The organism is Nonomuraea rosea (assembly GCF_039539705.1).
Classification (GTDB): domain Bacteria; phylum Actinomycetota; class Actinomycetes; order Streptosporangiales; family Streptosporangiaceae; genus Nonomuraea; species Nonomuraea rosea.
In genome coordinates this window covers 350,340-391,917 of sequence record NZ_BAABDQ010000006.1, presented here as the reverse complement: position 1 = coordinate 391,917, position 41,578 = coordinate 350,340, and the positions used below count along the sequence as shown (strand labels likewise).

39 protein-coding genes and 1 tRNA gene (1 of these 40 running past the window's edge) are annotated in these 41,578 nt (G+C 71.1%); 19 read left to right on the top strand and 21 right to left on the bottom strand.

Annotated features, from left to right (window positions below):
- Positions 1 to 1,345 (bottom strand): ATP-binding cassette domain-containing protein (locus ABEA43_RS18305; protein WP_345563220.1); only part of this gene is annotated, 1,345 nt, incomplete at its 3' end.
- 84 nt (positions 1,346 to 1,429) lie between these two features.
- Between ABEA43_RS18305 and ABEA43_RS18300 the strand changes: the two genes are divergently transcribed.
- The 5 genes from ABEA43_RS18300 to ABEA43_RS18280 all read left to right on the top strand — a co-directional run bounded on the left by ABEA43_RS18300 (position 1,430) and on the right by ABEA43_RS18280 (position 8,307).
- Positions 1,430 to 3,784, top strand: a complete 2,355-nt coding sequence (locus ABEA43_RS18300; protein ID WP_345563219.1) for an ATP-binding protein — start codon at positions 1,430 to 1,432, stop codon at positions 3,782 to 3,784.
- Positions 3,785 to 4,306: 522 nt separating this feature from the next.
- Positions 4,307 to 5,077, top strand: a complete 771-nt coding sequence (locus ABEA43_RS18295; RefSeq protein WP_345563217.1) for an AMP-binding protein — start codon at positions 4,307 to 4,309, stop codon at positions 5,075 to 5,077.
- Between the two features lie 120 nt (positions 5,078 to 5,197).
- Positions 5,198 to 6,496, top strand: coding sequence for an ABC transporter substrate-binding protein (locus ABEA43_RS18290; protein ID WP_345563216.1), 1,299 nt, complete (start codon positions 5,198 to 5,200; stop codon positions 6,494 to 6,496).
- 72 nt (positions 6,497 to 6,568) lie between these two features.
- Positions 6,569 to 7,450, top strand: coding sequence for a carbohydrate ABC transporter permease (locus ABEA43_RS18285; RefSeq protein ID WP_345563215.1), 882 nt, complete (start codon positions 6,569 to 6,571; stop codon positions 7,448 to 7,450).
- Positions 7,447 to 8,307, top strand: a complete 861-nt coding sequence (locus ABEA43_RS18280) for a carbohydrate ABC transporter permease (protein WP_345563213.1) — start codon at positions 7,447 to 7,449, stop codon at positions 8,305 to 8,307. The genes ABEA43_RS18285 and ABEA43_RS18280 overlap by 4 nt, the downstream gene beginning before the upstream one ends.
- On the opposite strand, the gene ABEA43_RS18275 is transcribed toward ABEA43_RS18280, so the two are convergent.
- The 9 genes from ABEA43_RS18275 to ABEA43_RS18235 form a co-directional block, all read right to left on the bottom strand.
- Positions 8,297 to 9,316, bottom strand: a complete 1,020-nt coding sequence (locus tag ABEA43_RS18275; protein WP_345563211.1) for a 2-hydroxyacid dehydrogenase — start codon at positions 9,314 to 9,316, stop codon at positions 8,297 to 8,299. The genes ABEA43_RS18280 and ABEA43_RS18275 overlap by 11 nt on opposite strands.
- The gene (locus ABEA43_RS18270) at positions 9,313 to 9,936 is read right to left on the bottom strand and encodes a histidine phosphatase family protein (protein ID WP_345563209.1); all 624 of its coding nucleotides are present in this window, start codon (positions 9,934 to 9,936) and stop codon (positions 9,313 to 9,315) included. The genes ABEA43_RS18275 and ABEA43_RS18270 overlap by 4 nt, the downstream gene beginning before the upstream one ends.
- Positions 9,937 to 10,026: 90 nt before the next feature.
- Positions 10,027 to 11,472, bottom strand: coding sequence for an FGGY-family carbohydrate kinase (locus tag ABEA43_RS18265; RefSeq protein ID WP_345563208.1), 1,446 nt, complete (start codon positions 11,470 to 11,472; stop codon positions 10,027 to 10,029).
- Positions 11,469 to 12,959 carry an FGGY family carbohydrate kinase gene (locus ABEA43_RS18260; RefSeq protein ID WP_345563207.1) on the bottom strand — a complete coding sequence of 497 codons (1,491 nt, stop codon included), beginning with the start codon at positions 12,957 to 12,959 and terminating at the stop codon, positions 11,469 to 11,471. The genes ABEA43_RS18265 and ABEA43_RS18260 overlap by 4 nt, the downstream gene beginning before the upstream one ends.
- A complete protein-coding gene (locus ABEA43_RS18255) occupies positions 12,956 to 14,203 on the bottom strand; it encodes a sugar ABC transporter permease (RefSeq protein WP_345563205.1) in 1,248 nt (415 codons plus the stop codon). Before ABEA43_RS18255 ends, ABEA43_RS18260 begins: the two co-directional genes overlap by 4 nt.
- Positions 14,200 to 15,000, bottom strand: coding sequence for an ATP-binding cassette domain-containing protein (locus tag ABEA43_RS18250; RefSeq protein WP_345563204.1), 801 nt, complete (start codon positions 14,998 to 15,000; stop codon positions 14,200 to 14,202). The genes ABEA43_RS18255 and ABEA43_RS18250 overlap by 4 nt, the downstream gene beginning before the upstream one ends.
- A 10-nt stretch (positions 15,001 to 15,010) precedes the next feature.
- Complete coding sequence (locus tag ABEA43_RS18245) at positions 15,011 to 16,102, bottom strand: ABC transporter substrate-binding protein (protein WP_345563202.1); 1,092 nt, start codon at positions 16,100 to 16,102, stop codon at positions 15,011 to 15,013.
- A 146-nt stretch (positions 16,103 to 16,248) separates the two neighbouring features.
- Entirely contained in the window at positions 16,249 to 17,214 is a 966-nt protein-coding gene (locus ABEA43_RS18240; protein ID WP_345563201.1) for a sugar-binding transcriptional regulator, read from the bottom strand.
- An 82-nt stretch (positions 17,215 to 17,296) separates the two neighbouring features.
- Positions 17,297 to 18,265, bottom strand: coding sequence for an ArsR/SmtB family transcription factor (locus ABEA43_RS18235; protein WP_345563199.1), 969 nt, complete (start codon positions 18,263 to 18,265; stop codon positions 17,297 to 17,299).
- Between the two features lie 64 nt (positions 18,266 to 18,329).
- Between ABEA43_RS18235 and ABEA43_RS18230 the strand changes: the two genes are divergently transcribed.
- On the top strand, positions 18,330 to 19,529 hold the full coding sequence (locus ABEA43_RS18230; protein ID WP_345563197.1) for an MFS transporter: 1,200 nt from the start codon (positions 18,330 to 18,332) through the stop codon (positions 19,527 to 19,529).
- A gap of 25 nt (positions 19,530 to 19,554) precedes the next feature.
- Here the strand turns inward: ABEA43_RS18230 and ABEA43_RS18225 are convergent, their stop codons facing one another.
- Positions 19,555 to 20,547, bottom strand: coding sequence for a LacI family DNA-binding transcriptional regulator (locus ABEA43_RS18225; protein WP_425570291.1), 993 nt, complete (start codon positions 20,545 to 20,547; stop codon positions 19,555 to 19,557).
- Between the two features lie 74 nt (positions 20,548 to 20,621).
- On the opposite strand from ABEA43_RS18225, the gene ABEA43_RS18220 reads away from it, so the two are divergent.
- Together ABEA43_RS18220 and ABEA43_RS18215 are read left to right on the top strand one after the other, a co-directional pair.
- Positions 20,622 to 21,788 (top strand): CynX/NimT family MFS transporter, encoded by a 1,167-nt coding sequence (locus ABEA43_RS18220; RefSeq protein ID WP_425570290.1) that lies wholly within the window; start codon positions 20,622 to 20,624, stop codon positions 21,786 to 21,788.
- Between the two features lie 14 nt (positions 21,789 to 21,802).
- Positions 21,803 to 22,459, top strand: coding sequence for a (2Fe-2S)-binding protein (locus tag ABEA43_RS18215; RefSeq protein WP_345563195.1), 657 nt, complete (start codon positions 21,803 to 21,805; stop codon positions 22,457 to 22,459).
- Between the two features lie 13 nt (positions 22,460 to 22,472).
- On the opposite strand, the gene ABEA43_RS18210 is transcribed toward ABEA43_RS18215, so the two are convergent.
- Complete coding sequence (locus tag ABEA43_RS18210; RefSeq protein WP_345563194.1) at positions 22,473 to 23,006, bottom strand: cysteine dioxygenase; 534 nt, start codon at positions 23,004 to 23,006, stop codon at positions 22,473 to 22,475.
- A 201-nt stretch (positions 23,007 to 23,207) separates the two neighbouring features.
- Positions 23,208 to 24,092, bottom strand: a complete 885-nt coding sequence (locus ABEA43_RS18205; RefSeq protein ID WP_345563192.1) for an amidohydrolase family protein — start codon at positions 24,090 to 24,092, stop codon at positions 23,208 to 23,210.
- Between the two features lie 179 nt (positions 24,093 to 24,271).
- Here ABEA43_RS18205 and ABEA43_RS18200 point away from each other — a divergent pair, with 179 nt between their 5' ends.
- Positions 24,272 to 25,261 (top strand): LacI family DNA-binding transcriptional regulator, encoded by a 990-nt coding sequence (locus ABEA43_RS18200; protein ID WP_345563190.1) that lies wholly within the window; start codon positions 24,272 to 24,274, stop codon positions 25,259 to 25,261.
- A 65-nt stretch (positions 25,262 to 25,326) separates the two neighbouring features.
- Here the strand turns inward: ABEA43_RS18200 and ABEA43_RS18195 are convergent, their stop codons facing one another.
- Both ABEA43_RS18195 and ABEA43_RS18190 read right to left on the bottom strand, forming a co-directional pair.
- On the bottom strand, positions 25,327 to 26,724 hold the full coding sequence (locus ABEA43_RS18195; RefSeq protein ID WP_345563188.1) for an aromatic amino acid lyase: 1,398 nt from the start codon (positions 26,722 to 26,724) through the stop codon (positions 25,327 to 25,329).
- 7 nt (positions 26,725 to 26,731) lie between these two features.
- Entirely contained in the window at positions 26,732 to 27,112 is a 381-nt protein-coding gene (locus tag ABEA43_RS18190; protein ID WP_345563187.1) for a phage holin family protein, read from the bottom strand.
- 133 nt (positions 27,113 to 27,245) lie between these two features.
- On the opposite strand from ABEA43_RS18190, the gene ABEA43_RS18185 reads away from it, so the two are divergent.
- On the top strand, positions 27,246 to 27,521 hold the full coding sequence (locus ABEA43_RS18185; RefSeq protein ID WP_345563186.1) for a hypothetical protein: 276 nt from the start codon (positions 27,246 to 27,248) through the stop codon (positions 27,519 to 27,521).
- A 136-nt stretch (positions 27,522 to 27,657) separates the two neighbouring features.
- On the opposite strand, the gene ABEA43_RS18180 is transcribed toward ABEA43_RS18185, so the two are convergent.
- Together ABEA43_RS18180 and ABEA43_RS18175 are read right to left on the bottom strand one after the other, a co-directional pair.
- Positions 27,658 to 28,458, bottom strand: a complete 801-nt coding sequence (locus ABEA43_RS18180) for an FAD:protein FMN transferase (protein WP_345563184.1) — start codon at positions 28,456 to 28,458, stop codon at positions 27,658 to 27,660.
- A gap of 105 nt (positions 28,459 to 28,563) precedes the next feature.
- Positions 28,564 to 29,331, bottom strand: a complete 768-nt coding sequence (locus ABEA43_RS18175; protein WP_345563182.1) for a hypothetical protein — start codon at positions 29,329 to 29,331, stop codon at positions 28,564 to 28,566.
- Here ABEA43_RS18175 and ABEA43_RS18170 point away from each other — a divergent pair.
- The 3 genes from ABEA43_RS18170 (at position 29,330) to ABEA43_RS18160 (ending at position 31,022) form a co-directional block, all read left to right on the top strand.
- Complete coding sequence (locus tag ABEA43_RS18170; RefSeq protein WP_345563181.1) at positions 29,330 to 29,722, top strand: OsmC family protein; 393 nt, start codon at positions 29,330 to 29,332, stop codon at positions 29,720 to 29,722. The two genes, ABEA43_RS18175 and ABEA43_RS18170, sit on opposite strands and share 2 nt — an antisense overlap.
- A gap of 258 nt (positions 29,723 to 29,980) precedes the next feature.
- Positions 29,981 to 30,904, top strand: coding sequence for a nucleoside hydrolase (locus ABEA43_RS18165; protein WP_345563180.1), 924 nt, complete (start codon positions 29,981 to 29,983; stop codon positions 30,902 to 30,904).
- 41 nt (positions 30,905 to 30,945) lie between these two features.
- Positions 30,946 to 31,022: transfer RNA gene (locus ABEA43_RS18160), tRNA-Lys, on the top strand.
- 91 nt (positions 31,023 to 31,113) lie between these two features.
- Here ABEA43_RS18160 and ABEA43_RS18155 read toward each other — a convergent pair.
- Positions 31,114 to 31,260, bottom strand: coding sequence for a hypothetical protein (locus ABEA43_RS18155; protein ID WP_345563178.1), 147 nt, complete (start codon positions 31,258 to 31,260; stop codon positions 31,114 to 31,116).
- Between the two features lie 75 nt (positions 31,261 to 31,335).
- On the bottom strand, positions 31,336 to 32,190 hold the full coding sequence (locus tag ABEA43_RS18150) for a DUF4429 domain-containing protein (protein WP_345563177.1): 855 nt from the start codon (positions 32,188 to 32,190) through the stop codon (positions 31,336 to 31,338).
- Between the two features lie 47 nt (positions 32,191 to 32,237).
- On the opposite strand from ABEA43_RS18150, the gene ABEA43_RS18145 reads away from it, so the two are divergent.
- Positions 32,238 to 32,819, top strand: coding sequence for an HD domain-containing protein (locus ABEA43_RS18145; RefSeq protein ID WP_345563176.1), 582 nt, complete (start codon positions 32,238 to 32,240; stop codon positions 32,817 to 32,819).
- Between the two features lie 53 nt (positions 32,820 to 32,872).
- Here the strand turns inward: ABEA43_RS18145 and ABEA43_RS18140 are convergent, their stop codons facing one another.
- Positions 32,873 to 33,583, bottom strand: coding sequence for a FadR/GntR family transcriptional regulator (locus ABEA43_RS18140; protein ID WP_345563175.1), 711 nt, complete (start codon positions 33,581 to 33,583; stop codon positions 32,873 to 32,875).
- A gap of 187 nt (positions 33,584 to 33,770) precedes the next feature.
- On the opposite strand from ABEA43_RS18140, the gene ABEA43_RS18135 reads away from it, so the two are divergent.
- The 5 genes from ABEA43_RS18135 to ABEA43_RS18115 are packed head-to-tail and all read left to right on the top strand — an operon-like array spanning position 33,771 to position 40,170.
- Entirely contained in the window at positions 33,771 to 35,375 is a 1,605-nt protein-coding gene (locus tag ABEA43_RS18135) for an ABC transporter substrate-binding protein (RefSeq protein ID WP_345563173.1), read from the top strand.
- Entirely contained in the window at positions 35,372 to 36,331 is a 960-nt protein-coding gene (locus ABEA43_RS18130) for an ABC transporter permease (protein ID WP_345563171.1), read from the top strand. The genes ABEA43_RS18135 and ABEA43_RS18130 overlap by 4 nt, the downstream gene beginning before the upstream one ends.
- Positions 36,328 to 38,286, top strand: a complete 1,959-nt coding sequence (locus ABEA43_RS18125; RefSeq protein ID WP_345563170.1) for a dipeptide/oligopeptide/nickel ABC transporter permease/ATP-binding protein — start codon at positions 36,328 to 36,330, stop codon at positions 38,284 to 38,286. The genes ABEA43_RS18130 and ABEA43_RS18125 overlap by 4 nt, the downstream gene beginning before the upstream one ends.
- Positions 38,279 to 39,268 carry an oligopeptide/dipeptide ABC transporter ATP-binding protein gene (locus ABEA43_RS18120; protein WP_345563168.1) on the top strand — a complete coding sequence of 330 codons (990 nt, stop codon included), beginning with the start codon at positions 38,279 to 38,281 and terminating at the stop codon, positions 39,266 to 39,268. Before ABEA43_RS18125 ends, ABEA43_RS18120 begins: the two co-directional genes overlap by 8 nt.
- On the top strand, positions 39,265 to 40,170 hold the full coding sequence (locus ABEA43_RS18115) for a dihydrodipicolinate synthase family protein (protein ID WP_345563166.1): 906 nt from the start codon (positions 39,265 to 39,267) through the stop codon (positions 40,168 to 40,170). The genes ABEA43_RS18120 and ABEA43_RS18115 overlap by 4 nt, the downstream gene beginning before the upstream one ends.
- 25 nt (positions 40,171 to 40,195) lie before the next feature.
- Here ABEA43_RS18115 and ABEA43_RS18110 read toward each other — a convergent pair whose 3' ends face one another.
- Positions 40,196 to 41,578 carry the 3' portion of a catalase gene (locus ABEA43_RS18110; RefSeq protein WP_345563165.1) on the bottom strand. It continues 279 nt past the right edge of the window, so the window shows 1,383 of its 1,662 coding nt (coding positions 280-1,662); the start codon falls outside the window, past its right edge; the stop codon is at positions 40,196 to 40,198.

The window sequence follows — 41,578 nt, the reverse complement described above, 5'->3', positions numbered from 1 at the left end:
CTTCGGGGCTGACGGTGGTCAGGTCGGTGTCGTCCCAGTGGACGGTGCCGGTGTCGGGTTCGTACAGGCCGGACAGGATTTTGGCGAGGGTGGTCTTGCCGGAGCCGTTCTCGCCGACGAACGCGATGACCTCGCCGTGTTTGATCTCGACGGACACGTCGCGCAGCGCGGGCTCCTCGGCGCCGGGGTAGGTGAAGGAGATGGACCGGGCGGTGATGCGCTCGAAGCCGGCCGGCATCCCGGCGGGTCGCGGGCGGGTCAGGCGGCGTTCGGCGTCGGCGCAGAACTCCAGGAAGTCGGTGAAGTAGAGGCCCTCTTCGTAGAGGCGGTTGGTGGCGTACATCAAGTTGGCCAGCGACGACTGGCCCGATCTGATCGCCAGGACCGCGGTGCCCGCCACGGCCAGCGGGATCGCGGCCGCCGCCAGGAGGATGCCGAGGGCGACGTAGACCAGGGCGGCGCCGAGCCCGCCGAGCGCCTCGCCGACCAGCCTGGCGAAGGTCTGCCGCTTGGCGAGCGAGAGCATGACGTCCTGCTCGGCCTTGGCGACCGCGTCGTACATGCGCAGCAGGAAGCCGCGCATCGTGAACGAGCGGACCTCCGCCGCCGACTCGCGATTGGCCAGCAGCTCGGCGATGATCCATTTGCGGCGGTTCGCGGGGATGAGGGCGTAGAGGGTGGTGTAGCGCATGCGCGCGCTGCGGACCATCGCCCAGGCGTCGGGGACCACCGCCAGCAGCAGGAGCGGGACCAGCACCGGGTGCAGGACGCCGAGCACGCCCGCCACGGCGGCCAGGCCGACGGTGGCCGTGAGCACGTCGATGGCGGCGGTGACCACCGAGTCGGCCATGGCCACACCGCGCAGCCTGGCCCGCTGTAAGGCGTCGTGGAACTCCGGGTCGTCGTAGGAGACCAGGTCGACGCGGCTGGTCAGGCCGTAGAGGCGCTCTTCCGTGAGCCGGCTGACCTGGGGGTCGAGGCGGGCCTGGGCCCAGCCCGCGCCCGCCTGCACCGCGGTGCGCAGCGCCGCCGCCGCGCCGACCAGGGCCAGGCTGGGCAGGGCCGCCATCACGCGGTCGGGGGTCGGGCCCTCACTGAACAGCGCGGTCAGCACGCCGGTGGTCGCGAGCAGCCCGAACGCGGTGAACACGCCGCCGAGCAGGTTGAGCGTGACCGTGGCCGCCGTGTCGCGGGGGCTCGCGCGCCAGGCCATCCGCATCGCCTGCCGCACGAGAGAGGGCAGCCGCCTGGCGATCGTCAGGAAGCCGACCTCGGCCAGCTTGTCCGTGTGGGCATGCCAGTCGGAGAAGGAGATCTCGCCGAGCTCGAGGGGCTCATCGGCCATGTCTTGAGTGTGCCCGCGGGCACCGACAGTTCTCCATCGATTAAGGTCTGGGCGCGCGGCGTAGTTGATGACACACTCACAGTGATGTTGCGATCTGCCGACTTCAGCAACCTGCCGGCCGAGCCGAACACGTTCGTCGGCCGCGAATCCGATGTGGATGAGCTCGTCCACCTGCTGCGCGTCTCCCGCGCCGTGACCCTCTGCGGGGCCGGCGGCATCGGCAAGACCCGGCTGGCCGTGCGCCTCGCGGCCGGGCTCGCCGCCGGCCATCCGGGCGGCGTGTGGCTGATCGAGCTGGCCGACGTGGAGAAGGGCGAGCTCAGGGAGCACGTCGCCGCCGCACTCGGCATCGCGGGCGATCTGGCCGAGACGATCGGCGGCCGGCGCGCGCTGCTCGTGCTCGACAACTGCGAGCCCGTGATCGGCGAGTGCGCCGAGCTGTGCCGCGACCTGCTCAGCGCCTGCCCGGGGCTCACCATCCTGGCCACCAGCCGCGAGCCGCTGCGCGTACCCGGCGAGAGCGTGTGGCGGGTGCCGCCGCTCGGGGTGGACGGGGTGGAGAGCGAGGCCGTGCGGCTGTTCGTGACCAGGGCCGCCGCCGCCAGGCCCGGATTCGAGCTGACCGGGGAGACGGCGCCGCTGGTGGTCGAGCTGTGTCAGGCGCTCGACGGGCTGCCGCTGGCGATCGAGCTGGCCGCCGCCCTGGTCCGGGTCCTGTCCGTCGGGCAGCTCGTGGAGCGGCTCGACGACCGGTTCAGGCTGCTGGCGGGCGGGGCCCGTACGGCTCCGGCCCGGCACCGTACGCTCAGGGCCGCGGTCGACTGGAGCTACCGGCTGCTCACCCAGCAGGAGCGCCTGCTGCTGCGCCGCGCGGCCGCCTTCCGCTCCTCCTGGACGCTGGACCTGGCCGAGTCGGTGTGCTCGGGGCCCGGGCTGCCGGAGGAGGAGGTGCTGCTGCGGCTCTGCGACCTGGTGGACAAGTCGCTGGTCACCCTCGACGGGGAGATCGCCGGCCAGGCGCGCTACCGGCTGCTGGAGACCGTTCGCGAATACGCGCTCGAACAGCTCGCGGAGTCCGGCGAGGAGACCGAGCTGCGGCGCAAACACCTGACGGCGCTGGCCAGGATGGCCACCAGGTTCAAGGAGTCGCTGGCGCCGGGCACGCGCGCGTCGTGGCCGGTGGTCGAGCGCTACGTCAACCTGTTCGACGCGCTGAAGGCCGAGGTCGGCGCGGCCTGCGACTGGTCGATCGCCATCGGGGTGCCGGAGACCGCGCTCGGCCTGCTGACCGACACGCGTTTCCTGTTGATCGGCAGCGGGCGGAAGCTGGACATGGCCGAGCGGCTCGACCGGCTGCTGGCGCTCGACGCCCCGCAGGTACGCCCCGGGCTGCGCGGGCAGGCCACGATCCTGCGCGGCGAGCTGGCGGCGGAGGCGGGCGACCTGGAGCTGGCCAGGCGGTGCGCCCGTACCGGGCTGGGCCTGTGCGTGGGCGCCAAGGACGGCTACGGCGAGGCCATCGGCACGATCCTGCTGGCCAACCTCACCGGCGAGCAGGCCGCCCTGGCCCGCGCGCTGGAGACGGCCAGGCGGTCGGGCGACCGCATCCTGGAGTCGCTGGCCCAGGGCGCCAAGGCGAGCTACGGCCTGCACCGGGGCCGCCTGCACGAGGCGCAGCGGGCGTTCGAGGAGGTTCTGTCGATCAGCAGGGAGCTCGACAACCACGTCGGCCAGTCCTTCAGTCACATCGGCCTGGCCCAGGTGGCCAGGCGCTCCGGGGACGCCGCGACGGCGAAGCGGCACTACGAGTCCGGGCTGCGCCTGCTGCGGCACGTGGACGCCAGGCAGCAGATCGTGAGCTGCCTGGCCGGGCTCGGCAGGGTCGCGCTGGACCAGGGCGACCTGGTGGAGGCCAGGGCCAGGCTCACTGAGGCCCTGGTGCTCAGCCGGGACGCGGGGCTGCGCACCGGCATCGCCAGGCGGCTGGACGCCTGGGCCTGCCTGGTCGCGGCGGAGGGCGACCAGCGGCGGGCGGTCCTGCTGGTCGCCGCCTCGATCGCGCTGCGCGGCCGGCAGCCGGACGCGCGCACCGAGGTCCTCCTGGAGCCCGCGCGGGCCGGGCTGGGCGCGGCCATGGTGGACGTGCTGTGGGCCGAGGGCACGAACATGACCGCCGACCAGGCGGTGGCGTGCGCGCTCGACGGCGCGCTGCCGGAGCCGCCGGTCTCGCCGGTCGTGCCCGCCGGGCAGGAGAGCCGGCTCACGGCGAGGGAACGGGAGATCGCCGATCTGATCGCGCGGGGGCTCAGCAACCGGGCGATCGCGGGGGAGCTGGTCATCAGCCCGGCCACCGCCGCCCGGCATGTGGCCAACATCCTGGCCAAGCTGGGGTTCTCCACGCGTACGCAGATCGCGGCCTGGGTGATCGAGGGCCGCTGACGTCGCCGTACGCAGATCGCGGCGTGGGTGATCGAGGGCCGCTGACGTCGCCGTACGCAGACCGCGGGGTGGGTGATCGAGGGCCGCTGAGCCCGCGTTGCCGTACACAGATCGCGGTGTGGATGACTCAGGGTCGCTGAGGCTGCATGATGCCCTACACATGGCGGGGGCGGTCCGCTTACACCTTCGAATGGCCATGTCAGCGCATGTGCCGGTGCCGGGTGCACGCCTACCGTTTGGGTCGTACGCGGAAGCCTGCTTTCCGGGCGGATCAAGCGCCCCTTCCGCGCATCAGGGGAGTCGCGGGGGGTGTGTCCCCCTCGCGTGATGACGTCGCGTGTCCGCAAGGGGCTGGGCCTCCTCGGAGGGGTGGGGGCCCGGCTCTGGGCACGTGACAGCGGGCTCGAGTCGCGCAGGGCTCGGGCCCGCCCACACAGACCGCGGGCGAGCCGCATTAATGCACATCGGGCTACATACATCGGTGGATGTTGCGGCCCGCCCGGCGGCCGTACGTTGTCGGGCATGAAGCCCACCGCCTCGACCACCGGCACCGTGATCCACGACGTGTTCCGCCGGGCCTATGAGCGCGGCGACCGCCCGGCGCTCGTCGACCTGCGCGGCGGTCACGTCTACGGCTACCGGCGGCTGGTGACCGAGGTGACCAGGGCGGCCTCCGGCCTGGTGCGCAGGGGCGCCAGACGCGACCAGGTGGTGGGCGTGCACGTCTCGACGGCCGGCGCGCAGACGCTGGCCACGCACACCGTGCTGGCCGCGGGCGGGGTGGCGGCGCCGATCGATCCGGCGCTCAAGCCGGAGGAGATGGCCACGTGGCTGCGCGCATGCGAGGCGCGCACCCTGATCACCACGCCCGACCTGGCGGAGACGGCGATCCAGGCGGCCGAGGAGTCGAGGGTGCGCCAGGTCATCTCGCTGGGCGCGGCGCTCGACACCATCGACTTCCGCAGCCTGCTCACGCTGGAGCCCACCGCGCTGCCCGCGCTCGACGCCAAGCGGCAGGACGCCCTCGTGCTGGCCGGCGGCCGCATGTCGCACGCCGGCCTGCTGGGCAGGATGGCGGAGCTGGATCTCCCCGTACGCCTGGCCGAGTCCGACGTGGTGCTGGCCACCTGGCTGCCCGACGGCGGCTGTGACCTGCTGGCCCTGGTCGGGCTGAGCGTGTCGAAAGGGGCGCTGGTGGTCGCCTCCGGCGGCGCCGACCTGCCCGGCACCAGCTACGACTTCAGCGTCACCGTGGTGACGGGACCAGGCGGGACGCTGGAGCGCATTCGGTGAATATGCGGAGCTGTTACCCGCACTCCCTTGACGCACCGCCGCGGAAAGTGGGTTGATAGCCGTTGTTGACAACGTTGTCAAAATCACCTGCTTCGGGGGGATTCGAAGGGATGGTGTGCGATGCGACGGTGGTTAGCGACCGTCTCGATCACGATGGTCAGCGTGCTGGGCCTGGCGGCCTGCGGCGGTGGCGGCAGCGGCGGGCAGGCGTCCCAGGCGCCGGCGTCCAGTGGCGGCGGCAAGCAGCAGGTTGAGGTCTTCTCCTGGTGGACGGGGCCGGGTGAGGCCGACGGCCTGCAGGCGATGCGCAAGATCTTCGAGGAGAAGAACCCGAACTACACCTTCTTCGACGCGGCGGTGGCGGGCGGCTCCGGTGACAAGGCCAAGGCGCTGCTGCAGTCGAAGCTGCAGGCCAGCACCCCGCCGGACACCTTCCAGGGCCACGCGGGCGCCGAGCTGCAGGGCTACATCAAGGCGGGCAACCTGGAGGACCTGACCCCGCTGTACGACGAGCTGAAGCTCAAGGACGTCTTCCCCGCGCAGCTCGTCGAGCAGATCAGCGTCGACAGCAAGATCTACTCGGTGCCGGTCAACATCCACCGGTCGAACGTCCTGTGGTTCAACCCCGGCGTGCTGAAGGAAGCGGGCGTGGCGGCCGCGCCGAAGACGATCGAGGAGTTCATCGCGGCGCTGGAGAAGGTCAAGGCCAAGGGCAAGATCCCGCTGTCCATCGGCTCCGAGTGGACGGTCACCCACCTGATGGAGAGCGTCCTGCTCGGCTCGCTGGGCACCGACGCCTACAACGCGCTGTTCAAGCCGGGCGGCGACTGGAGCAGCCCGCAGGTGACCACGGCGCTGCAGAGCTTCGCCAAGATCATGACGTACGCGGGCGACCCTCAGGACGACTGGCAGCCGGCGGCCAAGCAGGTCGCCGACGGTGACGCCGCGTTCAACATCATGGGCGACTGGGCGTACGGCTACTTCCACAACCCGCCGGAAGGCGGCCTGGGCAAGACGTCGAAGACGGACTTCGACTGGGCGCCGTCCCCTGGGACCGAGGGCACCTACCTGTGGCTGTCCGACAGCTTCACCCTCCCCAAGGGGGCGAAGAACCGTGACGGCGCCATGGCGTGGCTGAAGGTGGCGGCGAGCAAGGAGGGCCAGGACGCCTTCAACCCGAAGAAGGGCTCCATTCCCGCCCGCAAGGACGCCGACCAGTCGCTCTACACCGACTACCTGGCCGACGCGCTCAAGGACTGGTCCAGCAACAAGCTGGCCGGGTCGATCCAGCACGGCGTGTCGGTGAACCAGCCGTGGCTGGCCTCGATCACCGAGGCGGTCGGGCTGTTCATCGGCAGCAAGGACGTCAAGGCCCTGCAGCAGGGTCTGGCCGACGCGGCCAAGTCCAACGCCCAATAGCCGGCAGTCAACCGAGCTCGTGGTGCGGGGCAGGTCGCAACGGCCTGCCCTGCCTATGGGAGGAGATCAATCGTGAGGCGGGCGCGCACGTGGCTGCCCGGACTCCTTCTCGTGGCGCCGTCGATCATCCTGATCGGCGTCTTCGTGTACGGCATGCTCGGCTGGAACTTCCGGCTGGCCATGACGGACAAGCACGATCAGGTGTCCGAGGGTGAGTTCGTGGGGCTGCGGAACTTCATCGACATCTGGGACCAGCCCCGCTGGCACATCTCGGTCAACCACGCGATCGTGTTCACGATCACCTTCGTGGTGGGCGCGCTGGTGCTCGGCTGGCTGCTGGCCTTCCTCATGGAGAAGGGGATCAGGGGCGAGGGGACGTTCCGGGCGATCTACCTGTTCCCGATGGCCATCTCGTTCGTCGCGACCGGGATCGTGTGGCGGTGGCTGATGAACTCGGGGACGGGGGAGCGGGCGGTCGGGCTCAACCGGCTCTTCGACTGGATCGGGCTGCCGCAGTGGCAGTGGTTCAGGGATCCGGATTGGGGGATGGCCGCGATGGCCCTCCCGGCCGTCTGGCAGATGTCCGGATATGTCATGGCTTTGTTCTTGGCGGGGTTCCGCGGCGTGCCCGAGGACCTGCGCGAGGCGGCCAGGGTGGACGGCTGCAACGAGTGGGGCGTCTACCGGTATGTGGTGCTGCCGCTGCTCAGGCCGGTGACCCTGTCCGCGCTGATCATTTTGGGGCACATCTCGCTCAAGGTGTTCGACCTGATCGTCGCGGTGTCCGGCAAGCAGATCATCACCGACGTGCCCGCGGTGTTCATGTGGGTGGCGGTGTTCGACTCCAACGACCCGGCCAAGGGGGCCACGATCGCCTCGTACATCGTGCTCAGCGTGGCGGTCTTCGTGATCCCGTACCTGATCTGGTCGGTGCGTAAGGAGAGGCGATCATGACGGCGGTGGCCGGGCGCAAGGCGGCGGTCTTCACCTGGGCGAGGTTCGGCCTGCTGATCTTCTTCGTGGTCGTCTTCCTCATCCCGATCTACGTCTTGCTGGTCACCAGCTTCAAGCCGCTCACCGAGGCCGACCCGGGCCAGGCCTGGAATCTGCCGCAGACGTGGACGGGCGAGGCGTGGCGGGTGGCCTGGGAGAAGCTGGCCCCCGGGCTGTGGAACAGCGTGCTGCTGGCCGTGCCGGGCTCGCTGCTGTCGTGCGCGCTGGGGTCCATGAACGGCTATGTGCTGTCCAAGTGGCGCTTCCCCGGCGCGGACGTGCTGTTCACGCTGTTCCTGTTCGGCATGTTCATCCCGTACCAGGGGGTGATGATCCCGCTCGTGCAGCTCCTCGTGTGGCTGAACGAGACGACCGGGCTGGACGGCGTCTTCTACGGCGGCATCCCCGGGCTGGTGCTGGCCCACGTGGTGTACGGCATTCCGATCTGCACGCTGATCTTCCGCAACTACTACGTCACGATCCCCGACGAGCTGATCGAGGCGTCCAGGGTGGACGGGGCCGGGATGCTGCGGGCGTACTGGTCGGTGGTGCTGCCGGTGTCGGGGCCCGCGATCGCGGTGGTCGTCATCTGGCAGTTCACCTCGCTGTGGAACGACTTCCTGTTCGCCGTCTTCCTGACCGGGCCGACGAGCTGGCCCACGACCGTGATGCTGAACAACATCGCGGGTGCGCAGGCCACCCCCTACAGCCAGCAGATGGCCGCGGCGATCCTCGCGTCCATCCCGACGATGGTGATCTACGTCCTGCTCGGCCGGTTCTTCATGCGCGGGCTCATGGCCGGCGCGCTCAAGGGCTAGCCAGCGCGGGGTTGGCGCAGTGGGCGAGTGGCTCGCCACGCACGTAGCGGGCCACGTCGGCGGCCACGATCGAGGCCGCCTTCATCGCCGTCTGCTTGCTGGCCCCGGCCAGGTGCGGGGTCATCACCAGGTTGGGGGTGCGCAGCAGGCGCGAGTCCGCCGGGATGGGCTCCTCGGGGAAGACGTCCATCGCGGCGCCGAACAGGTGGCCGGAGTCGAGCGCGTCGCACACGGCGTCGTAGTCGAGCAGCGCGCCGCGGGCGCAGTTGACCAGCACCGAGCCGCGGGGCATGGCGGCGATCTCGGCCGTGCCGATCATGCCGGTGGTCTCGGGGGTGGCACGGGCGTGCAGGGAGACGAAGTGGGCGCGGCTCAGCAGCTCGGGCAGCTCCACCCGGCCGGGGACGTCCACGTACGGGTCGTGGACGAGCACCTCCGCGCCGAAGCCTTCGAGCATGCGGGCCACGCGGCGGCCGATGGCGCCGTAGCCGACCAGGCCGACCGTGTTGCCGTCCAGCTCGGGGCCGACGTTGTCGTACTTGTAGTAGTCGCCCCGCCACACGCCTCCGGCCAGGTCGGCGTGCGTCTGGGGGATCCTGCGGGTGGCGGCGAGCAGCATGGCCAGGGTGTGCTCGGCGGTGGCCACCGCGTTGCGGCCGGGCGCGAACGTCACCGCCACCCCGGCCCGCGTGGCGGCCTCCAGGTTCGCGTTCACGGGCCCGCCCCTGCTCACGCAGAACAGCCGCAGATCGGGGGAGGCGTCCAGGACCCGCTGGGTCAACGGGGCCATCTGGGTCACGCAGACCTCGACGCCGCGCAGGGCCTCGATCAGCGCGTCCTCCACGTCGGAGGCCTCGTCCACCTCGCCCACCCGGCCGAACGGCTCCACCGGCCAGGGCAGCGTCAGCTCGCGGATGTCCACCTCTCCGGGGACCTCGCGCCTGAGCGCGTCGATGAGCAGGCGGTTCTGGACGAAGTGGTCGCCAGCGGCGAGGACTCGGGTGGTCAACGAACGGCTCCAATCGGGGAGTTGTACTGCAGCAACGCGGCCCGCCCCGCACCCGGCTCCGGCAGCCGCAGCTCCGTCAGCGCGCAGTTGTCGAGGCGCGGGAACAGCCGCCGGTACTCGCCGAGCGGCACGCCGATCAGCCGGCACAGGGCCAGCCTGATCGCGGTCGTGTGCGCGACCACCAGCACGCGGCCGCCCTGGTGGGCGGCGGCGATGTCCTGGAGGGCCGCGACGAACCGGGTGGCGGCCTGGTGCGGGTCCTCGCCGCCGGGCAGCGGGTGTCCGGCGGGGTCGGACTCGAAGGCGGCGCGTGCCTCCGGGAAGCGGGCCTGCATCTCCGCCGAGGTCAGGCCGTCGCCCTCGCCGAAGTCCAGCTCACACAGCCGGGCGTCGACGCGTACGGTCAGGCCCGCCTTGCCGGCGCTGGCCTCGGCGGTGATCCTGGCGCGGCTCAGCGTGGAGGCCCAGACGCCCGTCAGGCCCGCCCCCGCCGCCCAGCCGGCGAGCCGGTCGGCCTGTTCGAGGCCGCGCGGGGTCAGGTCGATGTCGCTGAGCCCCGCGTAGCGGTTCTCGGCGTGCCAGACGGTCTCGCCGTGGCGGACGAGCACGAGGTCGGTCATGGGGCGGTCCTCTCCCGGGCGCGTGCGGGTCCGGTCATCGGGCGGTCCTCTCCCGGGTGCGTGCGAGCCCGGTCCTCTCTCGGGGTCCGGTCATCGGGCGGCTCTTTCGCGGGCGTGCGCGGCGGGGGCCGGGTCGAGCCAGCCGCGGCCTTCCAGCTCGGCGACGAAGCGCAGGTACGGCTCGCGCAGATCGACACCGGACGGCTCGACCACGGCCAGGGTCCTGATCAGCCGGCCCGGATCGCCGCCCGCCAGCACGGCCATGCCCAGGGCGGGCTCGGCGTTCTCGCGCAGCGTCACGGGACGGCCCAGGACGTCGGCCCTGAGCTGGGTCCAGTAGGCGCTCTTCGTCGCGCCGCCGGTCAGGATGATCTCGCCGTCCACGGGGGCGCCGAGCAGGTGGAGGTAGTCGAAGCAGAGGCGTTCGACGAAGGCCGCGCCGAGCAGGATCGCCGCGTAGCGCTCGACGTCGTCGGCCGGGTCGCCGAGCGTGAAGCCCTCGGCCCCGGGGGCCGCGAACGGGAAGCGCTCGCCCCGCGACACCAGCGGGTAGGTGACGGCGGGCGGCCCTTCAGGACGGCCGCCGAAAGCGCTGTAACGGGCCGCGGCCTCGGCGCTCAGGGCGTCGAGGTCGCGGCCCGGCAGGTCGCGTGACAGCACTCCCGCGCCCGTGCTGGACGCGCCGCCGGGCAGCCACGAGCCGTCCGGCGCGCGGTGCGAGTACACCACCCCGAGCGGGTCGTGGATCAGCTCCTTCGTCACGCCCTTCAGCACCAGCGTCGTGCCCAGCACCGAGTTCCAGCTCCCCGGCCGCAGGGCGCCCGCGCCGAGCTGGGCCGCGCAGCCGTCCGTGGTCCCGGCGATCACCGGCGTGCCCTCGGGGATGCCGGTCTCCCCGGCCGCCGCCGCGCACACCACGCCCAGGCGGGTGCCCGGCCGCACGACCTCGGGAAGCATCCCGGCGGGCACGCCCAGCTCGTCGAACACCTCCAGCGGCCAGCGCTCCTCGATCAGGTCCACGCCGGTCTTGAGCGCGTTGCTGAGATCGGTGGCCACCTCATGTCCCACCAGGCGGCGGTTGACGAAGTCGCTCTGGTGGGCCAGCCGGGCGTCCGCAGGGGCGTCGCGCAGCAGCCACAGCAGCTTCGGCAGCGCCCAGTTGGGCTGCATGCGCCGGTAGCCGAGCCGCTCCCACACCGCCGCGCCCGCTTCGTTGACCCGTTCCGCGTCCGCGCGCCGGTCGTCGTACATGAGGGCGGGCGTCAGCGCACGGCCCGAGGGGCCGGTGAGGAGGACCGTTCCAGATGTCGCGTCCACGGCCAGGCCCGCGACCTGCGCGGATGGCACGTCCCGCAGGGCCTCGCGGGTCGCCTCGGCCAGCGCGCGCCACCACTGCTCGGGGTCCTGCTCGTGGCGGGGCCCGTCGCGGTGGCTGGTCAGCGCTCGGCTCGCCGAGCCGAGCACGTCACCGCTCTCGTTGACGGCCATGGCCCGGACGCTCTGCGTCCCGAGGTCGACGCCGATCCACACGCTCATGTACGGTCCCAGCTCCGCTCGCGCATCCCGGCCAGCAGCGGCCAGGCTCCCGCGCTGGTCCCGCGCAGGGTCAGGAAGTCGTCGAACAGCTCCGCGTAGCGGCTCCCGCGTACGGGATCGGGCTCGACCGCGTCGCGCAGCCGTACGTGCTCGGAGGCGGCGGCGGCCACGGACGGCGCCGCACCCGTGGCGGCCAGCCCCACCAGGTACGCACCCCGCGCCCCCACCTCGGCGTCGGCCGAGCGGCGCACGGGCAGCCCGGTGATGTCGGCGATCAGGCCGAGCCAGGTGGCGCTGGCCGAGCCGCCGCCGCACACCCGGAGCTCCGTCGGCTCCGCCCCGGTGGCCGCCAGGCAGTCCTTGATGACCATGGTGAGCCCTTCGAGCGCCGCCCGCGCCACGTCCTCGCGGCTGTGCTCGAACGACAGCCCCATCATCGACCCCCTGGCCAGCGGGTCGGAGAAGGGCGCACGCTCACCGGCGGGCGACAGGTACGGCAGGAACGTCAGCCCGCCCGCGCCCGGCGAGCTGCGCACGGCCAGCTCGCCCAGCTCGGCGGGGCCGGACAGTCCCAGCAGCCGGCAGGTCCACTGCACGACCTCCGTGCCCGCGAACGTGGGGAAGGCCCGCAGGTAGCCCCCGGGCAGCGCGATCGTGATGCCGGTCGGGTCGCCGTCCAGACCGGGGGACTCGACGAGCACCTCGGTGCAGAGCGTGGTGCCGAGGATGGCGCACGCCTGTCCGGTCCGCACCGCGCCCGAGCCGAGCGCCGTGGCGGCGATGTCGTAGGGGGCCAGCACGACCGGGATCCCGGCGGGCAGCCCGAGCGCCCCGGCGGCGCCGGAGGTCAGCTCGGCGACGGGGCAGGACTGGATCGGGGGCAGCAGCCGCTCGGCCCACTCCACGCCGAACATGGTGAGCAGCTCGGGCGCGTAGGCCCGCTCGCGCAGGTTCATGAAGGGCGCGGAGGCGTCGGACTCGTCGGCCACGAGCTCGCCGGTCATCTTCGCGAAGATCCAGCCGCCGCAGGTGAGCATGGCGCTCGACCGGTCGAGCCGTTCAGGGTCGTTCGCGCGCAGCCAGGTCAGGATCGCGTGCGGGAGCCCGGACGCGGCGGAGGAGCCGTTCAGCCGGAAGGCCGCCTCGGCCAGGCCGGACCCGGTCCAGGCGGCTACGGAGGCGGCGGCCCTGGCGTCGTTCCAGAGGATCGCGGGCCCGGTCGGGGCGCCGTCAGGGCCGACCAGCCAGCAGCCGTCGCCCTGGGCCGTGAGGGCCACGAACGCGACCTCACCGAGCTCCGCCGCAACCTCGCGCACGGTGGCCGCGACCGCGGCCCAGACCGCGTCCATGTCCTGCTCGGTGTGGCCGGGCGCGGGCCTGGACACCACGGTCTCCCTGCGGGCGACGACCGCCTCCGCGCCGGCGGAGTCGTATCCGACCGCCTTGATGACCGTGGTCCCCGCGTCCACGCAGATGATCGCCATCATGCCCTGCCGTGAGAGGTCCTCGACCGGCGCGACACGGAGTCGACGATCACGGCGAGCAGCAGCACGGCGCCGGTGACCACGAACCTGATCGAGGAGTCCAGGTTGAGCAGGGTCAGGCCGCTGGAGATGGACTGGATGACGATGATGCCGAGCAGCGCGCCGAACGCGGTGCCGCGCCCGCCGAACAGGCTCGTGCCGCCGATCACGGCCGCCGCGATGGCGTTGAGGTTGACGTCGCCCGAGCCGCTGCTCTGGTTGGCCGCCGCGAGCCTGGCCGCGGCCAGGATGCCGCCGACCGCCGCGAACGTCGAGCAGAGCACGAACACGGAGGTGTAGATCGCCTTGACGTTGATGCCCGCCCGGCGCGCGGCCTCCACGTTGCCGCCGACCGCGTAGACGGCCCTGCCCCACTTCGTCCGCGACAGCAGGTAGTGCATGATCAGCACCAGCGCGACGAAGAAGACGAACATCCAGCCCACACCGCGCGTCTGGCCCAGGTACCAGACCACGAAGGCCAGCACCACGAGCAGCGCCACGCTCCTGAGCGCCAGCGTGGACACGCTCTTGGCCGACAGCCCGGCCGCGCGCCGCTGCTGCGCGTGCAGGAACCCGCTGGCGAACAGCCACACGGCCGCGACCACCGCGAACGTGTACGACAACCAGGCCGGTACGAAGTCGAGCTGCGCGAAGTTCACCAGCCCCGAGTCGAACGGCAGGTTGATCGACCCCTTGGTGCCCAGCACGTAGAGCTGGAGCCCGAGGAAGGCCAGCAGCCCGGCCAGCGTGATCACGAAGCTCGGCACCCCGAACCTGTTGAACAGCTGCCCGTAGACCCAGCCGATGACCGCGCCCATGACCACCGAGGCCAGGATCGCCAGCCAGACCGGCAGCCCCTCGCTCACGAACAGCACCGCGAGCACCGCGCCGGACAGCCCGCTGACCGAGCCGACCGACAGGTCGATCTGGCCCACCAGCAGCACGCACACGATGCCGAGCGCGATGATGCCGACGGCGGCGGACTCGAGCGTCAGGTTCACCAGGTTCGCGCTGGACAGGAAGATCGGGTTGAGGATCTGCAGGACCGTCCAGATGACCACGAGCCCGACCACGACCGGGATGACGCCCAGGTCGCCGCCCCTGGCCCGCTCGACCACGTCGGCGAGCGCGCCGCGCAGCCCCTCACGGTCCCGCAGCCGCTCGTCCTGGCGGTCGGTGGCGGCGGCGCCCTCCTTCAGTGCGCTCACAGCTGCCCTCCCTGGGCTGTTTCCGCGGCCTCACCACGTGCGGCCGGCTCGCGGGCGGCCCGCCTGGACACCACGTTGTCGGTGGCGCCGGTGATGGCGGCGATGATGTCCTCGGCGGAGACCTCGTTCACGTCGAAGACTCCGTTGTTGCGGCCGAGCCGCAGCACGGCCACGGTGTCGGCCACGGCCTTCACGTCCGCCATGTTGTGGCTGATCATGATGACGCCCAGGCCGTTCTCGCGCAGCCGCTCGACCAGGTTGAGCACCTCGGCGGTCTGCGCCACGCCCAGCGCGGCGGTCGGCTCGTCGAGGATGATGACCTTCGGGTCGCCGAGCAGCGACCTGGCGATGGCCACCGTCTGCCGCTGGCCGCCGGACAGGGCCGCGACGGGCACCCGTACGCTCGGGATCTTCGCGGAGAGCTGGCGGAGCAGCTCCCACGAGCGGGTCTCCATGGCCACGTCGTTCAGGCGCAGCGGGCGGATCTCCTGGCCGAGGAACAGGTTCTGGATCACGTTGAGGTTCTCGCAGAGCGCCAGGTCCTGGAAGACGGTGGCGATGCCGAGCTTGTGGGCGGCGGCCGGGGTGGGGATCTCGACCGAGCGCCCCTCGAACGTGATCGTGCCCGAGTCGGGCGGGTGGACGCCCGAGAGGATCTTGACCAGCGTCGACTTGCCCGCGCCGTTGTCGCCCACGACGGCGACGACCTGGCCGGGGGCGACGTCGAGCTCGATGTCGGTGAGCGCGGCCACCGCACCGAAGGTCTTGTTGATCCCGCGCAGGGACAGGACGGTCATCGGCGCTCTCCTACTTGATGCCGAGCTCTTCGCAGCCCTTGGCGTACTCGCCGGTGCACACGTCGGCGGCCTTCATGATGCCGCTGTCGAACAGCACCTGCTTGATGTTCTCCCGGGTCACGACCTCCGGGACGAACAGCTCGGACGGCGTGTTGTAGAGGGTGGTCTTGCCCGCGGGCTTCTTGCCCTGGATGAATTCCCACGCCACGTTCGCCGACGCCTCGGCCACGATCTTGATCGGCTTGGAGATCGTGTTGTACTGGTCGCCCGCGATGATGCGCTGCGCGGCGGCCGGCTCGGCGTCGTTGCCGGTGATCGGCGGCACCTTCACGCCGGCGGCCTTGAACGCGGCGATCGAGCCGCCGCCGGTGCCGTCGTTGGCCGCGACCACGCCCACGATCTGGTCCTTGAACTGGGTGATCTGGCCGCTGACCCAGGTCTGCGCCTTCTCCGGCTGCCAGTCGGGGGTGTCGTACTCGGCCAGCAGCTTGAAGCCGCTCGGGTCGACCGCGCTGTGGATGCCCTTCTTGATCAGCCCGGCCGCCGCGTCCGTGGGCGAGCCGTTGACCTGGAGGATCCCGCCCTCGGCGTTCTCCTTCTTCAGGTGGTCGACCAGGGACTGCGCGATCAGCGAGCCGATCTTCTCGTTGTCGAACGAGATGTAGTAGTCGGCGGGCGTGGCCGGGATCGGGCGGTCGTAGGCGATGACCGGGACCTGCTGCGACTGCGCCGTCTTGACGATGGTGGCCGCGGCGGCGGAGTCGACCGGGTCGATCACGATCGCCTTGACGCCCTGGGCGAGCGCGGAGTTCGCCTGCTGCTGCTGCTTGGCGGCGTCGGAGTCGGCGTTCTGGTAGATGACCTCGCAGCTCGGGCAGAGCTGCTTCATCTTGGCCTCGAACAGTGGCTTGTCGGCCAGCTCGTAACGGGTCGAGGCGAGGTCGGGCATGAGGAAGGCGACCTTGGCGTTCTCGGCGCCGCCGGCGCCGGTGCTCCCGCCGGTGGAGCCGGAGCCGGCGCCCGAGCCGCACGCGGTCAGGGCCGCTCCTGCGAGCACTGCCGCTGCGGCGAACGCGGAGGTCCGCATCTGAGCTCTGTTCACGGGTTCATTCCTCACTCGCTACGTCCTCGCGGACGGATTCATAACGCTCGCTGCCCCCGAGACAGGGACATGCCCTCACAGGAGGGCACATCCTGTGGTGCGGCTCACGTTAGCGCGCGCTCAGAACATTTGTCCAGCACATGTGTTCAGAGCTGATGGGCGGCCGCCACCAGGCCCTCTGCCGTCGGGGCATCCGTGACGAGCTGGTTGAAATAGCCGCCCCTGGCGCCGGCGACGATCGAGAGCACCTTCTCCGCGCCGACCGCGACCGCGATCGTGTGCGGGATGCGGCGCAGCTCCTCCAGCTTGGGGGCCACCAGGCGTTCGCTGCCCGGATAGGTGATCGGGGCGCCGTCGCGGTCGTAGACGCGCATGCACACGTCGCCCACGGCCCTGCGCAGGCTGTCGGCGTCGCGCGGCATGAAGGCCGGCACCATCTGCCGCATCAGCGGCGCCGAGCCGACGCCGACGACGGCGCACTTGGCGTGCGCCCACAGGTCCATGACCCGGCGCACGGAGGGCTCGTGCTGGAGCGAGTAGAACAGCTCGGGGCCGGGCAGCGCGGGCGCGTAGAGGTAGGCGGGGACGCCGCCGGCGCGTTCGGCCAGGATGCGGGTGGTCTCGTTGGTCTGGAACCAGGGCTGGGGCTCCTCCTGGCCGCCCACGGCGGGCGCGATCGTGACCCCCGGATACTGCCCGAGACCTTCGCGGGCGCACTCGTAGACGGTGGTGCCCGACGAGACCAGGACGACGTCGCCGGACTCCAGCCCGACCTGCGCCAGCGCGCGGGTCACGCCGGGGGCCAGCCACGGGCCCAGCGCGTGGCCGCTGACTCTCGGCACCAGGTAGACGCGCCGCAGGTCGAGGGCCTGGGCCACCTCGGCGGCCAGCGGGCCGTCCTCCAGCGTGGCCGGCCTGTGCACCTTGATCTCGACGATGCCCTGCCTGCGGGCCTCGGTGAGCAGCCTGCTCACGGTCGCCCTGCTGACGCCCAGCCGCTTGGCGATGTCGCCCTGCGTGGCGTCCTCCATGTAGTACTGCTGGGCCGCCGCGTACATCAGCTCATGGGGGAACCTGGCCTGCGCCTCGGGTGCGACGTCGGCGGCATTCATGCGCGCGCTCCTGGATGCGATCCGTGAACATCTTTTCTGAATCGATGCGCAACGACTATACCTTTGTGCTCTGCGGAAAAGGCTAGCCGTTGATGAGGGCGTCGCCGAGCGCCGTGCGGGCGTACAGGACGCTGCGGCCCGTGCGGGTGCCCGCGATCAGGCCCGTGCCGCGCAGCGCGGCGAGGTGGCCGCCGGTCGTGCCCACGCTCTGCCCGAGCAGGGCGGCGAGCTGCGTGGTGGTGGCGGGCTCGGCCAGCTCGGCGAGGATGCGCGCGCGGCTGCGGCCGATCAGCGCCGGCAGGTCGCGGCTGGTCGCGCTCGGGGCGATGGCCGCGCCTCTGGCGGGATAGATCAGCGCGTACGGCCAGGCCGCGCTCAGGCAGGCGCCGATGCTGGTCATGAACACCGACGGCAGGAAGAGCAGCCCCTTGCCGCCGAGCCGGTGCAGCCGCCCGGGGAAGGACAGCTCGACCTCGATCCGGCCCGGCGGTCGCCAGCGGACGCTGGTACTGAGATCCTCCAGCGCCGCCGCCCAGCCGTAGGCGGCCAGCCGGCCCGCCCGCTGCGCCACGTCCCGCTGCAGGATCGCCCGGAACCGCGGCCACTCGGGCGCGAGGACCTCGCTCCAGAGCGCCTGGTACGCCTGCGCCAGCAGCTCCACCACCCCGGGGCCCAGCAGCAGCTCTCTGACCTGGCCCGTCGCCGGGCGGCGCGCCAGCACCCTGGCGATCTCCGCGTGGGCCTGCGCGGGCGGCCTGGCCCGCAGGGCGGCCAGCTCCGTCTCGAACGGCACGTCCACCGCCTCGGGCGGCGGTGCGATGAAGTCGACGTTCGCGTCGCCTCTGTTGCCGCTGATCACGGTGGCGGCCCGCAGGATGGGGTGCCGCCGCTCCAGGTCCTGGTACGTGCTCCGCCGGCGCGCGACCCACCGGCCGTGCACGCCCGCGTCGAAGCGGCCGGCCAGCACCCAGTGGGCGTGCATGGTCTCGATCATCGGCGAGATCGCGAATCTGCTGGCCACCAGGTCCTGGGGGGTGACCTCGATCGTCACGGGCACCTTTCGGTTATATCCGAAAAAGTCGCCTCTTTGTGGGATGGGCCGGAGCATCGGGGGCGTGAAGGGCGCGACGTTCGGCGAGGTGTTCGCCGTCAAGGAGTTCCGGGTGCTGTTCGGCAGCTTCGCGCTGCTGGTCGGCGGGGACGTGATCAAGATGCTGGCCCTGTCCGTGCTGGTGTACGCGCGGACGGGCTCTCCCGGCCTGTCGGCCGCGGCGTACATGGCCGGTTGGCTCCCGTACATCGTGGGCGGGCTGTTCCTGCTCTCGCTGGCCGACCGGGTGCGGCCGCGGGCGCTGATGGTGGCCGGTGAGCTGGTCAGGGCGGTGACGTGCCTGCTGCTGGCGTTCGCGGGGCTGCCGGTGTGGGCGATGCTGGCGCTCGTCCTGGTCACGGGGCTGCTGTCACCGGTGTTCCTGGCCGCGCGGATGGCGATGCTGCCCGAGGTGCTGCCGGGGGACGCGTTCGTGCTGGGGCGCTCGATGCTCAACATGGCCTCGGCGAGCGCGCAGGTCGTCGGGCTGGCCGCCGGGGGCGCGTTCCTGGCCGTCACCGGGCCGTCCGGCGGGCTGGCCGCCACCGCGGCGCTGTCCCTCGTGGCCGCCGTGGTGCTCAGGACCGGCCTGCCGAACCGGCCGGCCCGCGGCGCGACCGGGGCCGGGGCGGTGCGCGAGACGCTGCGGGTGAACCGGCGGCTGGTGGCCGACAGGCGGGTGCGCGGGCTGCTGCTGGCCCAGTGGCTGCCGTGCGTGTTCCTGGCGGGGGCCGAGGCCATGGTCGTGCCCTACCTGGGTGGTCAGGGGGCGGCCGGGGTCGTGCTCGCGGCGGCCGCGGGCGGGATGGCGGCCGGGCAGTTCGTGGTGGGGCGGTTCGCGGCGCCGCCGCTGCGGGAGCGGCTGTCGTTGCCGCTGGCGGTGCTGCTCGGGGTGCCGTGGCTGGGGTTCGCTCTGTGGCCGGGGATCGTGTGGGCCTCGGTGCTGGCGGCGGTGGCGGCGGCCGGGCTGTCGTACCAGCTGGGATTGCAGCGGCGGTTCGTGGAGGCGGTGCCGGAGGAGGTGCGGGGGCAGGCGTTCGGGCTGCAGTCGTCGGGCCTGATGACCGGGCAGGCGGCCGGTGCGGCGCTGGTGGGGGCGCTGGGGGAGGTGATCGCGCCGGGGTACGCGATCGCGGCGGCGGGCGGTGCGGGGATCGTGGTCGCGCTCGCGCTCGCCAAGGCGCTGCGCCCATCACCCGTCCCTTCGACGGAAGGCCGGAGTTAGTACGGGGCTTCGCGGGAGGCCGGTGTTAGTACGGGGCCTCGCCCGGCAGCTCGCCGGAGCCGCGGGCGATGAGGCGGACGGGCAGCTGGATGTGCTCGGGCGGCCCCGCGTCGCCGCGCAACCGGCGGAACAGCAGCTCGGCCGCCACCCGCCCCATCCACGCCGGGTCCTGCGCCACCACGCTCACCCCCGGGTCGAGCAGGTCGGCCAGCTCGAAGTCGTCGAACCCGACCAGCGCGGGCCGCCGCCCGGCCAGGGCCCGCAGCACGGTCACGGTGTAACGGCCGTTGCCGGTGAACAGCGCCGTCGGAGGATCGTCCGAGTCGAACAGCCGGGCCAGGTCCGCGCGCACCGACTCGGGCGCCGGCGACCGCATCACCACCAGCCGCTCGTCGAACAGCCCGCCGAGCGCCTCCTGGTAACCCTGCAGCCGCTCGGCCGCGGTGAAGATCGCCGGGTCGTCGCCGAGGAAGGCGATCCTGCGGTGCCCGTGGCCCAGGAGGTGGCGGACGGCCTGGGCGGCCCCGCCCACGTTGTCGGCGAGCACGGTGTCCACGTCGAGACCCGCGCCCGGCGGCCGGTCCGCGAAGACCACCGGCGTACCGGTCTCCAGCTCGGGACGCAGGTAGGTGTGGTCGTCGCCGGCGGGCACCATGATCAGCCCGTCCACCCGGCGCGCGCAGAACGTCTCGACCAGCTCCCGCTCCCTGCCGGGCTCCTCGCCGGACGAGCCGCTCAGCAGCAGGCAGCCGTGCTCGATGACGACGTCCTCCACGGCGCGGCTCAGACCCGAGTAGAACGGGTCCGCGACGTCCTCGATGACCAGGCCGATCGTGGCGGTCGTGCCCCTGCGCAGCACCCGCGCGCTCTCGTTGCGGCTGTAGCCCAGCCGGTCGATGGCCGCCCGCACCCGCTCCGCGGTGGCGGGATGCACGCCGGGCTCGCCGTTCACGACGCGCGAGACGGTCTTGAGCGCCACGCCCGCCGCCGAGGCGACGTCCTTCATCGTCGGTCTCACGCCAGGATCATTTCCTACTTGCGGGGGGTAGACAACGTTGTCAAGGGCCTATGCGAGAGTGGTCCCCTATGTCGTTGAGATCCGCCTTGCTCGTGGCCGGATTCGTCCTGGCCGCGCTCAATCTGCGCCCCGCCATCGCGGGTGTCTCCCCCCTACTCGACGAGATCATGAACGACGTCGGCCTCACGGCCGCGGGCGGCGGTGCGATCACCACGGTCATGGTGGTCTGCCTGGGGGTGTTCGGGCCGATCGCGCCGCTGCTCGCCCGCCGCATCGGGCTCGACCGCACGCTGCTGGCCGGCCTGCTCGTCATCGCCGCGGGCGTGGCGCTGCGCGGCCTCGGCGGCGCGCCCGTGCTCTACCTCGGCTCCGCGCTGGCCGCCACCGCCATCGCCGTCATGAACGTGGCCATGCCCGGCATCGTCAAGCAGCACTTCCCCACCCGGGTCAACCTCATGACCGGCGTCTACGTCTCCTCGGTGGTGGCCGGCGCCGCCTCCGTCTCCGCGCTGGTGATCCCGCTCGAACACGCCACGGGGTACGGCTGGCGCGGCGTCTCCGCGTTGCTGGCCGTGCCCGCGCTGCTCGCCGCCCTGCTCTGGCTGCCGCAGGCGCTGGGCAAGCAGGCCGGGCCGCAGAGCGGGCCGAGACCGTTCGGCACCGTGCTGCGCAGCCGGACGACCTGGTACGTCACGGCGCTCATGGGCCTGCAGTCGCTCACCTTCTACGTCATGCTGGCCTGGCTGCCGACGATCTACCTGGAGGCCGGCCTGCCCGCGGACCAGGCGGGCTACCTGCTCAGCCTGACGAACCTGGTCCAGGTGGGGGCCTCGCTCGCGGTCCCGGTGCTGGCCGGGCGGCGGGCGTCGCAGGTGCCGTACGTGGTGGGGGCGGGGGTGCTGACCGTGTTCGGGTATCTGGGCGTGCTGCTGGCTCCGACGGCGCTGCCGTGGCTGTCGATGATCGTGCTCGGGATCGGGCAGGGCGCCTCGTTCTCGCTGGCGCTGCTGATCATCGCGATGCGGCCCGCCGATCCGGCCGCGGTGACCGCGCTGTCGGCGGTGGCCCAGTCCGTTGGCTACGGGGTGGCGGCGGTGGGGCCGCTCGTGTTCGGATTCCTCAGGCAGGCGTCCGGCGGCTGGTCGCTGCCGCTGACGGTGGGGCTGGGCGTGGTCTTCGTGCAGATCGTGGCTGGCTGGTTCGCTGGACGCCCTGCTACTTTAGGTAAGCCTAACCTTTAGCAGGAGGATCCAGCGTGCTGACCGAGACGCTCCAGCGTGTCGCCGACGGGCGCGGCGGGGTGCTCGGGGTGGAGCCCGCTCTTGTCATCGAACCCGACGAGACCTGGACCGCCGTCACCGAGCTGCTGCGGGAGCCGTACACGCTGCTGGACGAGCTGATCACCCAGACGGCCGCGCGCTGGAACGCGCCACACCACGTCGGGGCGGCGCTGTTCTGGAAGACGTTCGGCTACTGGCACACCCTGCCCATGGCGCTCGGCTGGGCGCTGGACGGGCGAGTGCCGGTCATGCGGCTGGCGGACACGTACTTCAAGGTGTCGGACGCCGGGGTGACGATCGCGGCCACCCGCGTGAGCTGGACCTCCGGCGCCAGGGCCATCGGCGACGCGCTGGCCGAAGCGCAGTCGCCGCTGATCCGGGCCATCAACTCCATGGCCAAGGTCGGCGAGCGGACGCTGTGGGGGTCCACGGCGGAGGCGTTCGCGCACCCGCTGACCACGATCGCGCCCGGCGACTACATGACATTGCTGCGGGAGATCGGCAAGCCGGTCGACGGGCTGGTCGAGCCCGTCGACGGCGGCTACTTCCGCAGGACGTGCTGCCTGTGGATCACTCTGCCCGACGTCGAGGCCTGCGGAAGCTGCTGCGTGCTCCGGCCGAAGAACCTTTGAGGGCCGTTGAAACTCAGGCCACCACGGCGTCGTCCATGGGCCTGAGCTCGTCGGCGTAGCTCACCGAGACGCGGCGCATGACGCCCGTGCCGTCGATCGAGTACTGGCCGAGCCGCCACAGCGGTGGCGAGTAGGCGTGGATCGAGACGCTGTTGTCCGCCGCGCCGTTGAGCCGGTGGATGTGGTCGGGCCCGAACGAGAACGACTGGCCCTCCGTCACCAGGGTCTCCAGGTGCTCGCCGCCGATGCGCGGGTTGCACTCCGCGAGCGCGCCCTGCACCACGTGTACGGCCCCGGAGGAGATGTCGTGGTCGTGCCAGCCCGTGTCGTCCTCGGGGCGCCAGCACAGCAGCCAGACGTCCACGTACGCGTCCCGGTAGAGCGAGGCGTAGTGCCGTCCGCCGTCCGCGGGGAACTCCACCTGCTCACGCCATTCCTGTGGGTTGGCGGCCAGGTCGTTGACCAGCGTGCGCAGCTCACGCCGGTCGAGAGTGCGCTCGGGAAGCCGGGCACAGGTGCCCCCGTCCTGGATCTGGTTCGTGCTCACGTACGAGTCTCCCTTCTGCATTTGATGGCCTCCACTCCGTGGAGGCAGGCTCGGTCGCCTCACGCCGCCGTCTTCCCCCGCTGTGTCTACTGGCCTCTCTCCGTTCGGCTGGGCTCGGTCGCCCTACGCCGCCGCCTTCCCCCGCTCTGGTCGCTGCGCTCCCGCCACTCCTCCAGACGACGGCACTCCCTCGCAAAACCCTCATGCTGCTGCCTTCCTGGTCAGGAGGCGGCGGGGGTTGGCGACTTGGATGGCGTGGGCGGCGGCGGTGCCCATTCCGGGGTCTGGGGCGGTGGCGTAAGGGGCGTCTGAGCCGTTGACGACGACGTCGATGCCCAGCTCCCTGACGATCGCGTCGATCGCCCGGGGGCCGTAGGAGGAGGTCTCCACGAAGAAGCTCTGGTCGACCTGGCCGCGGTTGGTGCCGCCGCGGGCGATCAGGCGTTCGGAGTGCAGCGGGGCCAGGCCGGCCAGAAGCGCGAAGCAGACGCGCAGCCTGGGGTGCCTGGGCCTGACGACGGCGTGGAAGTAGTGCCAAGAAGCGTGCATCTGCTGCACGTACGGGACCAGCGCGGGCCACCACGCCTTGGCGGGCGCGGCCGCACCCGAGTGCGCGAACAGATTCGCGGGAGCCGCCGGCCCCGGGTGCACGAACAGCGGCAGGTCGCGCTCGGTCAGCACGTCGAGCAGGCGGTCGTCAGGCTCGGCCGTCGCCGGGATCTGCAGCCCCGCGCACCCCCGGTCGAGGTCCCTGGCCAGCCGGTCCGGGTCGGGCTCGCTGTGGCAGGTGGCCGCCCAGACCCCGAAGGGCTCGCCGAGCGCCAGTGCGCCGTCGTGGTAGGCGTCCAGCAGCGGCCAGGACTCCTCCGGCGGCAGGAACTCGATGCCCAGCGGGCTCGACAGCGACACGAGCGCCAGCTCCAGCCCGGTGGTGTCGCGGTCGGCGTGGTCCTGGGGATCGACCGGGTAGGGCGGCTCGCCGTCGAGGATCAGCGTCCAGCCGTCGAGGTAGGGCGGGGACGTGCGGCCGCGCAAGGCGTCGACGAACGAACCGGTCCACAAATGCTGATGAACGTCGATGGTCACGACCACTACCTCCCCTCATTTCCTACTTACATTACAGGTAAACCCGTTACGCTGCGACGTGAGGCTAGTGAAACGCTTCAGTGATACGGTTCAGTGAACCGCTTCACCTCCTAATTTGTCAACGGCGCTCTTGGCGGTTGGGCCGGGCTTCTGTCGTCGCGACGCAATAAGCTGGCGAGATGCCTCGCAAGAGAGCCACGATCCGTGAGGTGGCCCAGGCCACGGGCCTCTCCCCGGCGGCCGTCTCCTATGCCCTGCGCGGGTTGCAGGTCTCAGAGGAGACGATGGAGCGCGTACGCGCTGCTGCGGCCGAGCTCGGCTACGAGGCCGATCCCATCGCCAGAGCCTTGGCCAGCGGCCGCACCGGCATGATCGGGCTGCTCTGCGGCTCGCTCGAAGACCTGTGGCAACAGTCCCTGGCCGTCGGCATCTCCCGTGGACTGCGGGAGAAGGATCGCTATGCCCTGATCCTCGACGCGGTCGGCGACCCCAGCCGCGAACGGGCCCTGGCCCAGCAGCTCCGCGACCAGCGGGTTGACGGCATGATCGTTCAGCCGGTCGATCCGGCGGCCGGGTTCTGGCCCGAGCTGTGCGAGTCGCTGCCGGTGGTCGCGATCGGCGACTCGCTCGCGGGGACGGCCGGAGAGGTCGTCTTCGACAACCGGCGCGGGGTGACGCTGGCGCTGGAGCACCTGCGGTCCATGGGCCATCGCAGCATCGCCGTCCTCACGCCGACCACGGCCAGCACGCCCGATCGTCCCGCCGACGTCCTTGTCACGGCCGAGGCCGATCGGCTCGGGCTGGACATCGAGGTCGTCACCGCGCCGCACGGGCTGATCGCCGCCACCGGGGCCGCGCACGACATCCTGACCAGGAAGAAGCCGAGCGCCGTCTTCTGCTTCGCCGACTCGATCGCGTACGGGGTGTACGCGGCGGCTCAGGAGCTCGGGCTGTCCGTCCCCGGCGATGTGTCGATCATGGGCTACGACGATCACCCCATGTCGGGGCTGCTCACGCCGGGGCTGACGACGGTCGACTGGGACATCGACGGGATCGTGCGGGCGGCCGTGCGGCTGATCTCGGCGGCGGCCGACGGCGGCACCCGCCGCCGCCGGGTCGTCCAGACCCCCACGCTCAGGGAACGCGGGTCGGTCGCGCGGGTGTCGTGACGGGCTGTCGTGACGGGCTTTCAGGCCGGTCGCGCAGGTGTCGTGACGGGCTGTCGTGACGGGCTTCAGGTCGGGCGGTGGAGCGAGAGGGCCGCACGGGAGGCGTTCAGGTCGTCGGTGAGCGGGCGGTCGGCGGGTGGCGGGCGAAGCGCCCGGGTGGCGGCGGTGTGCTCGCAGGCCAGGACGATCTCCAGCGGCTCCAGGCAGCGCAGGGCGTGGCGGGCCGCCTGGGTGGCGAAGCTCGCGTGGTCCTCGGAGCCCCGGGAGATCACCGCCGTGCCCGTCGTCACGGGGGTCGCGAGGTGGCGGAGCTCGGCGAGGGCGTCCTGGGCCACGTACTCGATGATCAGGGCTCCGGAGGCGCCGGGGCGGTCGGCGAGGAACGAGTGGCGGCCCGTGTAGGCCGGATCCATGAGGGTGGCCAGGCGAGCCGTGCTGAGCTGAGCCGTCTGTACGAGCGCGGCCCGCACGTGATCCAGGGCCAGCGCCACGGGGGCGGCGTGGAAGTTCCCGTTGTGCCAGGCGAGGGTGCCGGAGATGAGCGGGTTCTCCATCGCGGCGTTGAGGTCGGTCTCGACCGTGGCCGTCGCCCGGTCCAGCGCCTCCATGGCGGCGCCGTGCACCTGGGCGAAGGCGCGGAAGCCGTACGGGTCCTGGACCCGGACGGCCTGTCCCCGGGTGAGCAGGCCGCGCAGGCGGGCGGCCACGGCGGCCTGACCGGGGTGCGGGCGGGCCTCCTGCACGGCGGCGGCCAGCGGTTCCGCCGAGGCGTCCACGGCGGTGAACGAGATCGCGGCGACGTCGATGGCGGCGTCGAGGAGCAGGCGCAGGCGGTGGCAGGCGATCGCGGCGTCGGCGAGGGTGGCGGCCCCCGAGCTGATGAAGGGCAGCGCGTCGTCCGAGGCCAGGAGGAAGGTGGGTGCGTGGTGCCGGGGGTCGGTGGCTTCCGGGTGTCCGGGGGATGGGTGGAGTTCGGTGTGGGGCCGCGAGGGGTGTCCGGGGCGGGGGTCGTGGTGCCAGGGGAGTTCGCCCAGCAGGCACAGGGCGGTGGTGGCCAGGGCCGCGAGGTCGCCGGTGCCGATGGCGCCGTACGTCTGGATCGGCGGGGTGAAGCCGCCGTTGATCGCGTCGGCCAGCACGGGCAGGACGGCCGGGTCGATGCCGGAGCCGCCGGCGACGAGCTGGTTGAGGCGTACGACCAGCATCGCCCGGGCGCGGGCGGGCTCGATCGGCGGGCCCGCACCGCACACGTGGCTGCGCAGCAGGTCGAGGCCGGGGGCTTTGACGACGATGTCCCTGTTGGCGCCGACCCCCGTGCTGCGCCCGTACACGAGGCCCGTGAGCCCTTGGGCGGTCGCCCACGAAGCCCGGGCCCGATCCGGCGAACCGATCGTGACCCGGGCCCCGTCGTACGCGGCCTCGTAGACCTGCGCGCAGGTCAGGCCGGCGCCGTCAAGCTCCATTCGGCGGTCAGTCGTTGTCGGGGATGAACAGACCCAGCAGCCAGCTCACCACGCTGATGATGATCGCGCCCCAGAACGCGGCCGGGTAGAAGTTGGCGACGTGGAACGGGATGTCGAGCTGACCGGCGATCCAGCTCGTCAGCAGCAGCATGGCCGCGTTGATCACGAGCAGGAACAGTCCGAGGGTCAACACGATGATCGCGCACCCCAGCGCCTTCACGATGGGCTTGACGATCGCGTTGATGACACCGAAGATCAGCGCCACGATCAGCAGGACGCCCCAGTATTTCGCCGTGTTCGACTGGCCCCCGACTTCGATGCCGGGAACGATCTGGATGGCGACCCACAAGGCCACTGCCGCCGCAAGGGTTCTGATGATGAATCTCACGCTGGTTGATCCTCCCACTTCAGCTCGGCAAAGCGATAGAGGCGCGGTCACTGTGATGACCGTCGCTCACTGTAGGTAGCCGCCGGTTATCGTCGGCCCGCGTGGGGAAGGGGCGTGCAAGGGAGGGAGCGAGATGGACGCCAACGGGCTCGAAGCGATGCCGGCCGACGAGTTGCACGATCGGGCGGTGCGTTACGCCGTACGTCATGGGGACCTGGGGTTTCTGTGGGACCTGCTGAAGGTGATCCCGGCCGCCGAGGCCGCCAGCGGTCACAAGGATGAGACCGCCAACGACCTCAGCAGGGTCTCCGCGCTGCTCAGCGATGCCATCGCGGCGGGTGAGGGCCAGCTGGGCGAGGCGCTGCGCCCGATCTACATCGAATATCTGCGCAAGCACCCCGACGCCTAGCCGATCACCCCCAGAAAATCCGGCCGCGATCCCGGGCTGGGCGTCCGGCCGGAGATCCGGTCGGACGTTCAGCCGAAATCCGGTCGGGAATCCGGCTGGGCGTCCGGCTGTGTCCGCTGCGGGCCGGGTGGTGTGCTCAGCCTGCGAGGCGGGCCTCCGCGCCGCTGTAGTCGATGAAGCCGGGGGTGCTGACCTCCTGGCCGTCCCGGCTGATGATCATGGTCTGGTACGGCCCCGACGCGGCCAGCTCGGCGGCGAAGCGCCTGGCCAGTAGCGGGCCCATGGCGTAGATGGCGGTGGCGTAGGCGTCGGCCACCCCGAGGTCGGGGCCGATCACGCTGACCGAGCCGAGCGCGTTCTGCACCTCGCCGGTGTGCGGGTTGACGATGGTCGAGCCGCCCGAGGTGGCGATGCCCAGGTCGTTGGCGAAGACGACCTTGCGGATCACGTTCGTGCGCGGGTCGCGGATGCCGATGCGCCAGCGTTTGCCGGGGGCGGCCGAGCCGCGCACCCTGATGTCCTCGCCGGCGGTGATGCGGTGGTCGCCCGCGCCCGCGTTGGACAGGGCCCGGGACAGCCGCTCCAGCGCCCATCCCTTGATGTAGCCGGACGGGTCGATCACGCCGTTGATGCGGGCCTCGAACCAGCCGTCGGTGGCCCGGCTGAGCTCGTCGCAGCGGTGCAGGACCTCGATGAGCTCGGGGATCTGCCTGATCGTCTGGCTGCGGTTGAGCCGGCCGATCTGGCTGTCCTCCTTGGCCGGGTTGAAGGTGTCGTCCACCCACCTCAGCCAGGCGAACGCGTCATCGAGCAGGGGGGCCAGCTCACGTGCGGGGAGAGCGGTGCGGATGTCCACGCTGACCGGTATGCCCATGACCATCTCGACCCGGGTGCTCCCGGGGAAGGTCATCGCGGACCCGGCGATATGAGAGGTCATCGCGGACCCGGCGATATTAGACGTTGCGGACCCGGCGATATCAGAAGTCGTCAACCTTGCCTCCTTGTCCGTGACCCACGGTTGCAGACGGCGCGTAATGTGAGGCTAAACCTTTTGCCCCGATTTGAAATGAATCTGTGACCTCGGGATGGCTAGGCGTGACAGCGCGCCGGCGACGTACCGCTTGAACTGGCGCGGACCGGCCACCACCACCTCGCGGTCGGCGATGTCGGGAATCTCACGACTCAGCCCGGAAGCGCTCAGCCGCTCCTTGATCCGCGGATCGTGCTCCCTGCCGACGACGAGGATCAGGCCGTAACGGGCCTCCAGGTCGCGCAGCTCGTCGGTGGCCCGCTCGGTCCGGTAGACGGCGACGGTGTCGGCCCCCGCGCTCGCCGCCGCGGCCAGGCGCGTGCGCAGGTCGCTGGGATCGAGACCGGTCGCGATCAGCACGGTGCCCCGGGTCGTCTCGGGCACGCGATGGCTCCAGACCGCCATCACGGCCGCCATCGCGTAGAGGATCAGCGAGCCCGCGCGGCTGAGCCCGGTCGTAGAGGCCGTGGAGCTGAACTGGTGTGCCACCAGCAGCGCTCCGGCCAGGTAGCCGCCGAGCCGCAGGCGCTGCCTGGCCTCCTCGGTGCGGAGGTAGTCGGCGGCCTTGACGCTGATGAAGCCGAGCGCGACGAGCAGCGCCGCGGCGGCATAGGCAGTCGGACTCCACGGATAGCCGAATCCCGGTTGGATCGCGCCGAACTCAGCTACCGCGACACCGCACCAGAAGAGCACGGGTCCCTGATTCGCATTCGCCTCGCTAGCCATGCCAACCACGATGCTGAACGAACATGAGAGGTTCCTGAGTAGGGTCTGAAACATGGCTAACGTGCGGGTAGAGCGTACCGATGAGGGTGGATTCCGGGCCACGAACGGCCGTGGCGCCGAGGTGCGGATCGGTGGCGGTGACGAGGATGGAGTGTTCAGTCCGGTCGAGTTGTTGCTGGCAGCGGTGGGTGGCTGCAACATCGTGACGGTCGAGCCGCTCACCGCCCAGCGCGGCCACCGGCTGGTCCGGCTGGAGATGACGGTGCAGGCGGAGAAGGTCGAGGCGAACAAGCTCGGCCCCGTGACGCTCACCTACGACGTGGAGTTGCCGTCGGAGGCGGCGGACGAGGTGTTCAGGGCCGTGGCCGGGCGGGTCCATGCGAAGTACTGCACGGTGAGCAGGTCGCTGGAGGAAGGCACAGAGGTCCGGCTGGAACTTCCATAGGTCTTCCGTAGGTGGATTAAACAGATATTCGACCCCGTTATGACGCGACCGTTGCATTCGTCTCGGTAGCGTTGTAGCAGGTCAAGAGTCCTGCGACCTAGCAGACCTTCACCGATGCGGACGCGGAGGGGGACCGCGGTTCGCCAGTGCGGGACCGCCGACGTTTTTGGGGGAAAGCGTCGGCCTGGACCGCCGCCGATCGGGCCGGGCAGCTTTGGGGGAGCTGCCCGGCCCGATCTATGCGTATCCTCCGTTTCCGTGACAAAAGTTCTTATTGACTGTGATCCGGGCATCGATGACGCGCTCGCCCTGGCGCTGGCCGCCGGTTCCCGTGCGCTGGACGTGGTCGGCGTCACCACGGTGGGCGGGAACGTCGATCTCTCGCTGACCACCGCGAACGCGCTGGCGTTGAGAGAGTTCCTGCAGCTCGGAGACGTGCCGGTGACGCCGGGCAGCGCCGGGGCCCTGATGCGGCAGACGGTGCGGGCCGCTCACGTGCACGGGACGACGGGGCTCGGCGACGTGGTCCTGCCCGCGCCTGAGCGCGGGCCGTCGGACGGGCACGCGGTCGACTTCATCGTGGAGACGCTGCGGGCCGCCCCCGGCGAGATCACTCTGGTGGCCGTCGGCCCGTTGACGAACATCGCCCTCGCCGTACGCCGTGAGCCCCGCGTCGTGGAGTGGGCCCGCGACCTGGTCATCATGGGCGGCTCCTACACCCGGGGGAACACGAATCCGGCCGCCGAGTTCAACATGCTGGCCGATCCCGAGGCCGCCGCGATCGTCTTCGACGCCGGCTGGACGGTGACGATGCTGGGGCTGGACGTGACGTTGTCGGCCCTCGTGACCTCGGCCGTCCTGGACCGGATGCGCCCGCTCGGCCGGCTGGCGGACCTGCTGGTGCCCGCCGCGCAGTTCTACGGGGTGGTGACGGCCGACGGCGGGCCGGCCATCCATGACGCGTGCGCGGTGGCGTACGTGCTGGAGCCGTCGCTGTTCACCTGCGTGCCCGCCGTGGTGAACGTGGAGACGACCGGGACCTACACCCGGGGGATGACGGTCACGGACTTCAAGCTCGGCGACCGGCGGCCGAACGCGCTGGTGGCCACGTCGCTGGACGTGAAGGGGTTCTGGGACCTCGTGATGGGGGCGTACGAGAGGCTGGCGGGCCGGCTCGGGTGATGTGCGGGCAGTGCTGGGCGGCTGATACAGTTACATGTGTTGCGCCGCTAGCTCAGTTGGTTAGAGCAGCTGACTCTTAATCAGCGGGTCCGGGGTTCGAGTCCCTGGCGGCGCACCATCACCGAACGGGCACTCTCCCTGCTGTGGAGGGTGCCCGTCGTCATGTCCGGCCTGCTCCCGCCCGGCTGGGCGGGGTTCGGCTGAGCGGCTCAGTCTGGGGCGAAGGCCTCGGGCCAGCGGGCCGCCAGCTCCGACAGGTCGTCGGGCACCTTCACGAAGCAGGTCTCGTCCGCATGCGGCAGGGCGAACAGCATCTCGCCGTACGCGGCCAGCGCTCTCATCAACCAATCGCTCACGCCGATCTCTTTACCCAGTGAGATGATCTCAATCCCCTTCGTCGCGATCGTCCTGCTCTTAGGGGCTTCTCCGGGTCAGGGATCCTGAAGGCGGCGGATCATGGCCTGCTTGGCCGTGGCGAACTCCTCGTCCGTCAGCACCCCCGACCGGTGCAGCTCACCGAGCTCGGCCAGCCGGCGCAGGACCGCGTCGTGCACGTCGTCAGGGACGGGCGGCGGCGGCAGCTCGGCGACGTTGCGCGGCAGCCGGGCCAGCACGGCCGCCGCCACCAGCGCGGTCGCGCCGCCGAAGCGCTGGATGCCCCAGGACACGCATCGCGGGTCCTTCTGCGGCGGCAGCGCCGGCCCTTCGCCCTTGACCCTGAAGCGCAGCGTGCCGTAGCCCATGCCGGACTGCGGTTTCCACTCCACCCCGACCAGGTCCGACAGCGGGAACTCCTGGGAGCCCGCCTTCTCCTTGTCCGAGCTGGCGAACCCGGTCCACTCCAGCCGCACCCGCTCGCCGTCGAAGACCGCCGTGCCGTCGCCCGCCGTCGCCGAGATGGGGACGGACGGCCCGGGCAGGAGGTAGTCGTCGCAGGGGGCGCTCGGCGTCTGATAGACGAGCAGGGTGTCGCGGATCTCGTCGGAGAAGTATTCGGCGGCGCCCACGCGGGCCTTCGGCACGGCCAGCCGGTAGGGGTCGGCGGGCGGGCCCAGCGACCCGGCGACCGCGTCGGAGAGGGAGTCGGCCCCCTTGCGCAGGCGCAGGCGTATGTGGCCGCCCTTGCGCGCCGGCTCGAACGCCACGCTCGCGATCGCTTCGAGCGGAACCGTCACCTCGCCCAGAGTCCTGCGCAGCTCGTGCACGTCCTTGTCGCTGCCGGGCACGATGCGCAGGAATTCGCCGTTGAACCTCCACGAGCCGTCGGGGACGGCGATCTCGGCCATATCCTCAGCCTAGGACACGCTTCGGCGGCCAAGTCGAGAGGAACCGGATGGAGATCTTCACGAGCTGGACCTGCTGGCCCGAGGCGGAAGGCCCGCTGGCCAAAGCGCTCCCGCCGGAGACCGTCGGTGTCCTGCGCGAGGCGGTCGCCTTCGCCGGACGGCGGCACGGGGTCCAGCAGCGGCCGACCGGGCGGCCGTACCTGGAGCATCTGTTCGAGGCGCTGGAGGTGGCCGTGATCGGCGCCGGGACGATGGACAGGGACGTGCTGGTGGCGATCGTGCTGCACGACGTGGTGGAGGACACGCCGTGCACCGAGTCGGAGGTCGCGCGGCGGTTCGGCCCGCGGGTGGCGGCGCTGGTGAGATGGGTGACCAAGCAGCCGGGGGCGGTGAAGGCCGACTATCTCGCCTCCCTCGTCAAGGCGCCGCCCCAGGCCGTGCTCGTGAAGCTCGCCGACCGGGTGAGCAACGTGCAGCAGTTGCAGCGGATGCCGTGGCGGTTCCAGCGGCGCTACTACCTGGAGACCGTCGCGTACATCATGCCGCTCGCGGGCGCGCACCCCTGGTTCGCGCACTGGTACGCGGACTGGCGCGAGCGCTGGCGCCGCGTCGAACGCTGGCCCGCCTGACCCGCGAGCGCCGCCGCCGACGCGCGTGAAGCCGGTGCGCAGCCCGGGGGAGGTCAGCCGCGGATCCGGGCCACGCGGTTGCGTACGCCCAGGAAGTGGGCGTGCACGGCGGCCACGGCGGCGGCCCGGTCGCCCGCGAGCACGGCCGTGTAGATGTCGCGGTGCCGCTTGACGACGTCGCCCGGCGGCTCGTCCGGCGCGCCGAGCCGGTCGCGCAACTGGTAGTAGACGTCCCAGAACGCCCCCAGCAGCTGGCTGACCAGGGGGTTGCCGAGCGGCCGGTAGAGGAGGTCGTGGAAGAGGCGGTCGGTCTCCGGTGAGACCGGGCCGGCCAGCGCCTCGGCCTCCATCCTGGCGATCACGTCGGCGATCGGCGTCAGATCGGCCCCCTCGCCCAGCTCGATCAGGCGCTCGACGAGCCCGCTCTCCAGGATCTCGCGGATCTCCACGAGGTGGCCGAGGTGGTTCTTGCCGTTCTGCAGCGTGATGCGGCTGTGGAAGGCCAGCTCGTCCACCAGCCCCGCCAGCGACATCCGGCCCACGAACATGCCGAACCCGTGGCGGATGTCCACGATGCCGACGGCCTGCAGCGCCTTGAGCGCCTCCCTGATCGAGTTACGGCTGACCTGGAGCTCTTCCATGAGCTCCGACTCGGTGGGCAGCGGATCTCCCGCCACCATCCCACGCCGGACGATCAGGTCCTTGACACCCTCCTGGGCCTCGACGGCACGGCTCGGGCGTGCCGGACGCGGGACAGCGGTCATGAAGAATCCCTCTCTAGTAGGCACTTGCGTAACATTCCGGAAATCTCCTGTTGACCTCAAGCGGGCCCGGCATCTAGCGTCCACCTTACGCACAAGATAGGACATGGGATGTCCCACGTTCTACCCTCAGCCGCACAAAGTGGCAGAGGGCTGGCAGCGCCTCTGCACTTACCCCCAGGAGGAACCCGTGAGCACTGAGTTCAGCCGCCGCGACTTCCTGCGTTACAGCGGAGCGACGGGTGCGGCGGCGGTCATCGCGGCCACCCTCTCCGCTTGTTCCGGCGGTCCGGCCTCGACCGGCTCGGTCGGCGCCGGATCGAACAAGGACCTGATCACCGCCGTCATCGGATACGGCAACGACCAGAGCTGGGACCCGACCCAGACGGCGTCGGCCTTCGCGATGGCCGGCATCAACCACGTCTACGAAGGACTGCTCGACACCGACCCGATCACGCGGGAGCCGTACCCGGCGCTGGCCACCGCGCTGCCCACGGACCTGAACGCGACCTCGTGGAAGTTCACCCTCAGAGAGGGCGCGAAGTGGCACGACGGCCAGCCCGTCACCGCCGACGACGTGGTCTTCACCTTTGAGCGGATCCTGGGCTCCGAGAACGTCCTGACCGGGAACTTCTTCAAGTCCTGGCTCAAGGAGGTGAAGAAGGTCGACGACCGGAACGTGGAGCTGGTCTTCAAGTTCGCCTTCCCCGACGCCGCGCCCAGGCTGACCATCGCGAAGATCATGCCGAAGCACGTGTTCAGCCAGGCGGGGGCCTGGGACCAGGCCAAGGGCGGCAAGGCGGTGGGCTCGGGGCCGTACCGGCAGACCGCGCACAACCCCAAGTCCAACACCGCCTTCGAGGCGTTCGACGGCTACAACGGCCCGCGCCCGGCCACGGTCAAGAAGATGAACTGGCTGACCATCGTGGACGCGGCCGCCCGGGTGGCCAAGATCTCCGGCGGGTCCGCCGAGGCGCAGATCGCCGACAACATCCCGTACGCCAACGTCGAGCAGCTCAAGCAGCAGGGGCTGACGGTCGAGGGCGGCAAGGGCATGAACCACATGTTCCTGATGTTCAACACCGGCACCAAGCCCTTCGACGACGTACGGGTGCGCCAGGCGCTGCACTACGCCATCGACAAGCAGAAGATGATCGACGTGGCGCTCAAGGGCCACGGCACGGCCTCCAGCTCGTTCCTCAACGAGGGTCACCCCGACCACAAGCGCGCCTCCGTCGTCTACGACTACGACCCCGAGAAGGCCAAGGCGCTGCTCAAAGAGGCCGGCGTGAGCAACCTGACGATCAACCTCATGGCCGTCAACGTGAGCTGGATCGCGGACTGCCTGCCGACGATCGCCACCTCCTGGGAGGCCATCGGCGTCAAGACCACGCTGGAGCCGCAGGACACGGCGGCGCTCTTCACCAAGATGGACCAGTTCCAGGACTACCAGGCGGTGGCCGCGGCCTCGAACCCCAACCAGTTCGGCATGGACGCCGACCTCATCCTGCACTACAACTACGTGCCCGGCGGCCTGTGGATGAAGTACAGCCACTGGGACGGCAGCAAGGACGCCGAGAAGCTGTTCTCGATGATGGACGAGGCCAGCAAGGAGACGGACAAGGCCAAGAAGACCGAACTTATCCACAAATATCTGGATCTGGTCGCTGAGCAGGCCATTCTCTACCCGGTCGTCCACAACGAGCTGATGACCGCCTTCGACCCGAAGAAGCTGTCCGGCATCCGCGCCCAGCCCTACCCGGGCATCAACCTGCTGCAGGCCAAGCGCACATGACGCTCGTCGCCAGGATGCTGCTCCGGCGGCTCCTCATCCTGATCCCGCTGTTGCTCGGCGTGGTCGCGTTCGTGTTCATCGTGATGCGCTTCTCCGGCAGCAAGCCGGAGTACGCCTACTTCCAGGGCGCGAACCCGACCCCCGAGCAGATCCACCAGTTCCAGCTGGAGAACGGCCTGCTGGACCCGCTACCGCTGCGTTATGTCCGCTTCGTCGTGGATCTGGCTCAGGGGGACCTGGGCACCAGCGTGCTCACGAAGAAGCCGGTCATCGAGTCGGTGATGACCGCGCTGCCGCTGACGCTCCAGCTCACGCTGCTCGGCCTGGCCGTGGCGGTGGTGGTCGCGCTGCTGCTCGGCGTGACCGCCGCGCTGTTCCGCGACCGCTGGCCCGACCAGGCGATCCGGATGGTGTCGCTGATCGGCGTGGCGGCGCCGGCGTTCTGGCTGGCGCTGCTGATGATCCAATGGCTGGCGGTCGGCCAGGGGCTGTTCCCGACCGGGGGCTACATCAACCCGGCCGACTCGGTCACGGGCTGGCTGCAGTCGATGACGCTGCCCGCCCTGTCGCTGTCGCTGCCGATCGCCGCCCAGCTCACCCGCATCATCCGTACCTCGATGGTGGAGGAGCTGGACAGGGACTACGTGCGCACCGCGATCGGCAGCGGCCTGCCGTCGATCGTGGTCGTCGGGCGGAACGTGCTGCGCAACGCCCTCATCAACCCGCTGACCGTGCTCGGCCTGCGCATCGGCTACCTGATCGGCGGCACCGTGGTCATCGAGACGATCTACGGCCTGCCCGGCATGGGCCAGCTCATGATCAACGCGGTGCGCGACGGAGACCCGGCCGTCGTCCAGGGTGTGGTGCTCACGATCGCGGTCGGCTTCATGGTCGTCAACCTGGTCGTGGACGTCCTCTACCTGCTGGTCAACCCCCGGCTCAGGAGTGCCGCATGAGACGTGGACTGACAGAGCGCCTGTCGCGGCCCGGCATGGCCTTCCGCGGGCTGAAGCCCCTCTCGTGGGTCTCGGTCGGCATCATCGCGGTGGTCGTGCTGGCCGCGCTGCTCGCGCCGTGGATCGCGCCGCACTCGCCGTACTTCCAGGAGGCCGCCGGCGGCGGCCCGTCGGCCGCGCACTGGATGGGCCTCGACAGCGCCAACCGCGACATCCTGTCCAGGCTCCTGTACGGCGCCCGCTGGTCGCTGATCATCGGCCTCGGCGCGACCGGGCTGGCCCTGCTGACCGGGGCGATCATCGGCGCGGTCGCGGCCACCGCGCGCAAGGCCGTGGACGAGACCCTGATGCGCGTCCTCGACGTGATCATGGCCTTCCCCGGCATCGCGCTGGCCGCAGTGCTGGTGGCGGTGTTCGGCGGCAGCATCCCGGTCCTGGTCATGGCCATGGCCTTCCTCTACATGCCGTCCGTGGCCAGGGTCGTGCGGGCCAACGTGATCGCCCAGTACGGCGAGGACTACGTCGACGCCGAGCGCATCATCGGCGCCCGCACGCCGCACATCATCATCAGGCACGTCGCGATCAACTGCGCGGCCCCCGTGCTGGTGTTCTGCACGGTGATGGTGGCCGACGCGATCGTGTTCGAGGCGTCGCTGTCGTTCATCGGCGCCGGCGTACGCCCCCCGAACCCCTCCTGGGGCAGCGTCATCGCCGACGGCAAGAACCTGGTCCTGCTCGGCGGCTGGTGGGCCACGGTCTTCCCCGGGCTGCTGATCCTGATCACCGTGCTCGCCCTGAACATCCTGTCCGAAGGCATCTCCGACACCTGGGCCGCTCCGGCCGCGGGCAAGCCGGCGCCGAAGAAGGACGACGCCTTCGAGCAGGCCCGTCCCGGCACCGGCGAGATCGTCGAGCTGCCCGGCCTGGCCGAGGCCGCGCAACGGCTGGCGGAACGCGCCCGGCCGCTCCCGCAGGGCCCGCCGATCCTGTCGGTCGAGCGGCTGCGGATCGGGTTTCCCAGAGGGGTGGACATCGTCGCGGACTCGGCGACAGCAGACATCGTGGACGGCATCGGCTTCGAGGTACGCCCCGGAGAGGTGCTCGGCCTGGTGGGCGAGTCGGGCTGCGGCAAGTCGCTGACCGCGCTGACCATCATGGGCCTGCAGCCACGCGGCGCCCGTGTCAGCGGCCACGTGCGCTTCGACCAGCGGGAGCTGCTGGCGGAGTCGCGCGGCGCCCGCCGCCGGCTGCTGGGTCACGAGATGGCGATGATCTACCAGGACGCGCTTTCCTCGCTGAACCCGGCCATGACCATCAAGGCCCAGCTCAAGCAGCTCACCCGGCGCGGCGGCCGGCGTACCCCCGCCGAGCTGCTCGAACTCGTCGGCCTCGACGCCCGCCGCACCCTGACCTCCTACCCGCACGAGCTGTCGGGCGGGCAGCGGCAGCGGGTGCTGATCGCGATGGCGCTGTCGCGGGAGCCCAAGCTGATCGTCGCCGACGAGCCCACCACGGCGCTCGACGTGACGGTCCAGGCGCAGGTCATCGAGCTGCTGCTGCGGCTGCGCGAGGAGCTCGGGTTCGCGCTGATCCTCGTCTCGCACGACCTCGCGCTGGTGGCCGACGTCACCGACCGCGTCGTCGTCATGTACGGCGGCCAGATCGTCGAGACCGGGGTCACGGCGGCGCTGGTCGGCGCGCCGGCCCACCACTACGCCCGGGGGCTGCTCGGCTCGGTCCTGTCGCTGGAGTCGGGGGCCGAGCGGCTCACGCAGATCCCCGGCGTGGTGCCCGCGCCCGCGGACTTCCCCGACGGATGCCGGTTCGCCGACCGGTGCCCGATGGCCACGGACGTGTGCCGTGCCGAGACTCCGGTGCTGGCAGGGGACGCCACCCACGCGGTGGCCTGCCACCATCCCGCGGTGGAACTGGTGAGGAGTGAGCAGCGTGCTTGAGCTGAAGGACGTGCACGTGGTGCACAAGGCCCGCTCGGGCGGCGTGTTCTCGCGCGACCGCGTCTACGCGCTGACCGGGGCGGACCTCACGGTCGCGGCCGGTGAGACGGTCGGGATCGTGGGGGAGTCGGGGTGCGGCAAGTCCACGCTGGCCAAGGTGCTGGTGGGACTGCAGCGGCCGACCGCGGGCACGGTGACGTTCCGCGGCAAGGACCTGTGGGGGCTGCGGGAGTCCGAGCGGCGCGCGCTGATCGGGTCGAGCGTCGGAATGATCTTCCAGGATCCGTCCACGGCGCTCAACCGGCGGCTGCCCGTCAGGCAGGTGCTGCGCGACCCGCTCAACGTGCACAAGCGCGGCACCCCCGCCCAGCGCGACGCCCGCGTACGCGAGCTGCTCGACCTGGTCGGCCTGCCCGCCAGCGCCGCCGACGCGCTGCCCAGCCGGCTCTCCGGCGGCCAGCGCCAGCGTGTGGCCGTGGCCAGGGCGCTGGCGCTCGAACCCGAGCTGATCGTCGCCGACGAGCCGACCAGCGCGCTCGACGTGTCGGTCCGCGCCCAGATACTCAACCTGCTGCTCGACCTGAAGGAACGGCTCGGGATCGCGCTGGTGTTCGTCTCGCACGACATCCAGACTGTGCGCAGGATGAGCGACCGCGTGGTCACCATGTACCTGGGCAGGATCGTCGAGCAGACGCCGGCCCAGGCGGTGCCGCTGGGCGCGCGGCATCCGTACACGCGGGCGCTGTTCTCGGCGACGCCCGGGCTGATCTCGCCGATCAACCCGATCCCGCTGGTGGGCGCCGTGCCCTCGGCCACCGCGCCGCCGAGCGGGTGCCCGTTCCGCACGCGGTGCTGGCGGGCGGACGACCTGTGCGCCGCGGACTGGCCCGGCGCGCGGAGCGACGACGACCACCTGTTCCACTGCCACCATCCGGTGGCGGCGGGAGCGACCGACCTCGAACTGATCCAGGAGCGCGCATGAGGCTTAAGGGCGTTATCCCCCCTGTCTGCACCCCTTTGACGCCTGACTACGAGGTGGACACCGCCTCGCTCGTCCGGTTGATCGACCATCTGGTCGAGGGCGGGGTGGACGCGTTGTTCGTGCTGGGGTCGTCGTCGGAGGTGGCGTACCTGACGAACGCGCAGCGGCGGGTGGTGCTGGACACCGTGGTCGGCCATGTGGGCGGGCAGGTGCCGGTGCTCGCCGGGGTGATCGACATGACGACGCCGCGGGTGCTCGACCACGTGCGCGTCGCGGTGGCGGCGGGGGTGTCCGCGCTGGTGGCGACGGCGCCGTTCTACACGCGTACGCATCCGGAGGAGATCCGTACCCACTTCAGGACTGTGGCCGCCCGCGGCGGCCTGCCGGTCTACGCCTATGACCTGCCGGTCTCCGTGCACACCAAGCTGAGCGCGGAGCTGCTGCTCGGCCTCGCGGCCGAGGGCGCGCTGGCCGGGGTGAAGGACTCCAGCGGCGACGACGGCGGCCTGCGCGAGGTGATACTCGGGCGCGAGGCGCCGTTCAGCGTGCTCACCGGGTCCGAGGTGACCGTGGACTCGGCGCTGTGGATGGGCGCCGACGGCGTGGTGCCCGGTCTGGGCAACGTGGACCCGCAGGGGTACGTCGAGCTGTACCGCAGCGCGTCCCGCGGCGACTGGGAGGCGGCGCGGAGCGAGCAGGAGCGCCTGGTCAGGCTGTTCGAGATCGTCAAGGTGGGCGGGGCCAGGATGGGCGGCAGCTCGTCCGGCCTCGGGGCGTTCAAGGCCGCGCTGCACCTGCGCGGCGTCATCGACTGCCCCGTGACCGCGCTGCCGCAGATCCCGCTGAACGACGAGGAGACCGGCCGGATCGGCAAACTGCTGGCGACCGCCGGTCTCCTCTGAACCGTGAGATCAGGTCAGGCCGGGCTCAGCGCTCGGCGTGCGCGGCCCGTTCGTTGGGCACGCAGTGGGTCATCTTCAGCCCCTCCACGTCGCGCGGGCCGTTCCTGCCGAGCTTGGCCAGCCGGGTGCGGTCGTCCTCGGTGAGGTCCTGGCTCTTCAGCGGCTCCAGCGCGGTCACGTCGTCCGGCGTGATGCCCAGGCCCTCGCCGACGCGCAGCCCGAGCTCGTCCTCGGCGAGCAGGAAGTGCCACACCATCCGCTCCTGGATGCGCCGGTCGCACTGCTTGAGCGCGGTGACGAGGTTGAGCACCAGGTCGTCGCGCTCCCACTGCTCCATCAGCAGATAGCGCTGACCGGCCTGGACGTAGTCGTTGGTGCGCGGGATGCGCTTGCGGGTGAGCCGGCCGGAGACCTCCGGACCGACCTCGTCGCTGTGCGGGTACCCGGCCTCCCGCAGGCCGCCGCGCAGTGAGGGCTCGTAGTTGATGTGCGGGTCCTCGCCGGCGGTGTCGACGAAGTACGTCATCTGGCCGTCGCGCTGGTTGGTGCGGATGGCGGCGTTCTTGGCCTGGTTGACGGGCAGCTGGAGATAGTTGGCCCCGACGCGGTGGCGCTGCGTGTCGCTGTAGGAGAACGTCCGGCCGACCAGCATCTTGTCGTCGGAGAAGTCGAGCCCGTCCACGAGCACGCCGGTGCCGAACGCGGCCTGCTCGTTCTCGGCGAACTGGTTCGCCACGTTCCTGTCGAGCACCAGGCGGCCGACCGGCCGGGCCGGGAACTCGTTCTCCGGCCACACCTTGGTGTCGTCCAGCGGGTCGAAGTCCAGCTCGGGGTGCTCGCCGTCGCTCATGAGCTGGACCAGCAGCTCCCACTCGGGGTAGTCGCCGCGCTCGATGGCGTCGTGCAGGTCCTTGGTGGCGTGCCCGAGGTCGTGCGCCTGTACGGCCGCCGCGTCCGCCTCGGTCATGCTCTTCACGCCCTGCTTCGGCATCCAGTGATATTTCACCAAGAACGTCTGGCCCTGCTGGTTGACCCACTTGTAGGTGTTCACGCCGAACCCCTGCATGTGCCGATAGTCGGCGGGGATGCCACGGGGGCTGAACAGGTTGACGAGCATGTGGATGCACTCGGGCGTCTGCGACATGAAGTCGAAGATCCGGTTCGGGTCCTGCCGGAACGTCACGGGATCGGGCTTGAGCGAGTGGATGACGTCGGGGAACTTGATGGCGTCCCTGATGAAGAAGACGGCCAGGTTGTTGCCGACGAGGTCCCAGTTGCCGTCCTCGGTGTAGAACTTGATCGCGACGCCGCGCGGGTCGCGGGCGGTCTCCGCGGAGTCGCGCCCGCCGATCACCGTGGAGAAGCGCAGGGCGACGTCCGTGCGCTTGCCGGCCTCCTGGAAGAGCTT

What these genes read in the sequence shown, in the direction of transcription:
- ABEA43_RS18300 (WP_345563219.1), top strand. Translation starts at nt 1,430, where the DNA reads ATGTTGCGATCTGCCGACTTCAGCAACCTGCCGGCCGAGCCGAACACG.
- ABEA43_RS18295 (WP_345563217.1), top strand. Translation starts at nt 4,307, where the DNA reads ATGAAGCCCACCGCCTCGACCACCGGCACCGTGATCCACGACGTGTTC.
- ABEA43_RS18290 (WP_345563216.1), top strand. Translation starts at nt 5,198, where the DNA reads ATGCGACGGTGGTTAGCGACCGTCTCGATCACGATGGTCAGCGTGCTG.
- ABEA43_RS18280 (WP_345563213.1), top strand. Translation starts at nt 7,447, where the DNA reads ATGACGGCGGTGGCCGGGCGCAAGGCGGCGGTCTTCACCTGGGCGAGG.
- ABEA43_RS18270 (WP_345563209.1), bottom strand. Translation starts at nt 9,936, where the DNA reads ATGACCGACCTCGTGCTCGTCCGCCACGGCGAGACCGTCTGGCACGCC.
- ABEA43_RS18265 (WP_345563208.1), bottom strand. Translation starts at nt 11,472, where the DNA reads ATGAGCGTGTGGATCGGCGTCGACCTCGGGACGCAGAGCGTCCGGGCC.
- ABEA43_RS18260 (WP_345563207.1), bottom strand. Translation starts at nt 12,959, where the DNA reads ATGATGGCGATCATCTGCGTGGACGCGGGGACCACGGTCATCAAGGCG.
- ABEA43_RS18250 (WP_345563204.1), bottom strand. Translation starts at nt 15,000, where the DNA reads ATGACCGTCCTGTCCCTGCGCGGGATCAACAAGACCTTCGGTGCGGTG.
- ABEA43_RS18240 (WP_345563201.1), bottom strand. Translation starts at nt 17,214, where the DNA reads ATGAATGCCGCCGACGTCGCACCCGAGGCGCAGGCCAGGTTCCCCCAT.
- ABEA43_RS18200 (WP_345563190.1), top strand. Translation starts at nt 24,272, where the DNA reads ATGCCTCGCAAGAGAGCCACGATCCGTGAGGTGGCCCAGGCCACGGGC.
- ABEA43_RS18195 (WP_345563188.1), bottom strand. Translation starts at nt 26,724, where the DNA reads ATGGAGCTTGACGGCGCCGGCCTGACCTGCGCGCAGGTCTACGAGGCC.
- ABEA43_RS18185 (WP_345563186.1), top strand. Translation starts at nt 27,246, where the DNA reads ATGGACGCCAACGGGCTCGAAGCGATGCCGGCCGACGAGTTGCACGAT.
- ABEA43_RS18180 (WP_345563184.1), bottom strand. Translation starts at nt 28,458, where the DNA reads ATGACCTCTCATATCGCCGGGTCCGCGATGACCTTCCCCGGGAGCACC.
- ABEA43_RS18170 (WP_345563181.1), top strand. Translation starts at nt 29,330, where the DNA reads ATGGCTAACGTGCGGGTAGAGCGTACCGATGAGGGTGGATTCCGGGCC.
- ABEA43_RS18175 (WP_345563182.1), bottom strand. Translation starts at nt 29,331, where the DNA reads ATGTTTCAGACCCTACTCAGGAACCTCTCATGTTCGTTCAGCATCGTG.
- ABEA43_RS18150 (WP_345563177.1), bottom strand. Translation starts at nt 32,190, where the DNA reads ATGGCCGAGATCGCCGTCCCCGACGGCTCGTGGAGGTTCAACGGCGAA.
- ABEA43_RS18145 (WP_345563176.1), top strand. Translation starts at nt 32,238, where the DNA reads ATGGAGATCTTCACGAGCTGGACCTGCTGGCCCGAGGCGGAAGGCCCG.
- ABEA43_RS18140 (WP_345563175.1), bottom strand. Translation starts at nt 33,583, where the DNA reads ATGACCGCTGTCCCGCGTCCGGCACGCCCGAGCCGTGCCGTCGAGGCC.
- ABEA43_RS18130 (WP_345563171.1), top strand. Translation starts at nt 35,372, where the DNA reads ATGACGCTCGTCGCCAGGATGCTGCTCCGGCGGCTCCTCATCCTGATC.
- ABEA43_RS18125 (WP_345563170.1), top strand. Translation starts at nt 36,328, where the DNA reads ATGAGACGTGGACTGACAGAGCGCCTGTCGCGGCCCGGCATGGCCTTC.
- ABEA43_RS18115 (WP_345563166.1), top strand. Translation starts at nt 39,265, where the DNA reads ATGAGGCTTAAGGGCGTTATCCCCCCTGTCTGCACCCCTTTGACGCCT.